This window comes from Paracoccus sp. TOH, from assembly GCF_030388245.1.
GTDB classification, from domain to species: domain Bacteria; phylum Pseudomonadota; class Alphaproteobacteria; order Rhodobacterales; family Rhodobacteraceae; genus Paracoccus; species Paracoccus simplex.
In genome coordinates this window covers 1,220,956-1,276,174 of the sequence record NZ_CP098361.1, presented here as the reverse complement: position 1 = coordinate 1,276,174, position 55,219 = coordinate 1,220,956, and the positions used below count along the sequence as shown (strand labels likewise).

The window sequence follows — 55,219 nt, the reverse complement described above, 5'->3', positions numbered from 1 at the left end:
CACCTCGACCGGCAGCCGCGCGCCCAGCAGCTCGCGCCGCGCCACCGCCCAGGCATGGGCATGAAAGCCGCTGGCGGGGCCGGGGCCGCGGTTATGGCCGATTCCCGCCATCACCCCGCCTCGGCCAGCCGCGCCACATAGCGGGCCAGCGTGTCGATTTCCAGGTTGACGCCATCGCCGACCCGGGCTTCGCCCCAGGTGGTCACCGCCTGGGTATGCGGGATGACGTTGACGCCGAAGCGGGCGCCCTCGACCTCGTTCACCGTCAGCGAGGTGCCGTTCAGCGCCACCGAGCCCTTGGGCGCGATGAAGCGGGCCAGCGCCTCGGGCGCGCGGAAGCTGATGCGGGTGCTGTCGCCCTCGTCATGCATCTCCTCGATCACCGCGACGCCGTCGACATGGCCCGAGACGATGTGGCCGCCCAGCTCATCCCCGACCCGCAGCGCGCGTTCCAGGTTCAGCCGCTTGCCCGGCGCCCAGCCGTTGGCGCCGATATTGGTCTTGGAGAGCGTCTCGGCCGAGATGTCGACGTCGAACCAGTCGGCGCCCTTCTCGATCACCGTCAGGCAGACGCCGTCGCAGGCGATCGAGGCGCCCAGCTCGACCCCGGTCATTTCGTAATGGCAGGAAATGCGCGCCCGCATGTCGCCGCGCATCTCGACGCGCGAAACTTCGCCGATATCCGTGATGATGCCGGTAAACATGGCCGTCCCCTTTGTCCGATGGCAGAGAACTAGAGCCTTGCCGCCCGATCTTCAAGCAAAGCCGCAACAGAGCTTAAGCCGCGTTAAGCGAGATTCGGGAAAGGTCGTGACAGCGGTCGGGTTTTCATGCATCAGGAAAGGACGATCCCGGTGGTAGGCTCCGCCTGTAGCGAAAAGCCGAAAACCCATGTTCAGCAGCCCAAGGTCTTGACCGTCTGATACCATGACCGGATCCCTTACTCTTCGCGCCGCCCAGCAGCCGGCGCGCCAGCAAGTCGCCGGAACCTCGCGACCGGCGGGACATCTCATGGCGCCCGTCGCCGCAACCGCCGCCCTGCCGGCGCCGAAGCGCGTGTTCCTGATGCTGCAGGGGCCGCATGGCCCGTTCTTCGACCGCGTCGGCCGCCTGCTCCGCGACACCGGGTCGCAGGTCTGGCGCGTCAGCTTCAACGCCGGCGACGAATTCTTCTGGTCCGACCCGCGGCGGCTGATCCGCCATGCCGGCCGCCCCGAGGACTGGCCCGAGCATCTGGACCGCATCATCACCGAAAAGGGCGTGACCGACATCGTGCTTTACGGCGATGTGCGCCCGATCCACGCCGCGGCGCGCAAGGCGGCGCAGCGCTACGACCTGGTGCTGCATGTCTTCGAGGAAGGCTATCTGCGCCCGTTCTGGATCACCTATGAACGCGGCGGCTCGAACGGCCATTCGGCGCTGATGCGCATCCCCCTGCGCGAGATGCGCAACGCCCTGCGCAACCGGATGGGCGAGATGAACCGCCCGCCGGCGCATTGGGGCGACATGCGCCAGCACAAGTTCTACGGCGCGCTCTACCATTTCTTCGTGCTGGTGGCGAACCGCCGCTATCCCGGCTATCGCACCCATCGCCAGATCGGCGTGTTCCGGGAGTTCCGGCTGAACCTGCGGCGCTTCCTGCTGACCCCCCTCGACGCCGTGGCCCGCATAGGCGAGGCCAAGGCGGTGCGGCGCGGCGGCTTTCCCTATATCCTGGTGCTGATGCAGCTCGAACATGATTCGAATTTCGTCGCCCATTCGCCCTATGCCCGCATGTCGGACTTCACCGACGAGGTGCTGACCGAATTCTCCCGCTGGGCACCCCGCCACCACCGCGTGGTCTTCAAGGCCCACCCGCTCGAGGACGGGCGCGGCGGCATCCGCCAGGCCATCCAGGACAAGGCCCGCGCCCTGGGGATCGAGGATCGGGTGCATTTCGTCCGCGGCGGCAAGCTGGCGCGGCTGATGAACCAGGCCCGTGCGGCGATCACCGTCAATTCGACGGCGGCGCAGCAGGCGCTGTGGCGCGGCCTGCCGGTCAAGGCCATGGGCCGGGCGGTCTTCGACAAGCCGGGCCTGGTCTCGGACCAAAGCCTGGCGGAGTTCCTGCACGATCCGCGCCCGCCGCGGGCCGTGGCCTATCGGCGCTATCGCGATTTCCTGCTGGAAAGCAGCCAGGTGCCGGGCGGCTATTACGCGGCGCGCTCGCGCGCCCACGCGCTGCGCATCGTCGTCGACATGATGCTGGCACCCGAAGACCCCTATCAGGCGCTTTTCGCCGGACGTGGCCAGTATCGGCAACAGATGGGCGACAAGGACGATTGACCAGGGCAAAAATATGGAAAAGCCCGCCGTGCTGGGCTAACCTGCCGCAAAAGACGGCAGCGATCCGGGAATCGCACGAGAGGACAGGAGTAACAGTTTGACTCAAGCGAGTTTTTCACCCGTTCGGTGCGGACCGGCCTTGCTCCGGCCGCGCTCTTTTGCCACCCGCATGGCGCAGGTCGCGCTTCTCGGGGCGGCGCTTCTGGTCTCGGCCTGTGGCCTGCCGCGCTCCGGTCCCACCAAGGGCGAGATCCTCTCGGGCTCGGTCGAAAAGGGCGGCAGCTCGCATATCGTGAATGTCGATGACCGGGTGAACCGGGCGGCGAACTACACCCCCGCCTACGGCTTCTCCTCCGATTTCCGTGCCGCCGGCCAGGTGGGCGCCGACGAGGTCCGTCCCGGCGACGTGCTGGGCCTGCAGATCTGGGAAAACGTCGATGACGGGCTGCTGGCCTCGATGGGGCAAAGCTCGACCGCGCTGACCGAACTGCAGGTGGACAGCCAGGGTTATATCTTCGTGCCCTATGCCGGCCGCATCCGCGCTGCCGGCAACAGCCCCGACGAGCTGCGCCGCATCATCACCCAGAAGCTGGAAACCCAGACCCCCGACCCGCAGGTCATGGTGACCCGCGTCGCCGGCGACGGCGCCACCGTCTCGGTCATGGGCAAGGTCAATGGCCAGGGCGTCTATCCGATCGAGCGCCCGACCCGCTCGCTCTCGGCCATGCTGTCGAAGGCCGGCGGCGTCTCGATCGAGCCCGAGATCGCGGTGGTCACCGTGAAGCGCGGCAATTCCAGCGGCAAGGTCTGGCTGCGCGACCTTTATTCCAATGCGCGCAACGACATCGCGCTGCGTCCCGGCGACGTGATCCTGGTCGAGGAGGACGAGCGCAGCTTCACCGCGCTGGGTGCGCTTGGCGGCCAGACCAAGGTGCCGCTCGGCAACGAGCAGATCAACGCCATCGAGGCGGTGGCCATGGTCGGTGGCCTCAGCACCCAGCTGGCCGATCCGAAGGGCGTCTTCGTCCTGCGCGACGAGCCGCAGACCGTCGCCCGCGCCGTGCTTGGCCGCAACGACATCTACGGCACGCAGCGCGTCGCCTATGTGCTCGACCTGACCAAGCCGGACGGCATGTTCCTGGCGCGTGACTTTGTCATCCGCGACAGCGACACCGTCTACGTGACCGAGGCGCCCTTCGTGCAATGGCGCAAGACCCTGCAATCCATCCTGGGCACCGCCACCGAGGTCGGCGCCGCCGACAGCGCCTTCCGGTAAGGCGCATGGAACCAGAGACCAAGGCCGCCGGGGATTCCCGGCGGCTTTTCGTATTCAATGCCGGTTTTTTCACCCGCCCGCGCCTGCGCCGCATCCTGGAACTGGCGGGCTGGTCGCCGCGCCTGGGCCTTCCCGGCCCGGGGGATTGCGTCGGCATCTGGGGCGCCAGCCCGACCGCCTGGCGCGGCAAGGCCATGGCCGCGCGGCGCGGCGGCCGGCTGGTGCATGTCGAGGATGCCTTCCTGCGCTCGGTCCTGCCCGGCCGCGCCCGCGGCGCGGTCGCCAGCCGCGGTCCCATCGGCTTGCTGATCGACCCGATCGGGCTGCATTTCGACCCCGGCGCGCCCTCGCTGATCGAAACGCTGGTGCGCGATCCCGACACCCTGGCGCTGCGACAGGCCGCGCGCGCCGCCATCGACCGGCTGATCGCCGCGGATCTGTCGAAATACAACGCCCATCTGCCGCAGGCCGCGCCGCCGCCGTCCGGCTATGTCCTGGTGATCGACCAGACCCGCGGCGATGCTTCGCTGCTGGGGGCGGGGCGCGCGGATTTCCTGGCGATGCTGCAGGCCGCCCGCGACGAGAATCCCGGCCTGCCGCTGGTGGTCCGCAGCCATCCCGAAACCGCCGCCGGCCTGCGCCCCGGCCATGTCGGCCCTGCCGACCTGCGCCCCGGCGAGCGGTTCTGCGACGGGCCCGTCTCGCCCTGGGCGCTGCTGCGGGGGGCGGCGCGGGTCTATGCCTGGTCCTCGCAGCTGGGTTACGAGGCGATCCTGGCCGGCCACCGCCCCCGCATCTTCGGCCAGCCGTTCTATGCCGGCTGGGGCCTGTCCGACGACCGGCACGCCTTTCCCCGCCGCGAACCCGCCCCGGTCGAGGCGCTGTTCGCGGCCAGCCATCTGCGCGCGCCGGTCTGGTACGATCCCTGTCTGGACCGGCTCACCGATTTCGAGGGCGCGCTGCGCCAGATCGAGGCCGAGGCCCGCGCCTGGCGCCAGGACCGCGACGGCCATCGCGCCTATGGCATCCGGCTGTGGAAGCGCCCCTTCGTCGCGCGCTTCTTCGGCAGCGGCAAGGGCGTCCGCTTCGTCGCCAAGCCCGACCCGCAAGTCACGCTCGCCTGGGCCAACCGCGCCGCCGAAGTGCCCGGCGCGCTGCGGATCGAGGACGGCTTCATCCGCTCGCGCGGCCTGGGTGCGGCGCTGGTGCCGCCGCTGTCACTGGTGGCGGACGACCTGGGCATCTATTACGATCCCGGCCGCGAAAGCCGCTTCGAGCGGCTGATGGCCGAGCCGGTGCCGCCCGGCGGGCGCGATCGCGCCATGCGGCTGGCCCGGCTGCTGGCGCAATCCGGCATCACCAAATACAACCTCGCCGGCTCGCCCCCGGCCCTGCCGGCCGGCCACCGCATCCTGGTGCCCGGCCAGGTCGAGGACGACGCCTCGATCCGCCTCGGCGCCGGGGAGGTGCGCACCAATCTGGCGCTGCTGCAGCGCGCCCGGGCCGAGAACCCCGACGCGGTGCTGGTCTACAAGCCGCATCCCGATGTCGAGGCCGGGCTGCGCCCCGGCCTGATCCCCGAGGCCGAGATGGCGCGCCTTGCCGATGTCGTTGCCCGCAATGCCGGCGCCGATGCGCTGATGGCGCAGGTCGACCAGGTCTGGACCATGACCTCGACCCTGGGCTTCGAGGCCCTGCTGCGCGGCCTGCCGGTGACCACGCTGGGCGCACCCTTCTATGCCGGCTGGGGGCTGACCCGCGATCTGGGCCGGATCCCCGAACGCCGGCGGGCACAGGCCGATCTGGCGACGTTGGCGCATTGCGCCCTGATCGCCTATCCGCGCTATTTCGACCCGGCCAGCGGGCTGCCCTGCCCGCCCGAGACCGCCGTGGCGCGACTCTGCGATCCGGCGTTCGGCGGCGCGGGCGGTGCGGCGGTGCGGTTGCTCGCCAAGGCGCAGGGGGCGTTCAGCAGCTATGCCTGGATCTGGCGGCGCTAGTCGCGCAGCCAGCGATGCATCAGGTCGGGCCCGATCCGCCGCGCCTCGACCAGGTGGAAACGCGGCGCCTCGGCCAGGCGCTCCAGCCCCAGCGCGGCAATCCCGGCCCGGCCGTCGCTGCCCAGCACCAGGCCGGCACCGTAGCCGATCAGCTGATCGACCATGCCGGCCCGCAGCAGGCCGGCCGCCAGCACCCCGCCGCCTTCGCAGAAGACGCGGGTCAGGCCCCGCGCGCCAAGCTCGGCCATGAACTGCTCGGGCCGGCCCGCGACCTGCCAGAGCGGGCCATGCTCGGATCCCTCGGCCGGCAGTTCGGGCAAGGGGCGCGACGATACCACGATGCGCACCGGCTGCCGCACCGGGCCGAAGCCGCGCACGTTCAGTCCCGGCCGGTCAGCGCGCGCGGTCTCGCCGCCGACCATCACCGCGTCATGGCCCAGGCGCAGCGCATGGACATGGCGACGCGCCTCGGGCCCGGTGATCCACTGGCTTTCGCCCGAGGCGGTGGCGATGCGGCCGTCGAAGCTGGTGGCCAGTTTCAGCGTCAGCATCGGCCGGCCGCGCTGGATGCGGCTGAGGAAGCCGCGCTGGACATCGCGCGCCTCGGCCTCGCAGATGCCCTCGGTCACCGCGATGCCGGCGGCGCGCAGGATGGCATGGCCGCGCCCGGCGACGCGCGGGTCGGGATCGGTCAGGGCGGTGACGACGCGGACGACGCCCGACCGCACCAGCGCCTCGGCGCAGGGCGGGGTCTTGCCGTGATGGGCGCAGGGTTCCAGCGTGACATAGGCGGTGCCGCCGCGCGCCGCCGCGCCGGCCTGGGCCAGCGCCATCGCCTCGGCATGCGGCCGTCCGCCGGGCTGGGTCCAGCCGCGTCCGACCACGATGCCGTCGCGGACCAGCACGCAGCCCACCGCCGGATTCGGCCAGACATTGCCCAGGCCCCGCCGCGCCAGTGCCAGCGCGTGCCGCATGTGGCGCCGGTCGCTCACTCCTCGGCGGCGCCCGGCCGCAGTTCCGAGACGAACTTGTCGAAATCGTCCGCCGCCTGGAAATTCTTGTAGACGCTGGCGAACCGCACATAGGCCACGGTGTCGATCCGGGCCAGCGTCTCCATCACGATCTCGCCGATGACCTTCGAGGGGATGTCGGTGTCGCCCATGCTTTCCAGCCGCCGCACGATGCCCGAGATCATCTGGTCGATGCGCTCGGGCTCGATCGGCCGCTTCTGCATGGCGATGCGGATCGAGCGCTCCAGCTTGGTGCGGTCGAAATCCTCGCGCCGGCCGCTGGACTTGACCACCACCAGGTCGCGCAGCTGTACCCGCTCATAGGTGGTGAAGCGCCCGCCGCAGGCCGGGCAGAACCGCCGCCGCCGGATGGCCACGTTATCCTCGGCCGGACGCGAATCCTTGACCTGGGTATCCACATTTCCGCAGAACGGACAGCGCATCCCTTGTTCCCCCAAAGCCCCAAACCGCTGCCAGTATAGGCAAGCCCAAATCGCTTGGGTAGGCCCGATGATGCACCCACAAGATCGGCCATGCCGGCGTGCCGGGTGACGTAACGGCACCTGGCGGGTCGGGCCCGGATCGGCGGCGAAAGCGGCGCTGCCGTCTCGACAGGGTGGCGGGGCCGTGCGACATTCCGGTCGTCGGCCGCCGGGAAACGGCCGATCAATGCGGAGGAACTCATGAAAAAAACCAACCAGTTCGACCGGCGCGCCTTCCTGACCCGCGCCACGGTTGGCGGCGCCACGGCGGCCGCCGGCGCGGCGCTGGCCGCGCCCGCCATCGCGCAGGAGATGCCCGAGGTGAAATGGCGCCTGACCTCGGCCTTTCCGAAGTCGCTGGACACCATCTATGGCGGCGCCGAAGTGCTGTCGAAACACCTGTCCGAGGCCACCGACGGCAAGTTCCAGCTGCAGGTCTTCGCCGGCGGCGAGATCGTGCCCGGCCTGCAGGCCCAGGACGCGGTCACCGACGGCACGGTCGAGGCTTGCCACACCGTCGGCTATTACAGCTGGGGCAAGGATCCGACCTTCGCCTTGGGTTCGGCCGTGCCCTTCGCGCTGTCGGCCCGGGCGATGAACGCCTGGCAATATCATGGCGGCGGCATCGACCTGTATAACGAGTTCCTGGCCACGCATAACATCTTCGGCCTGCCGGGCGGCAATACCGGCGTGCAGATGGGTGGTTGGTTCCGCAAGGAAATCAATACCGTGGCCGATCTGCAGGGCCTGAAGATCCGGGTCGGCGGCTTTGCCGGCAAGGTGCTGGAACGGCTGGGCGCGGTGCCGCAGCAGATCGCCGGCGGCGACATCTACCCGGCGCTGGAAAAGGGCACCATCGACGCTTCGGAATGGGTCGGCCCCTATGACGACCAGAAGCTGGGCTTCTTCAAGGTCGCGCCCTATTACTACTATCCCGGCTGGTGGGAAGGCGGCCCGACCGTGCATTTCTTCTTCAACAAGGCGAAATACGAGGGGCTGCCCCCAAGCTACAAGTCGTTGTTGCAAAGCGCCTGCCAGGCGACCAACGCCGACATGCTGCAGAAATACGACCACCTGAACCCGATCGCCCTGAAGGAGCTGGTGGCCTCGGGCGCCCAGCTGCGGCCGTTCAGCGCCGAGATCCTCGACGCCTGCGCCAAGGCCGCGAACGAGGTCTATGCCGAGCTGGAAGGCTCGAACGCCGCCTTCAAGAAGATCTGGGAGTCGATCAAGGTGGCGCGGGCGGATTGGTATCTCTACAACCAGACCGCCGAATATACCTATGACACGTTCATGATGATCCAGCAGCGCAACGGCGCGCTCTGAGCCATCACCGGACTGCCGGGGCCGCTGCGAGGGATCGCGGCGGCCCTTTTTGCTGGTCGCGCGGGCGGCAATGGAAAAAGGCGGCCCGCGGCCGCCTTTCCCGTCAGTTGCCGGAGGGTTGCGCCGGGGCGGTCAGACCCGGCGGCGGTCCCGAAAGCGGGCCGCCGAGCCCGTCTGCCGGCGCCGCCGCTTCCGGAGCTGCCCCGGCCTCCGGCGCCGCCTGGGTGGCGGGTGTGCCGAAATCCGGCACGCCGCCCAGGCCGCCAGGCGCCGGAATGCCGCCGGGCGCCGCCGTGTCGGGGACCGAAGTCGCGGAAGGGGTCGTCGGGGTGCCGAAATCCGGCACGCCGCCCAAGCCGCCCGGGGCCGGAATGCCGCCGGGCTTGGTGGTCCCGGTCGCCGCACCCGGCGCGGCGGGTTTGCCGAAGGGATCGCCAAGCCCGCCAAGGCCACCCAGACCGCCCAGACCACCGCCCGAGGGGATCTCGATCTTGACGTTCGAGGTGTCGATCGGCGCGCCCTTGTAATGCATGACGAGGCCCGGGAACAGCATGACCACCGCCACCATCACCATCTGGATGCAGACATAGGGCACCGCGCCCCAATAGATCTGCCCGGTGGTCACCGGCTGCATCATCCGGCCCGTCACCTTGTCGCGATAGGGCGATTTCGGCGCCACCGAGCGCAGGAAGAACAGCGAGAAGCCGAAGGGCGGGTGCATGAAGCTGGTCTGCATGTTCACCCCCAGCAGCACGCCGAACCAGATCAGGTCGATGCCCATCGCCTCGGCCGCCGGCGCCAGCAGCGGCACGATGATGAAGGCCAGCTCGAAGAAGTCGAGGAAGAAGGCCAGCAGGAAGACCAGCACCGAGACCGCGATCAGGAAGCCGAACTCGCCGCCCGGCAGCGAGGTCAGCAGATGCTCGACCCAGACATGCCCGTTCACGCCATAGAAGGTCAGCGAGAACACCCGCGCCCCGATCAGGATGAACATGACGAAGGCCGACAGCCGCGTCGTGGCCAGCAGCGCCTGGCGGATCACGTCATAGCTCAGCCGGCCCTTGATCCCGGCCAGCAGCAGCGCGCCGACCGCGCCCATGGCGCCGCCCTCGGTGGGCGTGGCGATGCCCAGAAAGATCGTGCCCAGCACCAGGAAGATCAGCGCCAGCGGCGGGATCAGCACGATGATGACCTGCTGCGCCAGCCGCGACATCAGATTGATCTTCAGCGCCTTGTCCAGCAGCGCCAGAACATAGATCACGATCACCGCCAGCGCCGGGGCCAGGATGTCGGCATCGCGCCCCTGGGTCGGGTAGAGCCAGCGGAAGGTCAGCCAGGCCAGGCCCAGGGTCAGCGCCAGCGCCACGAACAGCGAGGTCACGCCCGAGCCGAGCGTCCGCGCCTCTTTCGGCAGGGCCGGCAGGCTGTTCGGCCGGATCAGCGTCATCACGAAGATATAGGACAGGTAGATGCCGGTCAGCACCAGACCGGGGATCAGCGCGCCCTTGTACATGTCGCCGACCGAGCGGCCGAGCTGGTCGGCCAGCACGATCAGCACCAGCGAGGGCGGGATGATCTGCGCCAGCGTCCCCGAGGCGGCGATGGTGCCCGAGGCGATGCGCCGGTCATAGCCGTAGCGCAGCATGATCGGCAGCGAGATCAGCCCCATGGCGATGACCGAGGCCGCGACCACGCCGGTCGTCGCCGCCAGCAGCGCGCCGACGATGATCACCGCATAGGCCAGACCGCCGCGGACCGGGCCGAACAGCTGGCCGATGGTGTCCAGCAGATCCTCGGCCATGCCGGATTTCTCCAGCACGATGCCCATGAAGGTGAAGAAGGGAATGGCCAGCAATGTCTCGTTCGACATCACCCCCCACAACCGTTCGGGCATGGCGTTCAGCAGCGGCCAGCTCAGGTTGATGTTGCCACCCGAGAGCGGCGCCAGTTCCACGCCGATGACGAAGAACAAAAGCCCGTTCGCGGCCAGCGCGAAGGCGACCGGATAGCCGAAAAGCAGAAACAGCACCAGCGAGCCGAACATGATCGGCGCCATGTTCACCGCAATGAATTCCATCATTTGCGGGTCTCCTCGCCCTGGGTCTCTTCGTCGAACGCGGCCTGCATCTCGCGCACCATGACCTCGCCTTCCATGGCCGCGGCCTCATGCGCCGAGACGAAGGGGGCGGGATCCTCGATGATGCCGCGCATGACGGCGATCTTCTTGATGATTTCGGAAATGCCCTGGAAGAACAGCATGACGAAGCCGACCAGCAGCAGCATCTTGGCCGGCCACAGGATCAGCCCGCCGGCATTGGTCGAGACCTCGCCGCTGCGCCAGGAGCGCAGCACCCAGGGGTAAAGATACCAGATCATCAGCGTGACGAAGGGCATCAGGAAGAACACATGCCCGATCAGGTCGATCCAGTGCTGGCGGCGGCGCTTCCACATGCCATAGATGATGTCGATGCGGATATGCTCGTTTTCCTTGAGCGTATAGGCCGCGGCGCCGAGAAAGGCGGCGCCGTACAGGTACCATTGCAGTTCCAGCCAGGCGTTGGACGAGGTGTTCAGCACCTTGCGGATGATCGCGTTGCCGGCGCTGACCAGCACGGCGACGAGGATCAACCAGCTTGCACTGCGGCCGATCGCCGAGTTGACGCGGTCGATGCCGCGAGAAAGCCCCAGCAGGGCACCCATGTGACAACCTCCCTCAGATGTTCTTATGGCCCTTGAGCAGGGGGTTTACCCCCTTGATGTAGCCGTTTCGTATGAATGAACCGCTAAAGGCGGTCAAGAAAAAGCCAAAAGACGTCACGGCGCCTGCAGCAGTGCGGTCAGGGCCAGCAGCCCCGCGACCTCGCCCGCCTGCTGCATGGCGCCCAGCACGTCGCCGGTCTGGCCGCCGAGCCGGCGCAGGGCCCGTCGCGCCAGCCAGAGCTGCGCCGCCGCCATGGCCGCCGCCGCCAGAAGCCAGGCCGCAGGCGGATATGGCAGGCGCAGCGCCGGCGCCAGCAGGGCCACGGCGCCCAGCACCAGCGCGGCGGCGACGCTGCCTCGCCGCGGCCGCCCCGCGGCATGGCCCAGCCCGTCAGACCGGGCCGGCGGCATCAGCCCCAGCGCCGCCGCCATTCCGGCGCGCGAGGCGGCGGCGATCCCGGCCAGCGCCAGGGCGGCCAGCCAAGGCTCGACGGCCAGGGCGGCAAGTGCCGCCACCCGCAGCCCCAGGGTCACGATCAGCGCCAGCACGCCATAGCTGCCGATGCGGGAATCGCGCATGATCTCCAGCCGCTGCTCGCGCGTGGCGCCGCCGCTGCCATCGGCGAAATCGGCCAGCCCGTCCTCGTGCAGCCCGCCGGTGGCCAGAATCGTGGCGCCGACCGCCAGCAGCGCCGCGACCGAAGCCGGCAGCCCGGCGACAACGGCCAGGCCCAGCACGGCGGCACCGGCCAGTCCGACGGCCAGCCCGGCCAGCGGAAAGGCCCAGGCCGCCTGTGCCAGCGTCGGCGGCCTGGCGGGCAGCCAGCGGCCCGCGGGCAGCCGGGTCAGCCAGACCAGCGCCAGCGCCGCCTGACCCGCAAGCCTAGCCAATCCCGGCCTCGGCAAAGGTCGCCATGCCGTTGTGGCATTCCAGCGCCGCGCGCAGGATCATCAGCGCCACCGCCGCGCCCGAGCCCTCGCCCAGCCGCATGTCCAGCGTCACCACCGGCTGTTTCCGCATCACCGCGATCAGCCGGCGATGGCCCGGCTCAGCGCTTTCATGGCCGATCAAGCAATGGTCCAACGCATTCTCGTCGTTCACCAGCAGCACGCCCGCCGCCGCCGAGCAGATGAAGCCGTCCAGGATCACCGGGATCCCCAACTCGCGCGCCCGGATCACCGCGCCGCAGATCGCCGCCTGCTCGCGCCCGCCATAGGAGCCCAGGATCGAGGCCGCCGTGGCCGCGCCCTTGTGGCGCTTCAGCCCGGCCTCGACGGCGGCGATCTTGCGGGCCAGCACCGCGTCATCGGCGCCGGTGCCGGGGCCGACCCAATCCGCGGCGCTGCCGCCGAAGGTCGCCGCCGCCAGCGCCGCGGCGACGGTGGAATTGCCGATCCCCATCTCGCCCAGCAGGATCACGTCGGCCTGCGGGTCCACGGCGTTCTTGCCGGTCTGGATGGCGGCGACCAGCTCGTCGATCTCCATCGCCATGCCCCGGGTGAAATCGCCGGTGGGGCGGTCCAGGTCCAGCGCGATCACCTGCAGCTCGACGCCGGCCAGCCGGCAAAGCTGGTTGATCGCCGCGCCGCCGTTGCGGAAATTCGCGACCATCTGGGCGGTGACCTCGACCGGGAACGGGTTCACCCCCTGCGCGGTGACGCCGTGATTGCCGGCAAAGACCAGCGCCTGCGCCCGCGCGATCACCGGCCGCTCGCGCCCTTGCCAGCCGGCCATGAACACCGCCAGCTCCTCGAGCCGGCCCAGCGAGCCGGGGGGCTTGGTCAACTGGTCCTGGCGGTCGCGGGCGGCGGCGGCGGCGGTCTCGTCGAACTCTTTCAAGATGTCCCTTTCTGCGGTTTCAGGCAGAGCGGCAGGCCGCTGACGGCCATCCAGACCTCGTCCGCGACCCCGGCGACCGCCTGGTTCATCCAGCCATGCTCGTCCCGGAAGCGGCGGGCAAGCGCATTCTCGGGCACGATGCCCAGGCCCAGCTCGTTCGTCACCAGCACCACCGGGCTTTGCTGGGCGGCCAGCAGCTCGCAAAGCGCGCCGACCCGCGGGCCGGGCCGATCCTCGGCCGCCATCAGGTTCGACAGCCACAGCGTCAGGCAGTCGACCAGCCGCACCCCCTGCCCGTCGGTGCGCGACAGCGCGAGGGCCAGGTCGCGCGGTTCCTCGACCGTCTGCCAGCCGGGGCCGCGCCGGTCGCGGTGCCGGCCGATCCGCTGCGTCATTTCGTCGTCCCGGGCCTCGGCCGTGGCGATGTAGAACCGCGCGCCCGGATGACGGGCGGCGATGGATTCGGCCAATGCGGACTTGCCCGAACGGGCGCCGCCGGTAACCATGGTGATGCGCGGAACGTTGCTCATGTCCGTGTTGTTTCACATGGGCGGGCGCTGCGAAAGCCGGAAATCTTTCTTGCTGTCTTACCCCACATTCTCCAAGTAAGTCGCTGATTTCGCTGTCGTAATCGTGATATTTCGCATATAAATCATGGCGTTGACGGCTGCGAGGGGCGCGTTTCATGGATCACCTGGAGGGTGCGGGCTTGGCGCGGGGAGATCGGGTTGATTTCGACCGCCGTGTGCGTCTGGAGTTCCGTGGTGCGCAGATCAGTTCAGACGGTGGCCTGCTGGTGATGCGCGAGCTTGATGACGTGCTCGGCCTGTCCAATCTGGCGTCGGAGGCGCTGCGAGACAGCCGCACCGGGAAGAACACGCTCCATCGGCTTGACGGATTGTTCCGGCAATCGGTGTTCGGACGACTGGCCGGATACGAGGATGTGAACGATGCCGACCGCTTGGCCCTCGATCCCGTGATGCGTCAGGTCGTTGGCGGCAGGGCCGTCGAGGCGCAAGCTGCTTCGGCATCGCAGATGGGACGGTTCGAGACCGAGACGCTGGCTCTGGCCGCGAACCGGGCGGCGCTGGCCGATCTGAACGGCCAATGGATCGACCGGTTTCATGACCGCAACGGGTTGAAATACATCGTGCTGGACATGGACAGCTCGGTCAGCCCCACCCACGGCGATCAGGAAGGTGCTGCCTGGAACGGGCATTTCGACTGCACCTGCTATCACCCCATCTTCTTGTTCAACCAGTTTGGCATGCTGGAGCGCTGCGCCCTGCGTAACGGCAATGTCCACAGCGCCGATGGCTGGCGGGATGTCCTTGATCCCGTCATTGCCCGATATGCTGGCCGCGACCTTGGTGGACGCTTCTTCCGGGCCGACGCTGCCTACGCGATCCCCGCGATCTATATGCGGCTGGAAGAAGCCAGGTTCTTCTACGCCATCCGTCTGCCCGCCAACGCCGTCTTGCGCGAGAAGATCGCGCATCGGCTGACACGGCCCGTGGGACGGCCTTCGCTGACCAAGGTCAAACGGTTCTTCGAGGACTTCGAGTATCAGGCGGCGTCCTGGGACAAGCCGCGCCGCGTCATCGCCAAGATCGAATGGCATCCGGGCGAGCTGTTCCCCAAAGTCGGCTTCATCGTCACCAACCTGCCGATGGAGCCAGACTGGGTGGTGAGGTTCTACAACCAGCGCGGCACCGCAGAGCAGCACATCAAGGAAGGCAAATATGCCTTTCGCTGGACGCGGCTGTCATGCCGGAAGTTCCGGCACAACGAGGTGCGGCTGCAACTGCACGCGCTGGCCTACAACCTGGCAACCTTCCTGCGCTGCATCGAACTGCCCGAGGCCATGGCGGACTGGTCGTTGACCAGCCTGCAACTCAAGCTGATCAAGATCGGCGCCCGCGTCGTCCGCCACGCCCGCGCCATTACCTTCCAGTTGGCCGAGGTCGCCGTCACCGGCCCGATGGTGCGGGCCGTCCTTGCCGCCATCCGCCGTCTTCGAACGCCTCCGTCATGCGCATGACCACGATCCATGCCCAAGCTGAACGAAAGCGGCAGGACAGGTCCGTCTGCCGCGCGGAAAAGCGGCTCTGCCGGGCCAGAATGCTGCGGGTTCGAGGCTTGATCCACCCGACTTCGGCCGTTTGCGCGACGACAGACACCGCTCGGGGCGAAAAACGCTTGCCCAGCGAGCAAAATCAGGCGATCTTGAAGTCAAGCGGCAGGCCACTTGGGGAATGTCGGCTTACAGGTTTTGCGCTCAATTTCGATCATCCGCGCGGCAAATACAGCAAGAACCGCGCCATGAACCATCAGAGAGGTGCCCCATGACCCGTCTGTTCCTGACCACCGCGCTGGTTGCAGGCATGGCCCTGCCCGCGCTGGCCGCCAAGCCCGCCGAGGGCGAGAAGCTGGCCGAGAACCAGTCCTATACCTTCTGGCTTCTGGACGCGATCAAGACCGCCGATCCGCAGAAGAACACCGATGTCGAGGGCTCGGACATCATCCGCCAGCTCTTCGAGGGCCTGCTGAACGAGGATGAGAAGGGCGCGCCGGTCCCCGGCGTCGCCTCCTCGTTCGACCTGTCCGAGGACAAGCGGACCTATACCTTCCACCTGCGCCCCGAGGCGAAATGGTCGAACGGCGACCCGGTCACGGCCGGCGATTTCGTCTATAGCTGGCGGCGGCTGGCCGATCCGGCCACCGCCAGCGAATATGCCTGGTTCATGGAGCTGATGAACGTCGAGAACGCCACGGCGGTGGTCAAGGGCGAGAAGCAGCCCGAGGAGCTGGGCGTCAAGGCCGTCGACGACCACACGCTGGAGGTCAGGCTGACCACGCCGACGCCCTATTTCCCCAAGATGGTCACGCATGCCTCGACCTTCCCGGTCAACCAGAAGGTGGTCGAAGCCGAGGGCGACAACTGGACCGAAGCCGGCAAGCTGGTCGGCAACGGCGCCTATGTGCTGAAAAGCCACGACCTGGGCGTGCAGATCAGCATGGACAAGAACCCGGAATACTGGGACGCCGGCAATGTGATCATGGAGCACATCAAGGGCCTGACGGTGAACGACAACAACGTCGCCCTGACCCGCTATCAGGCCGGAGAGCTGGACCGGGTGCAGATCCCGGCCGGGCAATATCCGCGGCTGGAGAAGGAATTCCCCGACCAGGCGGTCTCGATCCCCTATTCCTGCACCTATGCCTATCTGTTCAATGTCAGCGACAAGGGCCCCGAGGCGCTGAAGGACGTGCGGGTGCGCCAGGCGCTGAGCTATGCCATGCAGCGCGACGTGGTGGTGAACCAGATCCTGCAGGGCGGCCAGAAGCCCGCCTATAACTGGACGCATTGGGCCATCGAGGGCTTCCAGATGCCCGAGATCGACTATGCCGCCTGGACCCAGGCCGAGCGGCTGGAAAAGGCCAAGGCGCTGCTGGCCGAGGCCGGCTACGGCCCCGACAAGCCGCTGAAACTGACCCTGCAATACAACACCGACGAGAACCACAAGAAGATCGCCATCGCCGCGCAGCAGTTCTACAAGCAGATCGGCGTCGAGCTGACCCTGAACAACGTGGAATGGAAGGTGCATACCGACCGCATGCAGTCGCAGGATTTCGAGATGGCCCGCTATGCCTGGTGCGCCGACTATAACGAGGCCTCGACCTTCCTCGATTATTTCCGGTCGACCGGGATGAATTACGGCAAGTATTCCAACCCCGAATTCGACAAGCTGATGGACCAGTCCAAGACCTCGGACGATCCCAACGTGCAATACACCGCGGCCGAGAAGATCCTGGCCCAGGACATGCCGCTGGTCCCGGTCTACCAGTATTCCAAGGTCGACATGATCCGCGACGACATCAAGGGCCTGCCGACCGAGAACGTGATGAACGACTGGTATGCCAAGGACATCTACCGCATCCAGAAGTAAGATCCGGGGGCGGCCGCGCGGCCGCCCCTCCGATCCTGTCCGGCACCTGTCCTTGGGAACCTGCGCATGTTCGGCTTCATCCTCCGGCGGCTCGCGGTCGCCATTCCGACGCTGCTGCTGCTGATCGTCGTCTCCTTCCTGCTGATGCATGCCGCCCCCGGCGGCCCCTTCACGCAGGAACGCGCCCTGCCGCCGCAGGTGCTGGCCAACCTGAACGCGAAATACGGGCTCGACGAGCCGCTGTGGCGGCAGATCGTCAACTATGTCTGGGGGATCGTGGCGCATTTCGACTTCGGACCCAGCTTCGTCTATCCCGACCGTTCCGTGAACCAGATCATCGCCGCCGGCTTCCCGGTGACGCTGACCTATGGCGGCATCGCCTTCGTCGTCGCGGTCGGGGTCGGCGTCGGCCTTGGCGTGGCGGCGGCGATCCGGCAGAACAGCTGGATGGACTACCTGGCCGTCGGCGTCTCGATCGGCGCGCAGGTGCTGCCGAACTTCGTCATGGCGCCGCTGCTGGTGCTGGTTTTCACCCTGTGGCTGGGCTGGCTGCCCGGCGGCGGCTGGGGCGGGCCGGTGTACTGGATCATGCCGGTGGTGGCGCTGGCCACGCATTTCATGGCCTCGATCGCCCGCATCACCCGCAGCTCGATGCTCGAGGTGCTGGGCTCGAACCACATCCGCACCGCCCGCGCCAAGGGCCTGCCCGAGCGCGCGGTGATCCTGCGCCATGCGCTGAAGCCGGCCATGCTGCCGGTCATCAGCTATCTTGGCCCGGCCTTCGTCACCATGATCACCGGCTCGGTGGTGATCGACATGTATTTCTCGACCGGCGGCATCGGCCGCAGCTTCGTCGATTCGGCGCTGAACCGCGACTATGCGGTGATGATGGGGATCACCATCCTCGTCGGGGCGCTGACCATCCTTTTCAGCCTCGTGGTCGATGTGCTCTACGCCTGGATCGACCCGAAGATCCGGTACTGAGCCATGATCGACAGCCGTCAGATGCAATCGCTGGCCGCCCGCCTGGCCGAGCCCGAGGTCAGGGGCCGCAGCCCCTGGGCCGATGCCCGCCGCCGGTTTCGCCGCAACAAGGCCGCCATGGTCAGCCTGGTGGTGCTGGTCCTGGTCGGGCTGTTCGCGATCTTCGGCAACCAGCTGGCCGCCTGGTCGAACGAGGAGATGGACTTCGCGATCATGGGCCAGGCCGCGCAGCTTGGCGCGCCGAGCTGGTCGAACGGGCATTATTTCGGCACCGACGATCTGGGCCGCGACCTGTTCTCGCGCACCGTGCAGGGCACGCAGGTCAGCCTGATGGTCGGACTGATCGGCGCCGGCATCGCGGTGGTCGTGGGCACGCTTTACGGCGCCACCGCCGGCTATGTCGGCGGGCGCACCGACGGCATCATGATGCGCGCGGTCGACGTGCTGATGTCGATCCCCTACATGTTCGTGCTGATCCTGCTGCTGGTGGTCTTCGGCCGTTCGATGTCCATGCTGTTCCTGGGCATCGGCCTGATTTCCTGGCTGGACATGTCCCGCATCGTGCGCGGCCAGACCCTGAGCCTGAAGAACCGCGAGTTCATCGAGGCGGCGCGCGCCACCGGCGTTCCGGCCTGGCGGATCGTCCTGCGCCATATCGTGCCGAACCTCATGGGCGTGGTCGCGGTCTATGCGACGCTGCTGGTGCCGCTGATGATCCTGTCGGAAAGCTTCATCAGCTTCCTCGGCCTCGGCGTGCAGGAACCGCTGACCTCCTGGGGCGCGCTGATCTCCGAGGGCGCGGGGACGATGAACTACGGCACGCTTTGGCAGCTGGCCTTTCCGCTGTTCTTCTTCTGCATCACGCTGTTCGCCTTCTTCTTCGTCGGCGACGGCTTGCGCGATGCGCTGGACCCGAAGGATCGCTGACATGGCCCTGCTGGAAATCCGCGACCTGAACGTGCGCTTCGCCACCACCGACGGCGAGGTCTCGGCCGTGAACGGCATCGACCTCGATGTGGCCAAGGGCCAGACCCTGGGCATTGTCGGCGAAAGCGGCTCGGGCAAATCGCAGCTCGCCTTCGCCGTCATGGGCCTGCTGGCCAGGAATGGCCGCGCCACGGGTTCGGTCCGCTTCGACGGCACCGAGATCCTGAATGCCGCGCCCAAGGCGCTGAACCGGATCCGCGCCCGCCGCATCGCCATGGTGTTCCAGGACCCGATGACCAGCCTGAATCCCTATATGCGCGTCTCGGACCAGATGGCCGAGGTCTTGATGCTGCACAAGGGTATGGGCAAGCGCGAGGCCGTGGCCGAGGCGGCACGGATGCTCGACGCGGTCAAGATCCCCGACGCGCGCGCCCGCATCCGGCTTCACCCGCACGAGTTTTCCGGCGGCATGCGCCAGCGGGTGATGATCGCCATGGCGCTGCTCTGCCGCCCCGACCTGCTGATCGCCGACGAGCCGACCACGGCGCTGGACGTGACCGTGCAGGCGCAGATCATGGAGCTGCTGGCCGATCTGCAGCGCGAATTCGGCATGGCGATGATCCTGATCACCCATGACCTCGGCGTGGTCGCCGGCGCTTGCGAGCGGGTGATGGTCATGTATGGCGGCCGGGTGATGGAGCGCGCGCCGGTCGGGTCGATCTTCGCCGATCCCGCGCATCCCTATACCCAGGGCCTGCTGGCGGCGATCCCGCGCGTGGACCAGAAGGGCGAGCGGCTGACCGCGATTCCCGGCAGCCCGCCCAACATGACCAACCCGCCGCCCGGCTGTCCCTTCGCGCCGCGCTGCGCCTATGCCATGCCGGTCTGCGAGACCATGCCGCCGCTCGACCCCTTCGCACCGGGGCGCGAGCGGGCCTGCCATGCCAGCCTGGCCACGGTGCGCGCCGGCCATGCCCCGCAGCCCGCCCTGCCCGAGCCCGCCGCCGCCGATCAGGACGAGCCGCCGACCGGGACGCTTCAGGAGGCCAAGCCATGACCGCCAAGCCGCTGATCGAGGCGCGAGACCTGCGCGTCAGCTTCCAGCTTCCCGCGCAAGGCGCCCTGCCCTGGGCCAAGCCGCGGCTGCTGCATGCCGTCGGCGGGGTGGATTTCACCCTGATGCCGGGCGAGACGCTGGGCATCGTCGGCGAATCCGGCTCGGGCAAGTCGACGCTGGCGCGGGCGCTGACCGGCCTTGTCCCGGCGACGGGCCGGGTGATCTGGCAGGACGGCACCGACCTGATCGGCCTGTCGCCGCGCCAGATGCTGAAATACCGCAGCCAGATCCAGATGGTGTTCCAGGATCCGCTGGCCAGCCTGAACCCGCGCATGACCGTCGGCCAGATCATCGCCGAACCGCTGACCACCCATCGCAAGGGGCTGGGCCGCGCCGAGGTCAAGGTCCGCGTCAAGGACATGATGGACCGCGTCGGCCTGCTGCCGAACCAGATCAACCGCTATCCGCACGAATTCAGCGGCGGCCAGTGCCAGCGCATCGGCATCGCCCGCGCCCTGATCGTCGAGCCGAAGCTGGTGATCTGCGACGAGCCGGTCTCGGCGCTGGACGTGTCGATCCAGGCCCAGGTCATCAACCTGCTGGCCGATCTGCAGCGCGACCTGGGCCTGGCGCTGATCTTCATCGCCCATGACCTGTCGGTGGTGAAGCATATCAGCGACCGGGTGCTGGTGATGTATCTGGGCCGGGTGATGGAGCTGGCCGGGTCGCAAGCGCTCTATGCCGATCCGCAGCACCCCTATACGCAGGCACTGCTTTCGGCCGTGCCGGTCCCCGACCCGGAGCTGGAACGCGACAAGCGGATGATCCCATTGCGGGGCGAGCTGCCCTCGCCGATGAACCCGCCCTCGGGCTGCGTGTTCCGCACCCGCTGCCCGCGCGCGCAAGCCCTCTGCGCCGCCGAGCGGCCGGCGCTCTTGGGCGACGGCCACCTGACCGCCTGCCATTTTCCCGGCGCGCTGCGCCCCGAGGAACTGGCGACAAGTGCCTGACCAATCATCCGGTCACAGATCCGCTTGCTGGCCGGCTCGGGACCGGCGCAGCATGGCGCCATGAGGATGGACCCGATTCGCGACACCACCGACGAGGCCCGCGCCCTGGCCCGGCAATTGCTCGCGGGTGCGCGCCATGCCGGCCTTGGCACGCTGGACCCCGGAACGGGCGTGCCGCTGGTCACCCGCATCGCCTTGCAGACCGATGCGGATGGCGCGCCGCTGGCGCTGCTCTCGGGGTTGGCGGCGCATACGCGTGCGCTGGCCGCCGATCCGCGCGCCGGGCTGCTGATCGCGGCCGAGCCGGCCAAGGGCGACGCCATGACCCATGCCCGGCTGTCGATCCTGGGCCGCGCCCTGCCCGTCCCGGCGGACGAGGCGCGCCGGGCGCGGTGGCTGGCGCGCGATCCCAAGGCCGGGGTCTATCTCGACCTGCCCGATTTCCGCTTCTGGCGCATCGAGCCGCTGTCGGGCCTGCTGAATGCCGGCTTCGGTCAGGCGTTCAGGCTGCAGCCCGCCGACATGCTGAAGCCCCCGGCAGAGTGATCCGCCGGGGCCCTTGGAACAAGATCGCGGAACGGCCCCACCCTAGTCGGGATTGTCCATCCGCGCCCGCAGGCTGACCGAACCGCGCACCGCCGCGTTCCAGTTCAGCGCGATCTGGCGCTGGTTCGCCGCCAGCTGGGTCTGCACCCAGGGCATCTCGCTGACGCGGGTATTGGCCGAATTGGTGATGGCGCTGGTCGCGACCACGGATTGCACGTTGCGCACCCAGCCGTTGAAGGGCAGCGCCTTGTCCACCGTGATCAGCCAGCGGTTCGCGGCGGTGGCCTGGCTGTGGCTGATGTCCACCGGATTGGCGACATAGGTGTTCACGCCGTTGAACATGTTGCCCTGGAACTGGATGTTGCGCATCCGCTGATAGTTCAGGTCGGCAAAGGTGGTGTCCACCCGGTCGATGCGGGTGATCTTGTTCACCAGCGACTTGAACACATTGCCCATCACCGCCAGGCCATGGATGAAATGCCCGCTGCCATAGGGCTTGACCACCAGCCAGTTGAAGCCCAGCGTCGTGTTCGAGGCCAGGAAGGTGTTGCCGGTGATGGTCAGCCCGCCAAAGGAATATTCGTCGCCCAGGAAATCCGGCGCCGCGTCGTGCTCGTTCGTCCATTCGATCGAGCAATTGTCGATGTAATTGCCGGTCACCGTCGCCTGCACGTTGGTCTGGGTCAGGATCAGCCCGCCGAAGCGCACGCCGTTCTGGGCATTGTCGCCCTGGAACCAGTGATTGCCCTCGATCATGTGGCCGCCGCCGTTCATCACCGCGAAATGCGCGAAGCGGATGAAGCGGCTGTGACGGATCTTGGTGTCGTTGTTGTTGACGTTCAGCGCGATGGTGCTGCGGTTCTGCGCCAGATCGCCCATCTCGTTCGACAGGAATTCGCAGCGGTCGACCAGCATCCCCTGGCAGGCCGAGCCGATCGAGGTGATGCCGCGATCCTTCGGCCGGGTGAAGTAACAGTCGCGGAAACAGTTCATGGTGCCGGTCTTGGCCAGCATGACGCCGCTGGCATTGCCCTCCAGCAGGAACTCGATGTCGTCGAAGTTGAAGCGGCTCAGCTGCTCCATCTCGGCGAAGTCGAAGGCGTAGCGATAGCGGTGGAAGGTATAACTGCGCGTCCCCGCCCCGCCGTAAAGCGGGTTCGACAGCGTCAGCGTGCCCTGGGCCAGGTTCTTGTCGCGGACATAGACCTCGCGCCCGACGCCGTTGCCGGCCACGCGCGAGCCGATCTCGATATTGGCGACATTGCCGACGCCGGACAGGGTCAGCGACTGGTTCGGGTTGTAGGTCGCGACCGAGGTGACGGTCGCCGTGTCCCAGGCCGGGCCGGGGGTGATGCTGATCTGGCCGTTGGCGATCACCCGGCGATTGGCAAAGCTGGTCATGCCCGGGACCGCCCCGGCGATGGTGATCGGCTCGGCCAGGTGCACGACCCGGCCGCACAGGTCCAGCACCGCATGGTCGGTGAAACCCAGCAGCGCCTGCAGGGCACGCTTCAGCCCCTCGGTCTCGTCGCCGAAGGCCGAGGCGTAGCTGGGAAAATCGAAGCTGCGCGTCAGCGCCAGCCGGGCCGCGCGAGGCATGCGCAGCGTGCCGGTAAAGCGGATGGGCGAGGCGATGCTCAGGTCCGAGCCGATGAAATAACTGCCCTCCGGAACCAGCACGCCGCGCCCGGCAGCCGCCTGATCGGCGGCCAGGAAGGCGGCCCGGTCGTCGGCCACGCCGTTGCCGACGGCGCCGAAATCGCGCACGTCCACCCAGTCCAACATCCCCGGCACGAAGGCCGCCGTCACATCCTCGATCGCCACGCTTTCGATTCGGATCGAGCCGTTGTTGTCGCCGGTCAGATCCAGACCGAAATGGCCGAAGGCGGCGTTGCGCCCCCAGGGCATGTCCACGCCCTCGCGCCGGCCCGAGCCGACGATGGCCGAAACCTCGACCACCTGGCCATAGCCCGGCAGCGCCACCGCCGGGCCCACCTGCGTCATGCCCGCGACATTCTCGCCCGCGGCATTGCCGGCGAAGGCCGCGATGCGCACCTGCGGCAGGTTGCCGGCGATGGCCTTCACCCGGGCCGAAATGCGCAGATAGCTGCCCGGATTGATCGGCGTGCGCCGCATGTAGCGGATCGAGGTCACCGTCTGAATCTTAAGGATCTCGAGGCAACTGCCGAAATCCTCGTCCGCCGGGACGATCGCCGCATTCGCCGCCCCCGCCCAGGTCGGAGACCCGGCCCGGCCATCGCTCTGGGACCACTGATTCAGGCCCAGCCGGAAGGCGCGCGGCATCAACGACTGGTTGCCGATAATCGCAATGGTCATGCCAATTTCTCCCTATTCCAGATCATGCGAGGCGGATGCCCGCGCGGTCTGTCAGGACTCTGGCAATCTGGCGTTAACCGGCCGTTAACCGGGCGCGCGCGGCAACGCGGTCGCGCGCAACACCGCATTCACTCGCCGGATCAGGCGGTTGGTTCTGCCGCCAGCTCGCCGGCCAGCGCGCGCTCGATCAACGCCCGGGTTTCGGCCACGCCGTAAAGCGCGATGAAGCCGCCGAAGCGCGGTCCCTGATCGGCGCCCAGCAGCACCTGGTAAAGCGCCTGGAACCAATCCTTCATCGGCTCGAACCCGTGCTCGCGGCCGATGGCGAAGACCATGGTCTGCAAGGCCTCGGCATCGGCGGGCTGGTCCCAGGCCGCCAGCCGCCCGGCCAGATCCTCCAGCGCCCGGCGTTCGATCTCGGAAGGCTGGCGGAACACCCGCGTCGGCGCCACGAAATCGTTGAAATAGCGCACCGCGAATTCCGCCGCGGCGTCCAGCGTCGGATTGGTCTCGGGGCTGGCCTCGGGCGCATAGCGGCGGATGAAGCCCCAAAGCCCGGTCTTGTCCTTGGCCCCCGCCACCGAGGCGAGGTTCAGCAGCATCTGGAACGGCACCACCATGTCCGAGGCCGGCACCGCGCCGCCATGGATGTGCCAGACCGGGTTGGCCAGCTGCTGCTCGACCGTCTGGTCGGGATAGGCGCGCAGCTGCTGGTGGTATTCGTCCACCGCCTTGGGAATGACGTCGAAATGCATCCGCTTCGCCGTCTTGGGCTTCTGGAACATGAAATAGCTCAGGCTCTCGGTCGCCGCATAGGTCAGCCATTCGTCGATGGACAGGCCGTTGCCCTTGGACTTGCTGATCTTCTGCCCGTGCTGGTCCAGAAACAGCTCATAGGTGAAATGCTCGGGCGGCCGCCCGCCCAGGATCTTGCAGATGCCGTCATAGATCGGGGTGTTGGTCGAGTGATCCTTGCCATACATCTCGAAATCGACGTCCAGCGCCGCCCAGCGGGCGCCGAAATCCGGTTTCCATTGCAGCTTCACATGGCCGCCGGTGACCGGCAGGGTCAGCTCCTGCCCGTCCTCGTCGTCGAAGGTGACGGTGCCGGCCTTGGCATCGACATGCTTGATCGGCACGTACAGCACCTTGCCGGTCTTGGGGCTGATCGGCAGGAAGCAGCTATAGGTCTGCTGGCGCTCCTCGCGCAAGGACGCCAGCATGACCTGCATGATGGCGTCATATCTTTCGGCCGCCGTCAGCAGCGTCGCGTCGAACTGGCCGGATTTGTAGAACTCGGTCGCGCTGATGAACTCGTATTCGAACCCGAAAGTGTCCAGGAACCGGCACAGCATGGCGTTGTTGTGCCCGCCGAAGCTGTCATATTCGCCGAACGGGTCCGGCACCGTGGTCAGCGGCTCTTGCAGGTGCTGGCGCAGCATCTCTTGCTGGGGCACGTTGTCGGGAACCTTGCGCATCCCGTCCATGTCGTCCGAGAAGCAGAACAGCCGCGTCGGGATGTCCGAGATCATCTCGAACGCCCGGCGGATCATCGTCGTGCGCGCCACCTCGCCGAAGGTGCCGATATGCGGCAGGCCCGAGGGGCCGTAGCCGGTCTCGAACAGCACATAGCCCTTCTCGGGATCCTTCTTCTCATAGCGTTTCAGCACGCGGCGGGCCTCCTCAAAGGGCCAGGCCTTGGATTTCATCGCGGCGTCGCGCAGGGCGGTCATGGTCGGGTCTCCATAGCTTAGGCTTTCCCCCGTATTGAAACGGGCCGGAATGGTCAATAATTTCGCCCCAGAGCCACGGAGATTTGCCATGCCCGACAATGTTCCCCCGTTTTCGCCCTGCGACGCGCTGGTCGCGGTCATGGTGGGGGTCTCGGCCTCGGACCAGAATCCACGCACCTCGGAACTGCTGGCGATCGAGCGGGCGGTGAACCACACGCCGGTCTTCGCCAATTACGACATCGACCGCATCCGCGCCGTGTCGCAGACGGTGCTGAGCCTGTTCGAGGAAGAGGACGGGCTCGACGCCCTCTTCGGACTGGTGCGCGAGGCGCTGCCGGAAAAACTTTACGACACCGCCTATGTGCTGGCCTGCGACGTGGCGGCCTCGGACGGCAGGCTGGGCGAGATCGAGGCCGAGATGCTGGCCGAGATCCGCGACCAGCTCGAGATCGAGCGCCTGCACGCCGCGGCCATCGAACTGGCCGCCCGCGCCCGGCACCGGCTGCTTTAGGGCTGGCCCGCCATATCGGACGAGGCGGCGGCCAGCGCCGGCGCGCCGTGTTCGCCGGCCCAGCCCTCGATCAGCGCCTGCTGCAGGCGTTTGGAGCGCTTGGTCCAGCCCATGACGCCTTCGGGCAGTTCCTGCCCCTGGCTGGCGGCGCGGCGCGGCTCGTCGCCGGTCAGGATGGCAAAGGCCAACTCCCGCCCGCCCTCGCGCTGCGCATAGCCGGCCAGGTTCGAGACGAAGTTCAGCGTGCCGGTCTTGGCCTCGACGGCGATGTCGCTTGGCTTGCGCTTGCCCTGCGCGTCCCGCAGCGGGATCGTCTTCATCAGCCCGCGCAGGTCCCGCGCCTGCCCCGGCCCGGCAGCCAGCTGCGCCATCATCCGCGCGGTGACCCGGTTCTCGGGCGACAGGCCCGAATGGTCGTGGAAGGCGAATCCGGTGGCGATCCCCTGCCCGCGCAGCCAGTCCGCCATGGCAGCCGCCGATCTGCCGATATCGCCGGCGCCGCTGGCCTGCAGGCCGATGACCTCGGCGGTCAGGTTGGTGGAATATTCCATCATGCCCCGGATGATCTCGTCGAGCGGCGGGCTGTCCTGGCGCGCGATCTCCTGCCCGTCCGGCAGAAGCTCGATCACCTCGGGATTGGGCAGAACCAGCCCGCGCGCCCGGCACAGCGTCTGGAACACGTCGCCCGCGTAAAGCTCGGGGCGGCGCACCGGCAGCCAGCGGCTGCCCGACTTGCCGAGGCTGCGCCGGGCGATGGTCCAGTTCTCCCGTTTGCCGGACTCATAGGTGAACAGCGGCAGCGCCCGGTCCACCGGCGCGATCGAGGCGGTATAGGCCCGCGGCGACAGCTTGCGCCCCCGCGCCTGCAGGGACAGCCGATAGCCCTGCTCGCCGCGCCGCCAGTTCAGATGCACGCGGTTGAAGTTCAGCACCATGCCCGAGATCGAGGGGTTGTAGGGCAGATGCTCGTCCTGCGCCGGATCCAGCCGGCCGATGCGCGGCAAGGCGCCGCCCCAGACGGCGAAGCTGACCGGCGCGCCGCGGCCCGAACCCTTCTCGGCCGCGACGGTGGCGGCGGCAAGCGCGTCCAGCGCGTCGGTGTCCAGAACCGGATCGCCGCCCCCGGCCAGGATCAGCATGTTGCCGGCGCGGAAGACCCGCGTGGCGAAGCGATGCCCGGCGCCCAGCCGGTCAAGCGCGTAAAGCGCCGTCACCGATTTCAGCGTGCTGGCCGGGGCCAGGGGCAGGTCGGCCTGGCGTTCGGCCAGGACGGTGCCGGTCGCAGGGTCGATCAGCGCATAGGCCACCGCGCCGCCAAGCCCGGCCTCGGCGATGCGGGTCTCGGCGTCGAAGGCTGCCACCGGCGCCCGCACGGCCTGCGCGGATGCCAGGCGGGGCGCCAGCGCCAGCAAACCCAGCCCGGCCCCGAACCCTGCGATGAAACCGCGCCGCGAGACTGCATTCATGTCGTTCCTTTCCGCCGCCGCGCCCGGATCGCGGTCGAACTCAGCTTGTTCAGCGGCAGGTTTATCATCGCCCAGGCCGGGGGCCTAGCGCAGGCGAGTTCACGGGCTCGCGACTCGGGCAGGCGCGATGCCCAAAGCATCCGCGCCGCGCGCGAGAAGCGGGCCGGCATCCGCCAGCCCGGCCGCGCGATCACCCCGATCGGCACCCGCGCCGCGATGTCGCGCCAGCGGTCCCAGCGATCGAATTGCACCAGATTGTCCGCCCCCATCAGCCAGACGAAGCGCACGCCGGGATAAAGCCGCTGCAGCGTCGCGATGGTGTCGCGGGTCATGCGCGTGCCCAGACGCGCCTCGATGCCGGTGATCGCGACCCGCGGGTGGCGCATGATCCGCCCGGCCCGGGCGATGCGCTGGTCCAGCGGCGCCGGGCCATGCGCCTTCAGCGGGTTTCCGGGGCTGACCAGCCACCAGACCCGGTCCAGGCCGAAGCGGCGCAGCGCCTCTTCGGTAATCTGGACATGGCCGTCATGCGCGGGATCGAAGGAGCCGCCCAGAAGCCCGACCGTCATGCCCGGCAGCGCAATGGGAAACCCCGCCCGCATGCGTCAGAACAGGCCCTGCACGTCGCCCTGGCCGTCCAGCCCGATGCGCAGCGCCGCCGGGTTGCGCGGCAGGCCCGGCATGGTCATGATGTCGCCGCAGATCGCCACCACGAAGCCGGCCCCGGCCGAAAGCCGCACCTCGCGCACCGGGATGGTGAAGCCTTCGGGTGCGCCAAGCGCCGTCGGATCGGCGGAAAAGGAATATTGCGTCTTGGCCATGCAGACCGGCAGATGGCCGTGGCCGGCGGCCTGCCATTCGTCCAGCCGCTCGATGATATGCGGCAGGAATTCGACCTCCTCGGCGCGGTAGATGCGCTTGCAGACCGTCTCGATTTTCTGCCGCAGCGGCATGTCGTCGGGATAGAGCGGCGTGAAATTCCCGCCCTGCTCGACCAGCGCCACCACGGCGCGGGCCAGATCCTCGGCGCCGGCGCCGCCCTCGGCCCAGTGCCGGCACAGCACCGCCTGAACCCCGTGCGCGCGGCAATATTCGGTCAACGCGGCCACCTCGGCCTCGGTATCGCTGGAGAAATGGTTGATCGCCACCACCACCGGCAGGCCGTAGCGGCGCAGATTTTCGATATGGCGGCCCAGATTGGCGCAGCCGGCCCGCAGCGCCGCGACATTCTCGGTCCCCAAATCGGTCCGCGCCACGCCACCATTCATCTTCAGCGCCCGGACCGTGGCGACCAGCACCGTCGCGTCGGGCTGCAGCCCGGCCAGGCGGCACTTGATGTCCAGGAATTTCTCGGCCCCCAGGTCGGCGCCGAAACCGGCCTCGGTCACGACGTAATCCGACAGCGCCAGCGCCGTGCGCGTCGCCATGACCGAATTGCAGCCATGGGCGATATTGGCGAAGGGTCCGCCATGCACGAAAGCCGGGTTGTTCTCCAGCGTCTGCACCAGATTGGGCTGCAGCGCATCGCGCAGCAGGACCGTCATCGCCCCGTCCGCGCCCAGGTCGCGCGCCGTGATCGGCTGGCGGTCGATGGTGTGGCCGACGACGATCCGGCCCAGACGCTCCTGCAGATCGGCCAGGTCCGAGGCCAGGCACAGGATCGCCATCACCTCGGAGGCGACGGTGATGTCGAAGCCGGTCTCGCGCGGATAGCCGTTCGCCGGACCGCCAAGCGCGATCACCATCTGCCGCAGCACCCGGTCGTTCATGTCCATGACCCGGCGCCAGGTGATCCGGCGCGGGTCGATGCGCAGCGGGTTCCCCCAATAGATGTGGTTGTCGATCATCGCCGACAGCAGGTTGTGGGCGCTGGTGATGGCGTGGAAATCGCCGGTGAAGTGCAGGTTCATCTCCTCCATCGGCACGATCTGCGCATAGCCGCCGCCGGCAGCGCCGCCCTTCATGCCGAAATTCGGCCCCAGGCTGGCCTCGCGGATGCAGATGGTGGCGCGCTTGCCGATGCGGTTCAGCGCGTCGCCCAGGCCGACGGTGGTGGTGGTCTTGCCCTCGCCGGCCGGGGTCGGGTTGATGGCGGTGACCAGGACCAGACGGCCCTGCGGCCGCTCTGCCAGGCCGCGGATGCAGGCATGGCTGATCTTGGCCTTGTCATGTCCATAGGGCAGGATGTCGCCCTCGGTCAGACCGAGGCGGGCGGCGATCCGGCCGATGGGCTGTTTCTGCGCCGCTCGGGCGATCTCGATATCCGATTTCATCTGTCCCTCCGTGACCTGCGCGCCAAATTGAGCGGCGACGGGTCACGCGTCAATCCAACCGAAGTCGCGCGCGCAGCTGCGGCAACCAGCTTTCGCGCCGCATCCACAGCGCGGCAATCGCCCAGAAAGCCACGATCAGCCACAGGTCGATGGCCAGCCGCAGCCAGAACCAGGCCGCGCCGCCCTTGGCCACCGTCATGTCCAGCGCATCGCCCCAGATCGACAGCATCACGCAGACGATGAACGAGAAAAGCCCGCCGCGGCCGATCTCGGCCAGCGCCTCGCCCGGCCGGGTTCCCGCCATCCAGGCAAAGGGCCGGGCCAGCGGCACCGCCACGATCCAGCTGGCGGCCAGGATGGCGGCGAAGCGGACGAAATCCAGCGACCACTTGTCGATGCCGCCGGTGATCTGGCGCAGGGCATCGGTCAAGGGCTTGGCCGGCGCGCCGATCTTCCAGCTCAGCACGACGGTCAGGCTGAACAGCAGCACCGCCGCCGAGACCGCGGTCAGCAGCCGGCCATGGCGCTGCAGGACCGGCATCAGGCGGTCGCGGAACGCCCCCATCGCCACGCCCGAGAAGAACAGCAGTTGCCAGCCGAAGGGGTTGAACAGCAGGCCCGGCCCGGGCCGCTGGTTCGGGATCATTGCGTTCAGCGGGGCGGCGAACCACCAGATCGCCACCGACACCGCCAGGGCGATCCAGGGCATGCGCAGCAGGAAGGGCACGGTCAGCGGCACGGTGGCGATCAGCAGCACGTAAAGCGCCAGCACGTCCAGCAGGTTCGGCTGCATCCACATCAGCGCCACGGTGGCGACATAGCCGATGGGATGTTCGAGGATCCAGCGCGCATATTGGAACCAGACCGCGGTGTGATTCATGTGCAGCTTGAACAGCAGCGCCGAGAACAGCGCCAGCAGGATCGCCCCCGCGATCAGCGCCAGCCAGACCTGCGCCGCGCGGCGCAGGAAGCGCAACTGCGCGGTGCGGCGGCCCTGGCGCGCCTCGACCTTGACCCAGACCATGCCGACCAGGAAGCCCGACAGCAGCACGAACAGCTCGGCCGCGTCGAAGACGGCGAAATTGGTCAGCGTCAGGTTGCGCAACAGGCCGATCGGCATGTGGTCCAGCATGATGCAGACCAGCGCATAGCCGCGCAGCATGTCCAGAGCGACGATCCGTTTCATTGCGGCAGCTTCGCGAAGGCTTCGATCAGGGCCCGGTTCTCGATCAGCGCCAGCTTCTCGGCCGGGTTCAGGAAGCTCAGCGCCTGCTGGCGCGAGGCGGCGTGGCCGATCTTGGCCTCGGCCGAGATGGCATCCAGCCGCTCGGAAGCCGGGGCCTGCGAGGTTGCGGGCAGCAACGCCGCGACGCGGGCGCGCAGCGCCGGGTCGCGGCCCAGCAGCGCCAGCCCTTCGCGCGGCAAGGTGCCGGCGACGCGGAAGTCCAGCGCATTGGCGGCGGTCAGCACCTCGGGCGGGTCGCGCTCCTCGGGGGTGACCAGCAGGCCCTGGCGGCGGGCCCAGCGGCCGAAGACCGGGCTTGCCGACCAGCGCGAGGTCAGCGGCGACAGGATCAGCCCGGCCAGGATCGGCGACAGCCAGACCAGCTGCCAGGGCGCCAGGAAGGCCAGCACCAAAAGCGTCGCCGTGCCGGTGACGACATGGATGGCATGGCGGCGCAGCACCACGCCCCAGGGCGGCATCTGGCCGGCGCGGACCTGGGCCTCCCAGCCGGAATCGCGGCCGCGCAGGATCTCGAAGATCTGCCGGGTCTGGATCAGCATCTGCACCGGCGCGATCAGGGCCGAAAGCACGATCTCGAACATGGCCGAGGCCAGAAGCCGCACGTTGCCGCCGGAATTGCGCGCCAGCGGCCGCAGCCAGGCGCGGAAGATGGCGATGAATTTCGGCACCAGCAGGAAGGACATCGCTGCGACGAACAGCCACAGCATCCGCACCGGGTCGAAGGTCGGCCAGGTCGGGAACAGCTGGTAGGTCTGCGGGAAATAATCCGGCCGCGACAGCAGCACATTGGCCGACAGCGCCAGCCCGACCAGGATCATCGCCAGCCAGATCGGCGACATCAGGAAGCCCAGGATGCCGATGACGAAATGCACCCGGCTGATCCAGGCGAAGCCGCGCGAGAAGATCAACCGCGCGTGCTGCAGGTTGCCCTGCGCCCAGCGGCGCTCGCGCACGGCCATGTCCAGCAGCGTCGGCGGGCAGCCCTCGAAGCTCTGGCGCAGATCGTGGTCCAGCCGCACCTTCCAGCCGGCCCGGCGCAACAGCGCGGCCTCGACGAAGTCGTGGCTCAGGACGGTGCCGCCGAAGGGCGGCTTGCCCGACAGCTCCGGCAGGCCGCAGCATTGCGCGAAGGCGCTGACGCGGATCATCGCGTTATGGCCCCAGAAATTGCCGCTGTTGCCCGACCAGGCGGCGACGCCGCGGGCGATGGCGGGGCCGTAGATGCGGCCGGCGAATTGCGTCAGCCGGGCGAAGATGGTCTGGCCGCCGACCAGCATCGGCATGGTCTGGATCAACCCGATGGCCGGGTCGGCATTCATCCGCGCCGACAGCGCCTTGATGGTCGCGGCGCCGACCACGCTGTCGGCATCCAGCACCACCATCTGCTCGTAGCGGCCGCCCCAGCGGGTGACGAAATCCGCGACGTTTCCGGCCTTGCGGCCCTTGTTGCTGCGGCGGCGCCGATACCAGACCGGCACCGGGGAAATGTCGCGCAACCGGCTGATCGCCGCCATTTCCTCAAGCACGGCACCCGGCTCGCGGCTGTCGGACAGCACGAAGATCTCGGCCCGGTCGCCCAGGCCGACGCGATAGAGGTCGCGCGCCAGCGCCGCCAGCAGGCCGGTGGTCGTGGCGGCATCCTCGTTGTAGACCGGCATGATCACCGCGATGCGGGCGGCGTTCGGCCCGGTCGGGGTGCGCAGCCGCCGCGCGAACAGCCCCGAGACCATCGAGGCGAAGGAAAAGCCGACCCAGCTAAAGGTCAGCGCGAACAGCACCAGCAGCACCGATTGCAGGAAGGTCATGCTGGTGCCGAAAGCCAGCACCATCTGCTTCCAGCCGAACCAGCCGATCGCCGCCGCGCCGCCGAAGGCCACCAGCCGCGCGGCGATGGTGCCGATCGAGGGCCAGCCGCTGTCCGGCCCCATCGGCGGCCGGGCGCGAAAATCCTGCTCGGGCATGTCCAGCGGCGCCTCGGGCGGCGTCGCCGGCGCCTCGGCCCGGGGCAGGTCCAACGCCTCCCATTCCTCGTCGGCGGAAAGCGGCAGGGACTCGGCCCGGCTCGCCGGGCGCGCGCCCGGCTGGCTGCGGATGTCGGTCACGTCACTCACTCGCGCGTCCAACGGGCGATCCAGGTCTCGCTCAGCGGACCCTCCGGCCCGTTCAGCACCGCCGAGAGATCGGCGAGCTTGGCGCCCTCGGGCAGGTATTCGAAAGCCAGCCGCATCCGCCGCTGCTCGGGCAGGCGCAGCAGGTAGCTGTGCCCGATCCGCCCGGCCGAGGCGCGGATCTGCGGCACCGGATTCTCGGCCCCGAACAGGCCAAGGTCGAAATCGACCACATAGGTGCGGCCGGTGGCATTGTTGACCGCCTTGCCGGACATGGTCTCGACCACGCGGGAAATCGGCGCGCTGTCGGGCACTTCGGCGGCAAAGGTCAGAATGTAGCTGTAATCGTAGCGATTGCCCGCCACCAACCGGTCGCCCGGTTGCCAGTACGAAACGATATTGTCGTTGAACTCGTTCTCGACCGGGATCTCGACCAGGGTGACGGTACCCTTGCCCCATTCGCCCTGCGGCGCGATCCAGGCCGAGGGCCGCTTTTCATAGCGCGCCTCGGCATCCTTGTAGGATTCGAAGTCCCGCGCCCGCTGCGCCAGGCCGAAGCCCAGCGGATTGTTGTCCATGAAGGCCGAGATCTGCAAGGCGCTATGCCCCGACAACACCCGCCACAGCCGCTGTTCGTCGCCGGTCAGCATCTGTAGCCCGTCGCTGTCATGCACGGCCGGCCGGTAATCGTCCACGCGCGAGCGGTCGGTGGGCCCGAACCAGTACATCGAGGTCAGCGGCGCGATGCCGGCATTGCCCATGTCGGTGCGCGGGAACAGCGCCACACGGGTGTCGAACACGGTTTCGGCGCCGGGGGTGATGCGGAACTCGAAGGCGCCCGAGACGGATTCGCTGTCCAGCAGCGCATGGATCAGCACCGAGCGGTCCTGCTCCCCCGGCTTGTGGATCCAAAAACCGCGGAACAGCGGGAATTCCTCGCCCTCGGCGCTGCCGGTGCCGATGGCCAGACCGCGCGCCGACAGGCCGTAAAGCGTACCCCGGGCCACGGCGCGGAAATAGCTGGCGCCCTGGAAGACCGCGATCTCGTCCATCACGTCGGGGCGGTTCAGCGGCGCGCGCAGGCGGAAGCCCGACCAGCCCATGCTGCCCAGCGTCTCGTAATCGACGCCGTCGGGGAATTGCGCCGGATCGAAGTCGAACATGTGCGGATCGAACCGGACCGGGATCACCACGCCCTCGTCCACCAGGCTGATATCCACCGGCTCGTGGAAGATCGCCCCCGGCGGCAGCAGGTCCAGCGCGAAATCGCGGCTGCCGACCCAGGGGTCACGGTCGCGGCGGAAGCGGATGCCGCGATACTGGTCATAGGTCAGGTTGGCGAAGCTGCCGACCAGTTCGGCATCGCGATATTCATAGGCTTTGGAGGCCAGGTCCTTGGCCATGGCCGCCACGTCCTCGAAGCCGAAGGGCTTGGGCGGCGCGACCTCGACCGGCTCGGCCTCGGCTTCGGGGGCCGCGGTTTCCGGGCTCTCCTGCGCGAGCGCCGCCCCCAGCGAGGATGACAGGGCGCCGACCGCCGTCATGGCGGCACCGGCAGAGATGACAAATTCGCGACGACGCATCGACCGACCCCTGTTCTTTGGGCGCGAACGCCCAGAAATTCCGAGCGGATTTCGCATTGCCGCGCGGATCAGGCAAGCCTTTTCGCTGCGAATGGCGGGCTCTTGCCAAGAGTTGATCGGATTTGCCGACAAGACAAGGGCTGCCCGCGCCGAAGCGCCGGGCAGCCCCGATGCACGCGATGCGAGCGCTAGCGGTTGATTTCCCGCATCACCCGGCCCTGGGCGTTCATTTCCAGCGAAACCGGCTCGCCTTCCGGATTGACGGCCTGGGCGAGAATGCGCCGACCGTCCTGCGTGATCTCGCCCAGCCCGCTATAGCCGGCTGCGGTCAGCGCCGCGCGCACCGCGCCGCGGTCGAGCGGCTGCGCGGGGGCCACGGCGCCCTGGCGCTGCGGCGCGTCGGCGGGCGCCTGCCCCTCGGGCGCCACGCGGGGCGGTGGCGGCAGGTCGCGGCCCGGTCCGCGGTCCTCGCCCCGGCCTTCGCCCCGGCCTTCGCGATGCCAGCCGCGGTCGTCGTCGCGGTGATGGCGGCGGTGGTGGTCGCCCTTCCGGTCGTGGCGCGCATCCCGGTCGCGGAAACCCGGCCGGTCGTCATCGCCGCGGCCGAAGCGCAGCAACGTCCCGTCCTCGGCGAAGGCGGCGCGTACCTTGTTCCTATCGCCGTCCTGCCCGGCCAGCATCACGCCGCGCTGGCCCGAGAACACCGCCTTCAGCGTGCCCAGCTCGGCATAGACGGCGCTGTCGCGCACCGCCTGCGGCACCAGTTGCTCGACCAGCGCCCGCGGCAGCGCCGCCTCGCCCTTGGCCCGCAGGCCGCGCAACTGGCCCTTGTCGTCCAGCATGACGCCGATCCGGCTGCCGTCGGGCAGCTTGGCTTCGATCCGGGTGCCGCCATGCGGGCCGCGCTTGCGGGTGACATCGGTCAGGCCGGCATCCTGCAGCGCCTTGGGCAACGGCGCCTCGGCCTGCGTTCCGGCCTGCGTTTCGGCGGCGGCCGGGGGTTGCGGGGCGGGCGCGGTGTCCTGCGCCATGGCCGGTGCGGCCAGCACCGCCAGCAGGGCCGAAAGCGCGATCGAGGTCGGGAATGTTCTGCTCATTTCTGGTTCCTTCCTATCGGGGCCACAGGGCCCCCAATGCGAATCGATCAATAGCCTCCGGCCGACCAACCAAAGATCAACGGCCCGTTTGGCTTTCGTTTGGAATTGCGCGATTACATAGGGACCATGATCCGCCCGCGCATCCCCGCCCTGCTTCTGCTGGCTGTCCTGGCCCTGACCTCGCCCGCCCGGGCCGAGGATCGCGGCCACGACCGCGACGGTCCCCGGGCCGAGGAATGGGAGCCGGAATTCGAGGCGCTCGGCCGGCAGGACGACCGCATCCTGCCGCTGAAACGCGCCGCCCAGATCGTGCAGGAGCGGTTCCGGGGCCGGCTGATCGCCGCCCGCCTGGTCCCGCCCACGCCGCAGGAACGCGACCGCGGCGTGGTGCTGGTGCATCAGCTGCGGCTGCTGACGCCGGCGCGCGACGTGCTGGTGGTCCGGCTGGACGCGCATAGCGGCGATTTCCTGGAGGTGGCGGGTGCCGGGCTGACCGAAGCCCGCCGGAAAGGGCCCGAGCCATGAAATGCCTGATCGTCGAGGACGATCCCACGCTGTCCGCCCAACTCGCCCAGGCCATGCGCGACGGCGGCTTTGCCTGCGACCTGGCCGTGGACGGCACGCAGGGCGAGTTCCTCGGTGCGACCGAGACCTATGACCTTGCCGTGCTTGACCTGGGCCTGCCGGGCATTCCGGGGCTCGAGGTGCTGACCCGCTGGCGCGAGGGCGGCGTGACCATGCCGGTGCTGATCCTGACCGCGCGCGGCGACTGGACCGACAAGGTGGCGGGCTTCCGCGCCGGCGCCGACGATTACGCGGTAAAGCCCTTCCGGCTGGAGGAGGTGGTGATCCGCGCCCAGACCCTGGTGCGCCGCGCCGCCGGCCATGCCCAGGCGGTGATCAAGGCCGGGCCGCTGCGGCTCGACACCCAGCTTGGCGTCATCACCCGCAACGGCATGGCGCTGAAGCTGACGGGGTTCGAGACGCGCATCCTGTCCTATCTGATCCACCACCAGAACCGCGTGGTCAGCCGCAGCGAACTGTCCGACCATCTTTATGATTCCGCCGCCGACCGCGACTTCAAGTCCATCGAGGTGGTGATCGGCCGCCTGCGCAGGAAGATCGGCGAGGGCCTGATCGAAACCCGGCGCGGCGAGGGCTATGTGTTGAGGACCGCCGCTTGATCCTGCCCCGCGATTCCATCCGCGCACGGCTGATCGGGCTCGGGGCGGCGCTGACCGGGGTGGCGCTGCTGGCCGGCTACCTGGCGCTCGCCGCCATCCTCGAGGATTTCGTCACCGGCCGCTTCGATGCCGAGACCGAGGCCGTGGCCGAGGCCCTGATCGCCGGCGCCTCGATCGACGCCGGCGGGCGGTTGATCGCCGGTCCTGTTCCCGCCGATCCGCGCTTCGACCGGCCGCTTTCGGGCTGGTTCTGGCAGCTGAGCCAGGACGGCACGGCGATGGAAAAATCGCCCTCGCTGTTCGACAATGTGCTGAAGCCGCCCGATGCGGAGGTGCAGGGCGGTCGCGGCATCGGACCCGAGGGCGAGGCGCTGCGCGTGACCCATCATCGCTTCACCCTGCCCGACAACGGCTCGGCGCTGGCGGTGACGGTGACCGCGCCGCGGGCCGAGATCGAGGCGAGCCTGTCCCGCCTGCGCCGGCCGCTGGCCGTCTCGCTTGCGGTGCTGGGGCTGGCGCTGGCGCTGGCCAGCGTGCTGCAGGTCGCGGCCGGGCTGCGCAGCCTGGACCGGCTGGGCCGGGACATCCGGGCGATCCGCGCAGGCCGGACCGAGACGCTGCCCCTGCCCGCCGTGGCCGAGCTGCGCCCCGTCGCGGCCGAGATCAACGCGCTGCTGGAACAGAACCGCGCCGTGCTGGCCCGCTCGCGCGAGCATGTCGGAAACCTGGCGCATTCGCTGAAGACGCCGCTGGCGGCGCTGGACAATGCCCTGCCCGCCGAACATCCCGGCCATGCGCTGATCGCCCGCATGGACCGCCAGATCGGCTGGCATCTGCGCCGCGCCCGCAGTTCGGCCGCACCGCGGCTGCTGGGCCAGCGCACCCCGCTTGCCCCGGTGGTCGACGACATCCTGCTGGTGCTGCGCGGCCCGATCCTGGACGCGGGGCTGGCGGTCGATCTGGCCATCCCCCCCGCGGCCGCCTTCGCCGGCGAGCGACAGGATCTCGAGGAGATGCTGGGCAACCTGGTCGAGAACGCCGTGAAATGGGCCGGCAGTCGCATTCGCCTGTCCGCACGGGCCGAGGGCGAAAGTCTGCGCCTGCTGATCGAGGATGACGGCCCCGGGATGTCGGCCGAGGATCATGCGCTTGCTCTGACCCGCGGCGCCCGCCTGGACGAGGCCGGCCCGCCCGGCGCCGGCCTCGGCCTTGCCATCGTCGCCGACTTGGCGGCGCTGCATGGCGGCGGGCTGGCACTGGAGCGCTCCGATCTGGGCGGGTTGCGGGCGGTGCTGCGCTTGCCGGGGATTCCGGTGTAAGCGACGGCTTTTGGCGAGTGCGCCGGTGGCAGGGCATGTCGAATGCCGCGGAATTCCGCCTTGCTCTGGCTGGGCCATGCGCTTATCTCGATCAAGCTTTTCACCGGGACAGACGGGCAGGTCGTTTCGTTTCGGGAAAGCCGTCGTAAGCTGGCCGAGCCGGAATGTCTGTCCGGTGCGGTGAGCCTTGCGGTGGAACGGAAGCGTGGCCGAGTGGTTTAAGGCTCTAGTCTTGAAAACTAGCGTGCGGGGAACCGCACCGTGGGTTCGAATCCCACCGCTTCCGCCACTTCGGTATAAAACCGGGAACGCCGATTCCCGCCGTTTTCCCTCCCTTGGTGGCTACCAGCGTCCGCAACAGGACGTTTTTGTTCCCTTTGAGATAGATCGCATCGTCCGCGACCTCGACACGCTGGGCGAAGGCCCGGACGTGATCCCGCCGATAGCCGCCCTTATCGAGCCGGAGCCGGGTGCGCGCTTCGCTCGCCAGTTCCCGCACGGCTGCCCCTGTGAGGCGCTGGTGGGTGGAGCTGGCGAGCATGGCTTCGATCCGCGCGGCGTCGGCCCGTGCCTGATCCCGAAGCGCCGTGAGGCCCGCGATGCGCTCGCCAAGCGAGGACTCGGCCGGGTCGAGTGAACCGGCTTCTATGGCGTCGTAGAGGCGCTTGAGGCGGTTGTCGGCTTCGGCCGCGCGCTGGTTCAACTCGGCGATGTGCTGGCTGCGCCGCTCGACGCCCTCCTGACGGCGATCCAGAAGCGAGGCGAGAATGTCTTCGATCCGCTCGGGGTCGAGTAGCCTTTCCTCGATATGGCTGACCACGATGCGGTCGAGCTTGTCCATGGGGATCGCCCGGCCCTTGCAGCCGGTTTCGCCCTGCCGCGCCCGGATCGAGCAGGCATAATAGCGATAGCGGCCGTTCTTGCCGGTGCGCAGCGTCATGGCCCCGCCGCAATTGCCGCAATGGCAAATGCCGGTCAGCAGGTTCGGGCCGCTGACGACGCGGGGCGGCGTCACCTTGGGATTGTTGACCTGCAAGCGGTGCTGAACGGCCTCGAATATCTCAAGGTCGATCAGCGGCGGCACCGCGACGGTGACGACTTCTTCCTCGGGCTTCACCTCGCCCTTCTTGGAACGGCGATTGAAGCGATGCTCACCGATATAGGTGCGCCGGGTCAGGACACAGTGAAGCTGGCCGATGCCCCAACGCCCGCCGTTGCGTGTGAACATGCGGTGCTTGTTCAGGTGGTTGACGATGTTCTTGACGCCCATGGGGCCGGACGTGCCATCGCCTTCCGATGCGAGGCGGAAGATCAGCCGCACGGTGTCGGCATGGAGCGGGTCAATCTCCAGCTTCTTCTTCATCTTCGCGCCGCGCTGCTCGGCATCGACGACGCGGTAGCCGATGGGCGGCAGCGAGCCGTTCCAGAAGCCTTGCCGGGCGTTTTCCTTCAAGGCGCGCAGGACGTGCTTGGCGTTCTCCTTCGACTGGTATTCGTCGAACAGCGACATGATCCGCCTCATCATGTCGTGGATCGGATCGTCGCCAAGCTCCTGCGTGATCGAAACCAGCTTCACGCCGTTCTTCGCCAGCTTGCGGTAATAGAACTCCATTTCAAATTCGTCGCGGAAGAAGCGCGAAAAGCTGTGAACCACGACGACATCGAACGATGCCGGCTTGGCGGTCGCAGCCTCTATCATCCGCTGGAACTCGGGGCGGCGGTCGTTCGTGGCGCTGTTGCCCGGCTCCACGAAGGTTTCGACAAGCTGGTAGCCGCGCGTCTCGCAATAGGCTTCGCCCTGGCGCTTCTGGTCGGGGATCGACACGTCATGCTCGGCCTGCCGGGCCGTCGAGACGCGCAGATAGAGCGCGGCGCGCAGCGCGACATGAGGACTTTGCATATTCATAGCGCACCTCCCTTCGCGGCCTGACGCTCGATCAGCGGCAGCTCCAGCGCCACGCGGTCGTGCAAGACCTTCGGCATGAGCTTCCGGCCCTCGCCGGGTTCCATGCGGACAAGGCCGTAACCCGCCATCGTCTTGAGGGTCCGGGACAGGCTCGGCTTGGTCCGGCCCGTGATCCGCGATAGTTCCTCCAGCGAGCCGGGCGACTGCTCATGGATGACACGCAGCAGCTCGCGGTTCCCGCTGGAGAGGATTTGCGCGAAGGATTCCGTGGACGTGAACCACACCTTCGGATCGTCGGGTGCGGGCTTTTCCTCGCCCCTGGCAACCCGCATCGTGCGGGCCTTCATTTCGTCGTAGTCGGCAATCCCGACTTTCAATGTGGTCATATCACGCCTCGCTCTTTCAACACCGCGTCAACCGCCTGCCAGAAGTCGGCCAGCAGCGTGGCCGCATCCTCCCAGGCGTAGGGCTTCACGGTCTGGAGGCGGTGCCGATGGTCCATCGGCTCGCCCCTCCTGCCTCGGCCGACCGGGTGGGCGTTGTCGAAGCCGACCAGCCGTTCGCCCGAAGGCCCGTGAAGCGTGAGCGAATAATCGAGGCCGTGCGGCTTCTCCGGCGATGCCGGAACGCGGGTGACGACGAACTTCACCCAATGGCCGCCCTCGGGATCGACAACAAGCACCTGTCCGTCGAGGTCCAGAAGCGTGTCGAGGCTCGGATCACGATCCTCGCTCATGGCTTATTGTTACCATCTGTTGATAACAACGGCAAGCCCTGATCGCCGGGATCGTCGATCGGGCCGAACAGCCGATCGAGAACATCGCCGAAATACCGCTCGAAGATTTCAAGTTCGGCCTCGGTGATCGGAACCTTCTCCGGCCAGTCGTCGAAGACGGGCAGCGATTCCACATCGACGATGCGAAGCGGCGACCTTCGGCGCTCCCGGCCGTCCGGCGTGGGTTCGTCGGTATAGTCGAAAAGATCGTCGGGAAGTGTCTCGGGAACCGGCTGTCGTGGTCGCCCTTTGCGGGCGCGGCGGAGCTCTGCGCACATGGAATCCTCCTTGGTTCTGGTGGATTCCGGGGCGATGAAGGCCCCGGAATTAGTCGAACCATGGAGGGCAGTCGGCGGCCTGTAGCGTGCCGCATTTGTGTTGATGCGCTGGCGGCACCCCTGCCGCCGGGCAGTCCTAGCTTGCGGTTCGCCGTGCTTTGGTGAAGCCGCGATCCGTGGCGATGAACCGCTCCAGCATCGGCACAATGAGCCTGACGGGATCAGCGGCGGGCTGGCCCGTCTCGCGAGCCAGCACCTCGGCGTAGGCGGCCAGATCGCGGTGGAGCGGCGCGGGTAGCTCTACGGTGATCTTCACGGGCTTGTCGTCGGGCAGCGGGCCGAGTTTCAGCTTAGTCATGGTCAGCCTCCTGCCTGCTCGAATACAAGGTCGCGGGTGACGATGATCCTGACCGGGAAGCCCGGCCGGATGGTCAGCGTCGGCGCGACCTGCAACTGGCGCTGGACGATCTGCTGGCCCGCCTGGTTGACGGTATCCTGCGCCCCGTCGCGGATGGCCCGGATCAGCCGGTCCTCGTCGCTGGTCGCCAGCTCCGTGCCGACCGCGAGCAGCGTGGAGAGGCCAGCCGCTTTCATCAGATCCCACCAATGGTAATCGACACCATCCTCAAGGCCCGCATAGCCGCTGGCATCCGCGCCCGGCAGGCGCTCCAGAACGATGGAACGGCCGCCGGGCAGGATCAGGCGATTCCACACCAGCAACACGCGGCGCTGGCCGAAGGTCACGCCGTCATCATACTGGCCGATGATGCGCGTTCCCTGCGGGATCAGAAGCAGCGAGCCGGTCGGGCTGTCATATACGTTCTCCGTAACCTGCGCGGTGATCTGGCCGGGAAGGTCTGAACGGATGCCCGTTATCAAAGCGGCCGGGATCACGGCCCCGGTCTGAAGGATGTAGGGCGATGCCGGCGGCGCGACACGATCCGGCGCGACGGTCTGCCGGTCCACCGGCCCGTTGAGGAACGCCGCGTGCCGGTCCTGCGTCGCGGGCTGACCGCCGAGGCCAAGACCGGCAAGGCCGGGCATGGCCGTCCCTGCTTGCGCTCCCGTGCGCGGGCCGGACTGGAAAAACACATTGCTCAAGCGCGCGGCTTCTTCCTCACCGAGACGGCGCTGTTCGTCGGGATCGACGGCGGGTGTCGTCATGACGGGTGGCGCGACCGGCTGCCCTCTATTCTGCGCATCGAGGATCGGACGGCCGAGGTCACCCGGCAAGGCCGGTCCCAGGACCGGGCCGCTATAGTCACTCGGCAGGCCCGCCAGCCCATCGGCGGTTTGCCGGTTGTTGGTCGAGTAGAGTTCGCTGCCGTCCGGCCCTCCGTCGCGGGTCTGGAGCGCATAGATGAGTGCGCCGCCGATGCCGAGCAACGCAACCGCGCCGACGCCCGCCAGCATCTTGCGGGACAGGCGGGTGACGCGGGGCGGCTCGGCGCGCAGGCGCATGGGCGCGGCGGTTTCGGTGATGGTGTTGTCGGTCATGACGGGGAGCCTCCGGTCGCGCTGGCGGGCTGCGCGTCAGCGGCCTGCGTTGGGTTGGTGCGGACGATCCTGACGACCTGCTGGCGGTTGCCGCTGCCAAGGCGCAGCTCGGCCGCGCCGAACAACCTGTCCACGATCAGGACGTTCTGGTGGATGCGGGAATTGACGATCTGTGGCTCGCCGTTCGTGCCAAGCACGAAGATCGGCGGCATCTCGCCCTGCACGATCCCGGCCGGGAAGACGACATAGACGCGCCGTCCATCGTCGAACACGGAAACCGGCCGCCATGGCGGGCTGTCGCCCTGCACCTGCAAGCCATAGCGATAGTTCCGCGCCGCCTCGGCCGGGATGATCGGCGCGGCCGGAACGGTCTGGCGCTGGCCCGGCGTTGCTGGATAGGCCCATGCCACGGCCGGCATGTAGAGCGATTCCCGCGCGCGCAGCTCGAGCATGTAGGTGCGCCGGTCGGTGGTGACGACAAGGTTGGTGGAAATGTCCGGCCGCGTCGGCTTCACGAGGATATGGACACGGCGATTTGCACCGCTGCCGCTCTCGGTGTCGCCGATGATCCAGCGGGCGGTATCGCCGGCCGCAATCGGCCCCGCGCCTGTCAGGCTCTCGCCCGGCTCCAGCGCGATCGTCGTGATCTGCCCGACTGCGGCATAGACCTGATAGAGCGCGCCTTCGCTCCATGGGAAAACCTGTATGGCGTTGTAGTAGCCTTCCCGGCGCGGCTCGACGCGGGCGGCGGCATTGGCGTTCTCGACACGGCCTGCCGGCGTGGCGGCGGCTTGCCCGCCATGCGCCACGGTCCAGGCCGGGGGCGTATGGAGCGGCCGGGGCGCGTTGTCGGTCGCGGCGGCCTGCACGGTGGGCAGCGGCGGAACGCTGGTGTCGTAGCTGAATTGCGGCGTCCGGTTGGTGGTGCAGCCTGCCAGCATGGTAGCCGAAAGCAGGGCGGCGGCGACTGCGGGGCGAAGGATGATCGTCCTCATTGGCCCATCTCCCGCGACCAGTTGATTGCATTGACGTAGATGCCGAGCGGGTTCGCGCGCAGCCGTTCGGCGTCGCGCGGCGGCTGGATGGCGATGGTCAGGATGGCAGTCCATCGCTCGGTCGTGGAAAGCTGGCCGTTCTCGAAGTGCCTCTCCGTCCAGGCCACGCGGAACGAGTTGGGGGACGCCCGGATGACGCTCGACACCTCGACGGCGATCTGTTGCCGGCCGACCTTGGCAAAGGGATCATTCGTCCTTGCGTAGTCATTCAACGCCGCCGCCCCCCGGTCGGTCGTCCACTCATAGGCGCGAAGCCAGTTCTGCCGGACAATAATGGCGTCGGCCGGGATCGCGCGGACCTGCTCGATGAAGCGGCCAAGGTGGAACGCGATCTGCGGATCGGTCGGGCGATAATCGGCACTCGCAGGCGCGACGGTCTGCGCCTGGCCGAGATTATCGACCTGCACCACCCACGGCACCACGTTCCCGCGCGCCGATTGCCACACGAGCGCGGATGCGAATCCGGCCGACAGGATCAGCGAGCCGAAGGCCATATAGCGCCAGTTCTTCGCCTGAACGCGGGCCGAGCCGATACGCTCGTCCCACACTTGCGCGGCCTTCTGATAGGGCGTCTCGGGTTCCGGCGTCTTGCCGTAGTGGGTCGATGGTCGTTTGAAGATGCTCATGTGCGGTCGCTTTCGGAAAGGTTGATGGAGGAACCGCCGCCGTGGCCGTCGCCGGAGCGGACAGCATGTGCGGCCATGGTCGTGCCGTGGTTCACGGCCTGCGAACGCCGCATCCGCTGCGCCCAGGCCGGGGGGCTGCCGGCCGGGCCGGATGCTGCGGCGGCTGCATCGGCGCTCGCGCCGCCAACCGTCCCCATGGTGGAGCCGCCGCCCGTCACGCCGAATCCGGCCTTCGCGCCTTCGGAGAAGCTGGATTTGACGGATTCGGAAGCGCGCGCTACGGCGCGTTTGAGGGGCGAGATAGCTGCCGATCCTGCGGCTCGCGCCACGCTGCCAAGGCCGGAAGCGACGCCCGCCGCGCCGGACTGGCCGAGCGCACCGACGCTATAGGCAGCGGCCGCCGCTCCCGCGGCCGTCGCGCCGCCGCGAACGGCCGCGGCTCCACCGGACAGGGCAGCAGCGCCGCCCTTCGCGGCAAGCATGGCCCCGCCACCGGCCGCCGCGCCGCCCGCAAGCACCATGCCGCCGGCAGCGAGGCCGGTTCCCACGGCTGCGCCTGCGCCAAGCTGCGGGCCGCCAGAGACGATGCCGTTAGCGATGCCGGGGCCGAAGATGCCGAGGCCGAGCAGCGACAGCGCGGCGAGCACAATCGCCATGGCGTCGTCGATGGTCGGGGTCGCGCCCCGCCGAAACCGGCCGTGAATTGCGCAAACAAGGTGCTGCCGATGCCGATGATGACGGCGAGCACCAAGACCTTGATGCCGGAGGACACCACGTTGCCCAAGACCTTCTCGGCCATGAACGCGGTCTTGCCGAACAGGCCGAAGGGGATCAGCACGAAGCCGGCAAGCGTGGTCAGCTTGAACTCGATCAGGGTCACGAAAAGCTGGATGGCGAGTATGAAGAAGGCCAGCACCACCAGCGCCCATGCGAACAGCAGGCACGCGATCTGAATGAAGTTCTCGAAGAAGGCGATCCAGCCCATCAGGTCGGAAATGGAATCGAGCAGCGGACGGCCGGCGTCGAGGCCGGTCTGTGCCACGCGGCCGGGCCGCATCAGGTCTTCGGCAGAAAAGCCGGTGCCCGACGCCATCAGGCCGAGACCGGCGAAACTCTCGAAGACGAGGCGGGCGAGGTTGTTCCAGTTGGAGATGATGTAGGCGAACACCCCAACGAACAGGGTCTTCTTCACCAGCCGGGCGATGATGTCGTCATCCGCGCCCCACGCCCAAAACAGCGCGGCGAGCGTCACGTCGATAACAATCAGGGTGGTGGCGATGAAGGCCACCTCGCCGCCGAGCAGGCCGAACCCGCTGTCGATGTAGGAGGTGAAAACCCCGAGGAAATTGTCGATAACGCCCGTATTGCCCATGGTCAGCGCGCCTCGCTGCGGTCACGGCCGAGGAAACGGTCACGGGATTCTGCCCATGCATCGAGGCAGTCGGTGTCACTCGCCGCCGCCTCGCCGAGCTGCTGGCAACGGCGCAGGGTTTCGCGCAACGGGTCGGCCGGGGGCTGGAAGGCCGGCGCAGGGGGTGGCGCGGAAGGTTCATCCTTCCGCGCCATGTCGATTGCGGTCACTGTCAAGGCAATCGCAACGAACACGACGGCCCCGAGCCGGGCCAGCATCTTGCCGTCCATGGCGAGCCTCCCGGTCAGTTGTTGCCGTTGTTGAACATTTGCGCGTTGCCGGGCTGGTATCCGCTACCGGGCGTGAGGAAGCGGCGGCGCTGCTCGCGGCCCTGTTCGGCGGCGGTGGCGCGCTCGGCCTCGGTCAGCGCGTCGGCCCGCCCGTTCGCCGAGATGAGCGCGATCAGGTCGGAAAGCTGCTGCGACTGGAGGGCAAGGAGCTGGTTGCCCGCCTGCGTGGCTTGCAGTGCCCCGGTCGCGCCCTGACTCTGGCCGACCAGCGCGGCCATCTCGGCGCGGTTGCTGTCGATGTTGCCGACGACGCCAGCCTGCACGCGCATGGCGTCCTGCAAACCGCCAACCGTATTTTCCCAGCGGCTGCGCGCGTCGGCGACCAGTTGGGCGTCGGTCGCCGAAAGCGAGACATTGCCGTATTGGCTCTGGAACGCTTGGTCGATCTGTCCGACCTCGAAGGCGATGTTCTGCGCCTGCCCCAAAAGCTGCTGCGTGCGCTGGACGTTCTGCTGGAGCTGCTGGAGCGACGAATACGGCAGGCTCGCCAGATTACGGGCCTGATTGATGAGCATCTGCGCCTCGTTCTGGAGGCTGGTGATCTGGTTATTGATCTGCTCAAGGGTGCGCGCTGCCGTGAGCACGTTCTGCGCGTAGTTGGACGGGTCATAGACGATGCGGCCGAAGCCAAAGAGCTGGGCATGGGCCGGGCTTGCCAGCATGGGCGAAAGCGCGACGGGCACGGCGAGCGCCAGCGCGAAGGCCGATGCTCCGACGATCTTGGGATAGGTCATGGAAGAATCTCCTGTGTGGGGTGGGTATCGAGCCGGGCCGGCGCGGCGGATTCCGGCCGGTCGGCAAGATTGGTGAGGTTCGGGATCAGGTCGGCCGCCCACTCGACGCCGCGCTCGCGCAGCCATGCGGCGAGGAAACCGGCGCGGCCGTGCTCGGCATGGATGCGCGCAATTTCCGTCTGGTCGGATTTGGAAGATGCGGCGCAGAGCGCGAGGCCGACTTCGGACAGGCCAAGCTCGAACAGCCGGTTGCCGCGCCGTGACTGGCAGTAATAATCCCGCTTGGGCGTGGCCCTTGCGAGGATTTCGATCTGCCTGTCATTGAGGCCGAAGCGGCGATAGATGGCCGTGATCTGCGGCTCGATGGCGCGCTCGTTCGGCAGCAGGAGCCGCGTCGGGCAGCTCTCGATGATGGCGGGCGCGATGTTGCTGCCGTCAATGTCGGACAGGCTTTGCGTGGCGAATATGACGCTGGCGTTCTTCTTGCGCAGCGTTTTCAGCCATTCGCGGAGCTGGCCGGCGAACCCCTCATCGTCCAGTGCAAGCCAACCCTCGTCGATGATGAGCAGCGTCGGCCGCCCGTCGAGCCGGTCGCCGATGCGATGAAAGAGATAGGCCAGCACCGCCGGGGCTGCGCCGGTCCCGACAAGCCCCTCGATCTCGAAGGCTTGCACGTCCGCCGCGCCAAGATGTTCCGTCTCCGCGTCGAGCAACCGGCCATAGGCGCCGCCGACGCAATAAGGCCGAAGGGCCTGTTTGAGGTCGTTGCTTTGCAGCAGGACCGCGAGGCCGGTGATCGTGCGTTCTCCGGCCGGCGCCGAGGCAAGCGAAGTCAACGCCGTCCAGATGTGTTCCTTCACCTCCGGCGTGATCGTGATGCCTTCACGGCCAAGAATGGCGGCAATCCAGTCGGCGGCCCAGGCGCGTTCATAGGTGTCGTGGATGCGGGCGAGCGGCTGGAGCGATACGGAAGTGTCCGAACCTTCGGTCAGCCCGCCGCCGAGGTCGTGCCAGTCGCCGCCCATGGCGAGCGCGGCGGCGCGGATGCTGCCGCCGAAGTCGAACGCGAACACCTGGCTTCTGGCGTAGCGGCGGAACTGGAGCGCCATGAGGGCGAGCAACACGCTCTTGCCTGCCCCTGTGGGGCCGACGACAAGGGTGTGGCCTACGTCGCCGACATGGAGACTTAGCCGGAACGGGGTGGAGCCTTCGGTCCTGGCGTATAGCAATGGAGCGTCGCCGACATGCTCGTCCCGTTCCGGCCCCGCCCAAACGGCGCTCAACGGCACCATATGGGCGAGATTCAATGTGCTGATGGGCGGCTGCCGCACGTTGGCGTAGGCGTGTCCCGGCAGGCTGCCGAGCCATGCGTCAACCGTGTTGACCGTCTCGGGCATGGCGGTGAAGTCGCGGCCCTGAACGATCTTCTCGACCAGCCGCAGCTTCTCATCGGCCAAGCGGGGATCGTCGTCCCATACCGTCACCGTGGCGGTGACATAGGCCATGCCCGCCACATCCGCGCCGAGTTCCTGCAAGGCCATGTCGGCGTCGAGCGCCTTGTTGGCCGCGTCGGTGTCCACCAGGGCGGACGCCTCGTTGGTCATCACCTCTTTTAGAATCGCGGCGACGGACTTCCGCTTGGCAAACCACTGGCGGCGGATACGGGTCAGCAGCCGCGTGGCGTTGGTCTTGTCGAGCAGGATCGCGCGGGTGTTCCACCTGTAGGGGAAGGCCAGCCGGTTCATCTCGTCCAGGAGGCCCGGCGTCGTCGCGGTGGGGAATCCCACGATGGTCAGGACGCGCAGATGCGCGGTGCCAAGCCGAGGCTCCAGCCCGCCGGTCAACGGCTGGTCGGCCAGCAACGCGTCCAGATACATCGGCACTTCGGGAACGCGGACGCGATGCCGGTTCGTGGAAACCGTCGAATGGAGATAGGTCAGCGTCGCGCCGTCATCCATCCAACGGCACTCGGGCATGAAGCCGTCGAGCAGCGCCAGAACGCGGTCGGTGCGGTCCACGAAGCTGCGCAGCAATTCGTGCGGGTTTACCCCGGATTGCTCGCGGCCCTCATAGAGCCAGCTTTCCGCCCGTGCGGCTTCCTCGGCGGGGGGCAGCCAAAGGAAGGTGAGGAAATAGCCGGACACGAAATGCGCGCCCGCTTCCTCGAAACCGGCTTTGCGCTCTGCATCGACCAGCGCCGACGCGGGATCGGGAAAGATGCTGTCGGGATAGGTCGCGGCTTCGCTGCGCTGCTCCTCGACGAAGATGCTCCAGCCCGATCCGAGGCGGCGCACGGCGTTGTTGATGCGGCCGGCGACGGCGACCAGCTCGGCGGCGACGGCGGAATCCAGATCGGGACCGCGAAACTTCGCCGTCCTCTGAAAACTCCCGTCCTTGTTCAAGACGACGCCGGAGCCGACCAATGCGGCCCATGGCAGATAATCGGCGAGCCGGGTGGCGGTGCGGCGGTATTCGGCAAGGTTCATCATGGCCGCGCCCTCACACCGCCAGATGGCCGGGGATGCGCAGATGCCGCCTCCCGACCTCGACGAATTGGGGATCGCGCTTCGCCGCCCACACGGCCACGAAATGGCCGATGGCCCAAATGGCGATGCCGACCAGCCAGAGGCGCAGGCCGAGGCCCACGGCCCCGGCAAGCGTTCCGTTCATGATGGCGATGGCGCGCGGTGCGCCGCCGAGCAGGATATGCTCGGTCAGCGCCCGATGGACCGGAACCGTGAAGCCCGGCACCGCGTCGAGTTGTTCGAGGCCGCCCGCCATCAAACGAGCGCCCCGCCGCCGAACGAGAAGAACGACAGGAAGAAGCTCGACGCCGCGAAGGCGATGCTGAGGCCGAACACGATCTGGATCAGGCGACGGAAGCCGCCGCTGGTATCGCCGAAGGCCAGCGTCAGGCCGGTGGCGATGATGATGATGACGGCGACGATCTTGGCGACCGGCCCCTCGATGGACTGAAGGATTTGCTGAAGCGGTTGCTCCCACGGCATCGACGATCCCGACGCATGGGCGGCCGGGGCGAGCATGAGGCTGATGGCAAGGGTGGATGCGGCGGTCGCGGCGAAGCGATAGCCGCGCGAAATCGTGCGGATCATGAAGATTCTCCTGTGTTGGGGTTGGCTTGGGTGATGCGGTAATCGCCGTCCGGCCCCAGCCCTTCGACACGGGCCAGTTCGGCGAGCCGGCGCGCGGAACCGCGCCCGGCAAGGACGGCAACAAGGTCGATGGTTTCCGCGATCAGGGCGCGCGGGACCGTGACGACAGCCTCTTGAATGAGCTGTTCAAGGCGGCGCAGCGCGCCGATGCCGGAACCGGCATGGATGGTGCCGATGCCGCCCGGATGGCCGGTTCCCCAAGCTTTGAGCAGGTCGAGGGCTTCGGGGCCGCGCACCTCGCCGATGGGGATGCGGTCGGGGCGCAGGCGAAGCGACGACCGCACAAGGTCCGACAGGCTGGCGACGCCATCCTTGGTTCGCATCGCCACCAGATTGGGCGCGGCGCATTGCAGTTCGCGCGTGTCCTCGATGATGACGACGCGATCCTGCGTCTTCGCCACCTCGGCGAGCAGCGCGTTGGTGAGCGTCGTCTTGCCGGTGGACGTGCCGCCCGCGACAAGGATGTTGGCGCGGGACTGGACGGCGGCGCGCAGCGTATCCGCCTGGTCGGTGGTCATGATGCCCGCCGCCACATAGTCGTCGAGGCTGAACACCGCGACGGCGGGCTTGCGGATGGCGAAGGCCGGCGCGACGACCACGGGCGGAAGTAGCCCCTCGAACCGCTCGCCGGTTTCGGGAAGCTCGGCCGAAACGCGCGGACTGCGGGCGTGAACCTCCGCGCCGACATGATGGGCGACCAGCCGCACGATGCGTTCGCCATCGGCGGCGGACAGGCGCTCGCCCGTGTCGGCCAGCCCCTCGGACAGCCGATCCACCCAAAGCCGGCCATCGGGATTCAGCATCACCTCGACCACGGTGGAGTCTTCGAGCAGGCGCGCGATTGCCGGCCCGAGCGCGGTGCGCAACATGCGCGCGCCGCGCTGCATCGCCTCCTGTCTGTGATGGTTGGTGGTCATGTCGGCCCCGGCTTTCGGTGGGGACGCGACAGGCAATCCCCGGATCGGGGTCGATTAAGAGAGGCCGAAATCCGGCCGCTTCAACAAGTATCTAAGTGCAGGCGGGCATCGGCGGCGACCGGCGGCAAACAGGATGGGCCTGAATACTCAAGCCGGATCGCCGTTAGCCTCCGGCTCATCCGTGGAGTGGTTTTCGCGGGGTGAGTCGATGTCGCACGACAGCTCCTTGAGAAACCTGTCTCCGGTGGCGAGGCGCTTGCCGAGGGTCTGCATGAAGCCCTCGAACCGTTCCGCACCTTTCGCGCGGGCGGCGGATTGCGCGCTCCCCGAAAGCGGCGGCGTGAAGGTCAGCCAGAACAGGATGAACAGCGAAACCGTCTCGCCGAGGGCTGCAAGGTCCAGGTCGAGCGCGTCGATCTGGCGGCCGAGCTTGTCCAGGCGGCGCGACATGGCGGCTTCGAGCTGGTCGGTGGCATCGCCGGACAGGTAGGACATGACCGCCGCTTCGACGATGGCGGATTTCGACACCTTGCGACGCAGCGCCAGCGTCTCGATCTGCGGTATAAGCGCGGGGTCGAAATAGAGATTCAGGCGGGTTCGTGTGGTCATGGGCGTGTCCTCAAAGCTCGATTCCATCATCGGGGTTCATGGCGACCTGCCGCGCGACCATCCTCATGCGCTGGCGCATGGCGCGGGCCTTGGCCGCGTCCACGTCCGGCTCGTCGTCCAGGATGTCGAACTCCTGCGCGGGCGACGGCGGCGGTGCGACGATTTCCTCATGCTCGGGCAATTCCGGCTCGCGGCGGATGCCCGCATTGGCCGGATCGCCTTCGGTCCTGTCGGTGGCGTCCGTTACGGGATGGCTCGCCGCCGCGACCACGCGGCTCGACCAATCATCCGATGACGGATTCGTGGCGGAACCGACCGCTGGATCGGGTGGGGTCAGGATGCGTTCCATGAACCGCGCATCCTCGAAATAGCGCGCCTTGATGGCCCGGATCGGCGGCGTTCCGGCGACCATGACGATTTCCTCGGATGGCGGAAGCTGCATCACCTCGCCCGGCGTGAGCAGCGGTCGCGCCGTCTCCTGCCGCGAAACCATGAGATGCCCCAACCACGGGGCCAGCCTATGCCCGGCGTAGTTGGTGGAATCGCGCATCTCGGTTGCGGTGCCGAGGGCTTCGCTGATCCTCTTTGCGGTCCTCTCGTCGTTCGTGGCGAAGGCGATGCGGACATGACAATTATCGAGGATCGCGTTGTTCGGCCCATAGGCGCGCTCAATCTGGTTGAGCGATTGGGCGATGAGAAACGACTTCATTCCGTAGCCAGCCATGAAGGCGAGCGCGGATTCAAAGAAATCCAGCCTGCCGAGCGCGGGAAACTCGTCCAGCATCAATAGCAGGCGATGGCGCTTGCCGGACGTGTTCAAGTCCTCGGTCAACCGCCTGCCGATCTGGTTGAGGATCAACCTTATGAGGGGCTTGGTGCGGTTGATGTCGGACGGCGGCACGACAAGGTAGAGGCTGACGGGCTGGCGGTTTCCGACCAGATCGGCAATGCGCCAGTCGCAGCGGGCCGTCACCCGCGCCACCACGGGATCGCGGTATAACCCCAGATAGGACATTGCCGTGCTGAGAACGCCCGACCGTTCGTTCTCGGACTTGTTCAGCAGTTCGCGCGCCGAGGACGCGATGACGGGGTGAACGCCGGCTTCGCCCAGGTGCGGCGTCTCCATCATCGCGCGCAAGGTCGCCTCGACCGGGCGGCGGGGATCGGACAGGAAATTGGCGACGCCTGCGAGCGTCTTGTCTTTCTCCGCGTAGAGGACATGCAGGATCGCGCCCACAAGCAGGCTGTGGCTGGTCTTTTCCCAATGGTTGCGCTTGTCGAGGCTGCCTTCGGGATCGACCAGAATATCCGCGATATTTTGAACATCCCTGACCTCCCACTCGCCTTGCCGAACTTCAAGCAATGGGTTGTAGGCGGACGATCTGGCGTTGGTCGGATCGAACAGCAGGACGCGGCCGTGCTTCGCCCGGAAGCCCGCCGTGAGGGTCCAGTTCTCCCCTTTGATGTCATGGACAATGCAGCTTCCCGGCCATGTCAGCAGAGTCGGCACCACTAGCCCGACGCCCTTGCCGCTACGCGTCGGGGCGAAACATAGGACATGCTCGGGGCCGTCATGGCGCAGATAGTCCTGGGGATGCCGGCCAAGCACGACGCCATCGGGACCGAGCAATCCGGCGGCGCGGATTTCCTTGTCCTCGGCCCATCGCGCCGAACCATAGGTGGCGACGTTGCGCGCCTCCCGCGCCCGGATGATCGACATGAGGATGGCGGCGGCGATGGCGAGGAAGCCGCCCGACACGGCGATGATGCCGCCCTCCACGAAGATCGCCGGCGCGTAGGCGTCGAACGAAAACCACCACCAGAAGAAAGCCGGGGGATAGTAGATCGGCAGGCCCGCCAGCTCGAACCATGGATTGCCGAGCTGGGGCTGGAAGCCGAGGCGGAAGGCAACCCATTGCGTCGCCGCCCAGGTCATCACCAGAACGATGGTGAAAACCACCGCGATCTGGCCCCATAAGATTCGGCCACCACGCATCCAGGCTCCAGTCTGCAAAAGGGACGGAGCCGATCAGAGAGTAAGCAAAAACCGGGCAGGCAATAGGAGCGAGGATGCGGGAGGGCTGCCGGATACGGGCGGCGGTAAATAGGACGGTCGTGGCAGCGCGGCCGCCTGCGCTGGCGTCTATGCGGAGTGGCCGGGGCGAATCGCTGGGGAAATCAGTCCGCCCGAACCCGGCCGCCCCATGTCGCTTGCAAGCGTGAGCAAGTTATGAAGCGCGGCGCTGCGATTGTAGGGCGACCAGACGGCCGAGAACGGAACCGGCTCCGGCTCGTCGGCGAATGGCAGGAAGACCACACCGGACGTTGGAAGCAGCGTCGTGGCCGCCCCGGCGATGGTGATGCCGAACCCCTGTCCGACCATGGATAGCAAGGTGCTGCGCTCAACATCGAAGCGTTGTATCGAGGATGTGGGCCAGCGTCCGGCAAGGCGCAGAACGATATGGTCGTAAGCCTGCGGGCCGGTGCCGCCGGATCGGACAAGGAACGTCTCCCCTGCGAGGTCGGCCCAGGTGACGGCAAGCTGGTCGGCCAGCCGGTGCCGATCCGGTAGCGCCGCGACCAGTGGTTCGGCCCATATACGCCGGGAATGGCAGTCGGGCAGTTCGGGGCTTCCTGCTACGAACACCACGTCCAAACGGTCGGCGCGAAGCTGTGTGACGGTATCGCGGGCCGTGCCTTCGGTAATCTCGATGTCGATGCCGGGATGGTCTTCCCGGTATCCGGCAAGCAGGTCTGCAAGGAAGCTGCACGGGATCAGGGCATGGACGCCGATGCGCAGGCGACCACATTCCCCTGATGCGGCCATGCCTGCGGTCTTCACCGCATGGTCGAGTTGGTCGATGCCTGCCGCTATCCGCTCGATGAATTGGCGTCCGGCTTCGGTCAACCGGACGCCGCGCGCATGGCGCTCGAACAGGAGGATGCCGAGGTCTTCTTCCAGCGTCTTCACGCGGGCGCTGACGCTGGATTGCGCCACGCCGAGCGCATTAGCGGCGTGGCGGAAGTTCAGATATTCGGCGACGGCAAGCGTCTGGATCAGCGATGTCATAGGGATGCGCGACCCTAGAGAGGTCAGCATACCAGATTGACGATCAATCATGGATACTGGTTGCCGCCGCCGCATCGCTCACCCTCCGCTCCACTAGGCGCGGATGCCGTGATCGAATCGCCAGTTGCCATCTGGCACGAAGCTGTCGCGGGTGGTTGCCGCCAACCGTTCCTCAAGCATGATCCTGTCCAGCGGAATACAATAGACCGCTCTGCGGCGCTCGAAGCGCCATCCATCGGCCAAGCCTCCCGCATCGACTGAATCGTAGCCGATCTGATCGAGGAATGTGGCGACGGCCGCTTTTGCGTCGGCATCGTCTCCGGCCATAGGAAGCGCGCGCCGATCCTTCGCGCCGGTCGGGCGAGCATCAGGAACTACGTCCTCCACCAGAATGGAGTTGAGGGCTTTCACCACCTTGGAACCCGGAAGGAGCCTTGCCAGTACCTCGGCGGTCGTAAGCTCGCCGCTGTCCAGCTCCGGCACCGGCCCGAAATGTGGAAAGTAGTTCTGCGGGTTCAGCACTATCTTTCCTGCCAGTGGCGTCGCCGGAATGGCCGGCGACATTTGCAGATGGATGGCCGCGACGAT

At 67.8% G+C, this 55,219-nt stretch carries 52 protein-coding genes, 1 tRNA gene and 2 pseudogenes (2 of these 55 running past the window's edge); 18 read left to right on the top strand and 37 right to left on the bottom strand.

Annotation, left to right across the window (positions count from 1 at the left end; translation table 11 throughout):
* Together NBE95_RS16935 and NBE95_RS16930 are read right to left on the bottom strand one after the other, a co-directional pair.
* On the bottom strand, positions 1-111 hold the 5' end (the start) of the coding sequence (locus NBE95_RS16935) for a hypothetical protein (protein WP_289895402.1). It extends 456 nt beyond the left edge of the window; the window shows 111 of its 567 coding nt (coding positions 1-111); the start codon lies at positions 109-111; the stop codon falls past the left edge of the window.
* Positions 111-704, bottom strand: a complete 594-nt coding sequence (locus NBE95_RS16930; RefSeq protein ID WP_289895401.1) for a riboflavin synthase — start codon at positions 702-704, stop codon at positions 111-113. Before NBE95_RS16930 ends, NBE95_RS16935 begins: the two co-directional genes overlap by 1 nt.
* Before the next feature lie 307 nt (positions 705-1,011).
* On the opposite strand from NBE95_RS16930, the gene NBE95_RS16925 reads away from it, so the two are divergent.
* The 3 genes from NBE95_RS16925 to NBE95_RS16915 all read left to right on the top strand — a co-directional run bounded on the left by NBE95_RS16925 (position 1,012) and on the right by NBE95_RS16915 (position 5,601).
* Positions 1,012-2,325: a capsule biosynthesis protein CapA gene (locus NBE95_RS16925; RefSeq protein ID WP_289895400.1), complete on the top strand. Its 1,314-nt coding sequence runs from the start codon at positions 1,012-1,014 to the stop codon at positions 2,323-2,325.
* Between the two features lie 169 nt (positions 2,326-2,494).
* On the top strand, positions 2,495-3,601 hold the full coding sequence (locus NBE95_RS16920) for a polysaccharide biosynthesis/export family protein (RefSeq protein WP_289895399.1): 1,107 nt from the start codon (positions 2,495-2,497) through the stop codon (positions 3,599-3,601).
* 5 nt (positions 3,602-3,606) lie between these two features.
* Entirely contained in the window at positions 3,607-5,601 is a 1,995-nt protein-coding gene (locus NBE95_RS16915) for a capsular polysaccharide biosynthesis protein (protein WP_289895398.1), read from the top strand.
* Here the strand turns inward: NBE95_RS16915 and ribD are convergent.
* Together ribD and nrdR are read right to left on the bottom strand one after the other, a co-directional pair.
* Complete coding sequence (gene ribD, locus NBE95_RS16910; RefSeq protein WP_289895954.1) at positions 5,598-6,575, bottom strand: bifunctional diaminohydroxyphosphoribosylaminopyrimidine deaminase/5-amino-6-(5-phosphoribosylamino)uracil reductase RibD; 978 nt, start codon at positions 6,573-6,575, stop codon at positions 5,598-5,600. The two genes, NBE95_RS16915 and ribD, sit on opposite strands and share 4 nt — an antisense overlap.
* Before the next feature lie 14 nt (positions 6,576-6,589).
* Positions 6,590-7,054, bottom strand: coding sequence for a transcriptional regulator NrdR (gene nrdR / locus NBE95_RS16905; protein ID WP_289895397.1), 465 nt, complete (start codon positions 7,052-7,054; stop codon positions 6,590-6,592).
* A gap of 240 nt (positions 7,055-7,294) precedes the next feature.
* On the opposite strand from nrdR, the gene NBE95_RS16900 reads away from it, so the two are divergent.
* Positions 7,295-8,419: a TRAP transporter substrate-binding protein gene (locus NBE95_RS16900; protein ID WP_289895396.1), complete on the top strand. Its 1,125-nt coding sequence runs from the start codon at positions 7,295-7,297 to the stop codon at positions 8,417-8,419.
* 103 nt (positions 8,420-8,522) lie between these two features.
* Here NBE95_RS16900 and NBE95_RS16895 read toward each other — a convergent pair whose 3' ends face one another.
* The 5 genes from NBE95_RS16895 to cobU all read right to left on the bottom strand — a co-directional run bounded on the left by NBE95_RS16895 (position 8,523) and on the right by cobU (position 13,489).
* The gene (locus NBE95_RS16895) at positions 8,523-10,499 is read right to left on the bottom strand and encodes a TRAP transporter large permease subunit (RefSeq protein ID WP_289895395.1); all 1,977 of its coding nucleotides are present in this window, start codon (positions 10,497-10,499) and stop codon (positions 8,523-8,525) included.
* Entirely contained in the window at positions 10,496-11,119 is a 624-nt protein-coding gene (locus NBE95_RS16890; RefSeq protein ID WP_019351383.1) for a TRAP transporter small permease subunit, read from the bottom strand. Before NBE95_RS16890 ends, NBE95_RS16895 begins: the two co-directional genes overlap by 4 nt.
* 114 nt (positions 11,120-11,233) lie before the next feature.
* Positions 11,234-12,010, bottom strand: a complete 777-nt coding sequence (gene cobS / locus NBE95_RS16885; protein ID WP_289895394.1) for an adenosylcobinamide-GDP ribazoletransferase — start codon at positions 12,008-12,010, stop codon at positions 11,234-11,236.
* The gene (gene cobT / locus NBE95_RS16880) at positions 12,003-12,959 is read right to left on the bottom strand and encodes a nicotinate-nucleotide--dimethylbenzimidazole phosphoribosyltransferase (RefSeq protein WP_289895393.1); all 957 of its coding nucleotides are present in this window, start codon (positions 12,957-12,959) and stop codon (positions 12,003-12,005) included. The genes cobS and cobT overlap by 8 nt, the downstream gene beginning before the upstream one ends.
* Entirely contained in the window at positions 12,956-13,489 is a 534-nt protein-coding gene (gene cobU / locus NBE95_RS16875) for a bifunctional adenosylcobinamide kinase/adenosylcobinamide-phosphate guanylyltransferase (RefSeq protein WP_289895392.1), read from the bottom strand. The genes cobT and cobU overlap by 4 nt, the downstream gene beginning before the upstream one ends.
* A 155-nt stretch (positions 13,490-13,644) precedes the next feature.
* On the opposite strand from cobU, the gene NBE95_RS16870 reads away from it, so the two are divergent.
* From NBE95_RS16870 to NBE95_RS16835, 8 genes are all read left to right on the top strand, one after another.
* Entirely contained in the window at positions 13,645-15,000 is a 1,356-nt protein-coding gene (locus tag NBE95_RS16870) for an IS1380-like element ISPme1 family transposase (RefSeq protein ID WP_012112698.1), read from the top strand.
* Complete coding sequence (locus NBE95_RS16865) at positions 14,997-15,308, top strand: hypothetical protein (protein ID WP_289895391.1); 312 nt, start codon at positions 14,997-14,999, stop codon at positions 15,306-15,308. Before NBE95_RS16870 ends, NBE95_RS16865 begins: the two co-directional genes overlap by 4 nt.
* On the top strand, positions 15,305-16,909 hold the full coding sequence (locus tag NBE95_RS16860) for a peptide ABC transporter substrate-binding protein (protein ID WP_289895390.1): 1,605 nt from the start codon (positions 15,305-15,307) through the stop codon (positions 16,907-16,909). The genes NBE95_RS16865 and NBE95_RS16860 overlap by 4 nt, the downstream gene beginning before the upstream one ends.
* A gap of 66 nt (positions 16,910-16,975) precedes the next feature.
* On the top strand, positions 16,976-17,893 hold the full coding sequence (oppB, locus tag NBE95_RS16855; protein ID WP_289895389.1) for an oligopeptide ABC transporter permease OppB: 918 nt from the start codon (positions 16,976-16,978) through the stop codon (positions 17,891-17,893).
* Between the two features lie 3 nt (positions 17,894-17,896).
* The gene (locus NBE95_RS16850) at positions 17,897-18,820 is read left to right on the top strand and encodes an ABC transporter permease subunit (protein ID WP_289895388.1); all 924 of its coding nucleotides are present in this window, start codon (positions 17,897-17,899) and stop codon (positions 18,818-18,820) included.
* 1 nt (position 18,821) lies between these two features.
* A complete protein-coding gene (locus tag NBE95_RS16845) occupies positions 18,822-19,877 on the top strand; it encodes an oligopeptide/dipeptide ABC transporter ATP-binding protein (protein WP_289895387.1) in 1,056 nt (351 codons plus the stop codon).
* Entirely contained in the window at positions 19,874-20,887 is a 1,014-nt protein-coding gene (locus NBE95_RS16840) for an oligopeptide/dipeptide ABC transporter ATP-binding protein (protein ID WP_289895386.1), read from the top strand. The genes NBE95_RS16845 and NBE95_RS16840 overlap by 4 nt, the downstream gene beginning before the upstream one ends.
* A gap of 60 nt (positions 20,888-20,947) precedes the next feature.
* Positions 20,948-21,433 (top strand): pyridoxamine 5'-phosphate oxidase family protein, encoded by a 486-nt coding sequence (locus NBE95_RS16835; RefSeq protein ID WP_289895385.1) that lies wholly within the window; start codon positions 20,948-20,950, stop codon positions 21,431-21,433.
* Positions 21,434-21,475: 42 nt separating this feature from the next.
* Here NBE95_RS16835 and NBE95_RS16830 read toward each other — a convergent pair whose 3' ends face one another.
* Together NBE95_RS16830 and NBE95_RS16825 are read right to left on the bottom strand one after the other, a co-directional pair.
* Positions 21,476-23,770: a glycosyl hydrolase family 28-related protein gene (locus NBE95_RS16830; protein WP_289895384.1), complete on the bottom strand. Its 2,295-nt coding sequence runs from the start codon at positions 23,768-23,770 to the stop codon at positions 21,476-21,478.
* Positions 23,771-23,910: 140 nt separating this feature from the next.
* A complete protein-coding gene (locus NBE95_RS16825; protein WP_289895383.1) occupies positions 23,911-25,503 on the bottom strand; it encodes a lysine--tRNA ligase in 1,593 nt (530 codons plus the stop codon).
* Between the two features lie 88 nt (positions 25,504-25,591).
* On the opposite strand from NBE95_RS16825, the gene NBE95_RS16820 reads away from it, so the two are divergent.
* A complete protein-coding gene (locus NBE95_RS16820; protein ID WP_289895382.1) occupies positions 25,592-26,014 on the top strand; it encodes a tellurite resistance TerB family protein in 423 nt (140 codons plus the stop codon).
* On the opposite strand, the gene NBE95_RS16815 is transcribed toward NBE95_RS16820, so the two are convergent.
* The 7 genes from NBE95_RS16815 to NBE95_RS16785 form a co-directional block, all read right to left on the bottom strand.
* Positions 26,011-27,480 carry a D-alanyl-D-alanine carboxypeptidase gene (locus NBE95_RS16815; protein ID WP_289895381.1) on the bottom strand — a complete coding sequence of 490 codons (1,470 nt, stop codon included), beginning with the start codon at positions 27,478-27,480 and terminating at the stop codon, positions 26,011-26,013. The genes NBE95_RS16820 and NBE95_RS16815 overlap by 4 nt on opposite strands.
* Positions 27,477-28,082 carry a nicotinate-nucleotide adenylyltransferase gene (locus tag NBE95_RS16810; protein ID WP_289895380.1) on the bottom strand — a complete coding sequence of 202 codons (606 nt, stop codon included), beginning with the start codon at positions 28,080-28,082 and terminating at the stop codon, positions 27,477-27,479. Before NBE95_RS16810 ends, NBE95_RS16815 begins: the two co-directional genes overlap by 4 nt.
* A gap of 3 nt (positions 28,083-28,085) precedes the next feature.
* A complete protein-coding gene (locus NBE95_RS16805; protein WP_289895379.1) occupies positions 28,086-29,753 on the bottom strand; it encodes a formate--tetrahydrofolate ligase in 1,668 nt (555 codons plus the stop codon).
* Positions 29,754-29,802: 49 nt separating this feature from the next.
* Entirely contained in the window at positions 29,803-30,939 is a 1,137-nt protein-coding gene (locus tag NBE95_RS16800) for an OpgC domain-containing protein (protein WP_289895378.1), read from the bottom strand.
* Positions 30,936-33,110 (bottom strand): glucans biosynthesis glucosyltransferase MdoH, encoded by a 2,175-nt coding sequence (mdoH, locus tag NBE95_RS16795; RefSeq protein ID WP_289895377.1) that lies wholly within the window; start codon positions 33,108-33,110, stop codon positions 30,936-30,938. The genes NBE95_RS16800 and mdoH overlap by 4 nt, the downstream gene beginning before the upstream one ends.
* Positions 33,107-34,690 carry a glucan biosynthesis protein G gene (locus NBE95_RS16790; protein ID WP_289895376.1) on the bottom strand — a complete coding sequence of 528 codons (1,584 nt, stop codon included), beginning with the start codon at positions 34,688-34,690 and terminating at the stop codon, positions 33,107-33,109. The genes mdoH and NBE95_RS16790 overlap by 4 nt, the downstream gene beginning before the upstream one ends.
* A 188-nt stretch (positions 34,691-34,878) precedes the next feature.
* On the bottom strand, positions 34,879-35,787 hold the full coding sequence (locus NBE95_RS16785; RefSeq protein WP_289895375.1) for a hypothetical protein: 909 nt from the start codon (positions 35,785-35,787) through the stop codon (positions 34,879-34,881).
* A gap of 126 nt (positions 35,788-35,913) precedes the next feature.
* Here NBE95_RS16785 and NBE95_RS16780 point away from each other — a divergent pair, with 126 nt between their 5' ends.
* The 5 genes from NBE95_RS16780 (at position 35,914) to NBE95_RS16760 (ending at position 38,927) form a co-directional block, all read left to right on the top strand.
* Complete coding sequence (locus tag NBE95_RS16780; RefSeq protein WP_289895374.1) at positions 35,914-36,312, top strand: hypothetical protein; 399 nt, start codon at positions 35,914-35,916, stop codon at positions 36,310-36,312.
* Positions 36,309-36,971 (top strand): response regulator transcription factor, encoded by a 663-nt coding sequence (locus NBE95_RS16775; RefSeq protein WP_289895373.1) that lies wholly within the window; start codon positions 36,309-36,311, stop codon positions 36,969-36,971. The genes NBE95_RS16780 and NBE95_RS16775 overlap by 4 nt, the downstream gene beginning before the upstream one ends.
* Entirely contained in the window at positions 36,968-38,290 is a 1,323-nt protein-coding gene (locus NBE95_RS16770) for an ATP-binding protein (protein ID WP_289895372.1), read from the top strand. The genes NBE95_RS16775 and NBE95_RS16770 overlap by 4 nt, the downstream gene beginning before the upstream one ends.
* Before the next feature lie 199 nt (positions 38,291-38,489).
* A tRNA-Ser gene (locus NBE95_RS16765) sits at positions 38,490-38,579 on the top strand.
* A gap of 141 nt (positions 38,580-38,720) precedes the next feature.
* Complete coding sequence (locus NBE95_RS16760; RefSeq protein WP_289895371.1) at positions 38,721-38,927, top strand: hypothetical protein; 207 nt, start codon at positions 38,721-38,723, stop codon at positions 38,925-38,927.
* A gap of 228 nt (positions 38,928-39,155) precedes the next feature.
* Here NBE95_RS16760 and NBE95_RS22435 read toward each other — a convergent pair.
* The 19 genes and pseudogenes from NBE95_RS22435 to NBE95_RS16665 all read right to left on the bottom strand — a co-directional run.
* Positions 39,156-40,190, bottom strand: a pseudogene (locus tag NBE95_RS22435) (recombinase family protein); the annotation flags it as partial.
* Between the two features lie 2 nt (positions 40,191-40,192).
* A complete protein-coding gene (locus NBE95_RS16750) occupies positions 40,193-40,582 on the bottom strand; it encodes a helix-turn-helix domain-containing protein (protein WP_289895369.1) in 390 nt (129 codons plus the stop codon).
* The gene (locus NBE95_RS16745) at positions 40,579-40,932 is read right to left on the bottom strand and encodes a DUF6516 family protein (RefSeq protein WP_289895368.1); all 354 of its coding nucleotides are present in this window, start codon (positions 40,930-40,932) and stop codon (positions 40,579-40,581) included. The genes NBE95_RS16750 and NBE95_RS16745 overlap by 4 nt, the downstream gene beginning before the upstream one ends.
* Positions 40,929-41,249 (bottom strand): hypothetical protein, encoded by a 321-nt coding sequence (locus NBE95_RS16740; protein ID WP_289895367.1) that lies wholly within the window; start codon positions 41,247-41,249, stop codon positions 40,929-40,931. Before NBE95_RS16740 ends, NBE95_RS16745 begins: the two co-directional genes overlap by 4 nt.
* Before the next feature lie 136 nt (positions 41,250-41,385).
* Positions 41,386-41,607, bottom strand: a complete 222-nt coding sequence (locus tag NBE95_RS16735; RefSeq protein ID WP_289895366.1) for a DUF2274 domain-containing protein — start codon at positions 41,605-41,607, stop codon at positions 41,386-41,388.
* 2 nt (positions 41,608-41,609) lie between these two features.
* Positions 41,610-42,746, bottom strand: coding sequence for a TrbI/VirB10 family protein (locus NBE95_RS16730; protein WP_289895365.1), 1,137 nt, complete (start codon positions 42,744-42,746; stop codon positions 41,610-41,612).
* Positions 42,743-43,741 carry a P-type conjugative transfer protein TrbG gene (trbG, locus tag NBE95_RS16725; protein ID WP_289895364.1) on the bottom strand — a complete coding sequence of 333 codons (999 nt, stop codon included), beginning with the start codon at positions 43,739-43,741 and terminating at the stop codon, positions 42,743-42,745. The genes NBE95_RS16730 and trbG overlap by 4 nt, the downstream gene beginning before the upstream one ends.
* Entirely contained in the window at positions 43,738-44,427 is a 690-nt protein-coding gene (gene trbF / locus NBE95_RS16720) for a conjugal transfer protein TrbF (RefSeq protein WP_289895363.1), read from the bottom strand. The genes trbG and trbF overlap by 4 nt, the downstream gene beginning before the upstream one ends.
* Positions 44,424-45,799: pseudogene (gene trbL / locus NBE95_RS16715) on the bottom strand (P-type conjugative transfer protein TrbL). Before trbL ends, trbF begins: the two are co-directional and overlap by 4 nt.
* Before the next feature lie 2 nt (positions 45,800-45,801).
* Entirely contained in the window at positions 45,802-46,068 is a 267-nt protein-coding gene (gene trbK-alt, locus NBE95_RS16710) for a putative entry exclusion protein TrbK-alt (RefSeq protein WP_289895362.1), read from the bottom strand.
* A gap of 14 nt (positions 46,069-46,082) precedes the next feature.
* Complete coding sequence (gene trbJ, locus NBE95_RS16705) at positions 46,083-46,862, bottom strand: P-type conjugative transfer protein TrbJ (RefSeq protein ID WP_289895361.1); 780 nt, start codon at positions 46,860-46,862, stop codon at positions 46,083-46,085.
* Positions 46,859-49,351 carry a conjugal transfer protein TrbE gene (gene trbE / locus NBE95_RS16700; protein WP_289895360.1) on the bottom strand — a complete coding sequence of 831 codons (2,493 nt, stop codon included), beginning with the start codon at positions 49,349-49,351 and terminating at the stop codon, positions 46,859-46,861. Before trbE ends, trbJ begins: the two co-directional genes overlap by 4 nt.
* Positions 49,352-49,361: 10 nt before the next feature.
* The gene (locus NBE95_RS16695; protein ID WP_289895359.1) at positions 49,362-49,643 is read right to left on the bottom strand and encodes a VirB3 family type IV secretion system protein; all 282 of its coding nucleotides are present in this window, start codon (positions 49,641-49,643) and stop codon (positions 49,362-49,364) included.
* Positions 49,643-49,975, bottom strand: coding sequence for a TrbC/VirB2 family protein (locus NBE95_RS16690; protein ID WP_252913900.1), 333 nt, complete (start codon positions 49,973-49,975; stop codon positions 49,643-49,645). Before NBE95_RS16690 ends, NBE95_RS16695 begins: the two co-directional genes overlap by 1 nt.
* Entirely contained in the window at positions 49,972-50,952 is a 981-nt protein-coding gene (gene trbB / locus NBE95_RS16685; protein WP_289895358.1) for a P-type conjugative transfer ATPase TrbB, read from the bottom strand. The genes NBE95_RS16690 and trbB overlap by 4 nt, the downstream gene beginning before the upstream one ends.
* A 147-nt stretch (positions 50,953-51,099) precedes the next feature.
* Positions 51,100-51,561 carry a CopG family transcriptional regulator gene (locus NBE95_RS16680; RefSeq protein ID WP_289895953.1) on the bottom strand — a complete coding sequence of 154 codons (462 nt, stop codon included), beginning with the start codon at positions 51,559-51,561 and terminating at the stop codon, positions 51,100-51,102.
* Positions 51,562-51,571: 10 nt separating this feature from the next.
* On the bottom strand, positions 51,572-53,557 hold the full coding sequence (locus NBE95_RS16675; RefSeq protein ID WP_289895357.1) for a conjugal transfer protein TraG: 1,986 nt from the start codon (positions 53,555-53,557) through the stop codon (positions 51,572-51,574).
* 147 nt (positions 53,558-53,704) lie between these two features.
* Positions 53,705-54,682, bottom strand: a complete 978-nt coding sequence (locus tag NBE95_RS16670) for a LysR family transcriptional regulator (protein ID WP_289895356.1) — start codon at positions 54,680-54,682, stop codon at positions 53,705-53,707.
* Positions 54,683-54,724: 42 nt separating this feature from the next.
* Positions 54,725-55,219, bottom strand: the 3' portion of a protein-coding gene (locus NBE95_RS16665; protein ID WP_289895355.1) for an NAD(P)-binding domain-containing protein. Its footprint extends 180 nt past the window's final position; the window shows 495 of its 675 coding nt (coding positions 181-675); its start codon lies off the right edge, out of view; the stop codon is at positions 54,725-54,727.

What these genes read in the sequence shown, in the direction of transcription:
- NBE95_RS16930 (WP_289895401.1), bottom strand. Translation starts at nt 704, where the DNA reads ATGTTTACCGGCATCATCACGGATATCGGCGAAGTTTCGCGCGTCGAG.
- NBE95_RS16925 (WP_289895400.1), top strand. Translation starts at nt 1,012, where the DNA reads ATGGCGCCCGTCGCCGCAACCGCCGCCCTGCCGGCGCCGAAGCGCGTG.
- NBE95_RS16920 (WP_289895399.1), top strand. Translation starts at nt 2,495, where the DNA reads ATGGCGCAGGTCGCGCTTCTCGGGGCGGCGCTTCTGGTCTCGGCCTGT.
- NBE95_RS16915 (WP_289895398.1), top strand. Translation starts at nt 3,607, where the DNA reads ATGGAACCAGAGACCAAGGCCGCCGGGGATTCCCGGCGGCTTTTCGTA.
- ribD (WP_289895954.1), bottom strand. Translation starts at nt 6,575, where the DNA reads ATGCGGCACGCGCTGGCACTGGCGCGGCGGGGCCTGGGCAATGTCTGG.
- nrdR (WP_289895397.1), bottom strand. Translation starts at nt 7,054, where the DNA reads ATGCGCTGTCCGTTCTGCGGAAATGTGGATACCCAGGTCAAGGATTCG.
- NBE95_RS16900 (WP_289895396.1), top strand. Translation starts at nt 7,295, where the DNA reads ATGAAAAAAACCAACCAGTTCGACCGGCGCGCCTTCCTGACCCGCGCC.
- NBE95_RS16895 (WP_289895395.1), bottom strand. Translation starts at nt 10,499, where the DNA reads ATGATGGAATTCATTGCGGTGAACATGGCGCCGATCATGTTCGGCTCG.
- NBE95_RS16890 (WP_019351383.1), bottom strand. Translation starts at nt 11,119, where the DNA reads ATGGGTGCCCTGCTGGGGCTTTCTCGCGGCATCGACCGCGTCAACTCG.
- cobU (WP_289895392.1), bottom strand. Translation starts at nt 13,489, where the DNA reads ATGAGCAACGTTCCGCGCATCACCATGGTTACCGGCGGCGCCCGTTCG.
- NBE95_RS16870 (WP_012112698.1), top strand. Translation starts at nt 13,645, where the DNA reads ATGGATCACCTGGAGGGTGCGGGCTTGGCGCGGGGAGATCGGGTTGAT.
- NBE95_RS16865 (WP_289895391.1), top strand. Translation starts at nt 14,997, where the DNA reads ATGACCACGATCCATGCCCAAGCTGAACGAAAGCGGCAGGACAGGTCC.
- NBE95_RS16860 (WP_289895390.1), top strand. Translation starts at nt 15,305, where the DNA reads ATGACCCGTCTGTTCCTGACCACCGCGCTGGTTGCAGGCATGGCCCTG.
- oppB (WP_289895389.1), top strand. Translation starts at nt 16,976, where the DNA reads ATGTTCGGCTTCATCCTCCGGCGGCTCGCGGTCGCCATTCCGACGCTG.
- NBE95_RS16850 (WP_289895388.1), top strand. Translation starts at nt 17,897, where the DNA reads ATGATCGACAGCCGTCAGATGCAATCGCTGGCCGCCCGCCTGGCCGAG.
- NBE95_RS16845 (WP_289895387.1), top strand. Translation starts at nt 18,822, where the DNA reads ATGGCCCTGCTGGAAATCCGCGACCTGAACGTGCGCTTCGCCACCACC.
- NBE95_RS16840 (WP_289895386.1), top strand. Translation starts at nt 19,874, where the DNA reads ATGACCGCCAAGCCGCTGATCGAGGCGCGAGACCTGCGCGTCAGCTTC.
- NBE95_RS16835 (WP_289895385.1), top strand. Translation starts at nt 20,948, where the DNA reads ATGAGGATGGACCCGATTCGCGACACCACCGACGAGGCCCGCGCCCTG.
- NBE95_RS16830 (WP_289895384.1), bottom strand. Translation starts at nt 23,770, where the DNA reads ATGACCATTGCGATTATCGGCAACCAGTCGTTGATGCCGCGCGCCTTC.
- NBE95_RS16825 (WP_289895383.1), bottom strand. Translation starts at nt 25,503, where the DNA reads ATGACCGCCCTGCGCGACGCCGCGATGAAATCCAAGGCCTGGCCCTTT.
- NBE95_RS16820 (WP_289895382.1), top strand. Translation starts at nt 25,592, where the DNA reads ATGCCCGACAATGTTCCCCCGTTTTCGCCCTGCGACGCGCTGGTCGCG.
- NBE95_RS16815 (WP_289895381.1), bottom strand. Translation starts at nt 27,480, where the DNA reads ATGAATGCAGTCTCGCGGCGCGGTTTCATCGCAGGGTTCGGGGCCGGG.
- NBE95_RS16810 (WP_289895380.1), bottom strand. Translation starts at nt 28,082, where the DNA reads ATGCGGGCGGGGTTTCCCATTGCGCTGCCGGGCATGACGGTCGGGCTT.
- NBE95_RS16805 (WP_289895379.1), bottom strand. Translation starts at nt 29,753, where the DNA reads ATGAAATCGGATATCGAGATCGCCCGAGCGGCGCAGAAACAGCCCATC.
- NBE95_RS16800 (WP_289895378.1), bottom strand. Translation starts at nt 30,939, where the DNA reads ATGAAACGGATCGTCGCTCTGGACATGCTGCGCGGCTATGCGCTGGTC.
- NBE95_RS16790 (WP_289895376.1), bottom strand. Translation starts at nt 34,690, where the DNA reads ATGCGTCGTCGCGAATTTGTCATCTCTGCCGGTGCCGCCATGACGGCG.
- NBE95_RS16785 (WP_289895375.1), bottom strand. Translation starts at nt 35,787, where the DNA reads ATGAGCAGAACATTCCCGACCTCGATCGCGCTTTCGGCCCTGCTGGCG.
- NBE95_RS16780 (WP_289895374.1), top strand. Translation starts at nt 35,914, where the DNA reads ATGATCCGCCCGCGCATCCCCGCCCTGCTTCTGCTGGCTGTCCTGGCC.
- NBE95_RS16775 (WP_289895373.1), top strand. Translation starts at nt 36,309, where the DNA reads ATGAAATGCCTGATCGTCGAGGACGATCCCACGCTGTCCGCCCAACTC.
- NBE95_RS16750 (WP_289895369.1), bottom strand. Translation starts at nt 40,582, where the DNA reads ATGACCACATTGAAAGTCGGGATTGCCGACTACGACGAAATGAAGGCC.
- NBE95_RS16745 (WP_289895368.1), bottom strand. Translation starts at nt 40,932, where the DNA reads ATGAGCGAGGATCGTGATCCGAGCCTCGACACGCTTCTGGACCTCGAC.
- NBE95_RS16740 (WP_289895367.1), bottom strand. Translation starts at nt 41,249, where the DNA reads ATGTGCGCAGAGCTCCGCCGCGCCCGCAAAGGGCGACCACGACAGCCG.
- NBE95_RS16735 (WP_289895366.1), bottom strand. Translation starts at nt 41,607, where the DNA reads ATGACTAAGCTGAAACTCGGCCCGCTGCCCGACGACAAGCCCGTGAAG.
- NBE95_RS16730 (WP_289895365.1), bottom strand. Translation starts at nt 42,746, where the DNA reads ATGACCGACAACACCATCACCGAAACCGCCGCGCCCATGCGCCTGCGC.
- trbG (WP_289895364.1), bottom strand. Translation starts at nt 43,741, where the DNA reads ATGAGGACGATCATCCTTCGCCCCGCAGTCGCCGCCGCCCTGCTTTCG.
- trbF (WP_289895363.1), bottom strand. Translation starts at nt 44,427, where the DNA reads ATGAGCATCTTCAAACGACCATCGACCCACTACGGCAAGACGCCGGAA.
- trbK-alt (WP_289895362.1), bottom strand. Translation starts at nt 46,068, where the DNA reads ATGGACGGCAAGATGCTGGCCCGGCTCGGGGCCGTCGTGTTCGTTGCG.
- trbJ (WP_289895361.1), bottom strand. Translation starts at nt 46,862, where the DNA reads ATGACCTATCCCAAGATCGTCGGAGCATCGGCCTTCGCGCTGGCGCTC.
- trbE (WP_289895360.1), bottom strand. Translation starts at nt 49,351, where the DNA reads ATGATGAACCTTGCCGAATACCGCCGCACCGCCACCCGGCTCGCCGAT.
- NBE95_RS16695 (WP_289895359.1), bottom strand. Translation starts at nt 49,643, where the DNA reads ATGGCGGGCGGCCTCGAACAACTCGACGCGGTGCCGGGCTTCACGGTT.
- NBE95_RS16690 (WP_252913900.1), bottom strand. Translation starts at nt 49,975, where the DNA reads ATGATCCGCACGATTTCGCGCGGCTATCGCTTCGCCGCGACCGCCGCA.
- trbB (WP_289895358.1), bottom strand. Translation starts at nt 50,952, where the DNA reads ATGACCACCAACCATCACAGACAGGAGGCGATGCAGCGCGGCGCGCGC.
- NBE95_RS16680 (WP_289895953.1), bottom strand. Translation starts at nt 51,561, where the DNA reads ATGACCACACGAACCCGCCTGAATCTCTATTTCGACCCCGCGCTTATA.
- NBE95_RS16675 (WP_289895357.1), bottom strand. Translation starts at nt 53,557, where the DNA reads ATGCGTGGTGGCCGAATCTTATGGGGCCAGATCGCGGTGGTTTTCACC.
- NBE95_RS16670 (WP_289895356.1), bottom strand. Translation starts at nt 54,682, where the DNA reads ATGATTGATCGTCAATCTGGTATGCTGACCTCTCTAGGGTCGCGCATC.